This window comes from Aerococcus sp. UBA6277, from assembly GCF_002440555.1.
In the GTDB taxonomy this organism is placed as follows: Bacteria; Bacillota; Bacilli; order Lactobacillales; family Aerococcaceae; genus Aerococcus.
Genome location: NZ_DJUR01000023.1, coordinates 1 through 57,671, shown reverse-complemented (window position 1 = coordinate 57,671; position 57,671 = coordinate 1). Strand labels below are relative to the sequence as shown.

General features: G+C 39.9%; 57 protein-coding genes and 1 other annotated feature (1 of these 58 running past the window's edge). Of the genes, 11 read left to right on the top strand and 46 right to left on the bottom strand.

The genetic code is table 11. From position 1 onward, the window contains the following. Positions 1-2,231, top strand: partial view of an ATP-dependent Clp protease ATP-binding subunit gene (locus B2V22_RS04400; protein WP_290490761.1) — the 3' portion only. The gene continues 16 nt to the left of window position 1, outside the view; 2,231 of the gene's 2,247 nt are visible here — the last part of the coding sequence; the start codon falls outside the window, past its left edge; it ends in the stop codon at positions 2,229-2,231. Positions 2,232-2,480: 249 nt separating this feature from the next. Here B2V22_RS04400 and B2V22_RS04395 read toward each other — a convergent pair whose 3' ends face one another. After that, positions 2,481-4,055 (bottom strand): peptide chain release factor 3, encoded by a 1,575-nt coding sequence (locus B2V22_RS04395; protein WP_290490760.1) that lies wholly within the window; start codon positions 4,053-4,055, stop codon positions 2,481-2,483. Positions 4,056-4,291: 236 nt separating this feature from the next. Here B2V22_RS04395 and B2V22_RS04390 point away from each other — a divergent pair, with 236 nt between their 5' ends. Next, entirely contained in the window at positions 4,292-4,744 is a 453-nt protein-coding gene (locus B2V22_RS04390) for a GNAT family N-acetyltransferase (protein ID WP_290490759.1), read from the top strand. A 578-nt stretch (positions 4,745-5,322) separates the two neighbouring features. On the opposite strand, the gene yghU is transcribed toward B2V22_RS04390, so the two are convergent. Continuing rightward, positions 5,323-6,123, bottom strand: coding sequence for a glutathione-dependent disulfide-bond oxidoreductase (gene yghU / locus B2V22_RS04385; protein WP_290490758.1), 801 nt, complete (start codon positions 6,121-6,123; stop codon positions 5,323-5,325). Between the two features lie 162 nt (positions 6,124-6,285). Between yghU and ndk the strand changes: the two genes are divergently transcribed. Beyond that, positions 6,286-6,699, top strand: coding sequence for a nucleoside-diphosphate kinase (gene ndk, locus B2V22_RS04380; RefSeq protein WP_290490757.1), 414 nt, complete (start codon positions 6,286-6,288; stop codon positions 6,697-6,699). Between the two features lie 112 nt (positions 6,700-6,811). Here ndk and B2V22_RS04375 read toward each other — a convergent pair whose 3' ends face one another. From B2V22_RS04375 to B2V22_RS04350, 6 genes are all read right to left on the bottom strand, one after another. Then, complete coding sequence (locus B2V22_RS04375; RefSeq protein ID WP_290490756.1) at positions 6,812-7,300, bottom strand: redoxin family protein; 489 nt, start codon at positions 7,298-7,300, stop codon at positions 6,812-6,814. Positions 7,301-7,333: 33 nt separating this feature from the next. Continuing rightward, the gene (gene metA, locus B2V22_RS04370) at positions 7,334-8,278 is read right to left on the bottom strand and encodes a homoserine O-acetyltransferase MetA (protein ID WP_290490755.1); all 945 of its coding nucleotides are present in this window, start codon (positions 8,276-8,278) and stop codon (positions 7,334-7,336) included. A 109-nt stretch (positions 8,279-8,387) separates the two neighbouring features. Further along, positions 8,388-8,620 (bottom strand) — a binding site (T-box leader). A gap of 117 nt (positions 8,621-8,737) precedes the next feature. Then, positions 8,738-10,099 (bottom strand): magnesium transporter, encoded by a 1,362-nt coding sequence (mgtE, locus tag B2V22_RS04365; protein WP_290490796.1) that lies wholly within the window; start codon positions 10,097-10,099, stop codon positions 8,738-8,740. 176 nt (positions 10,100-10,275) lie between these two features. Next, a complete protein-coding gene (locus B2V22_RS04360; RefSeq protein WP_290490795.1) occupies positions 10,276-11,157 on the bottom strand; it encodes an RluA family pseudouridine synthase in 882 nt (293 codons plus the stop codon). 83 nt (positions 11,158-11,240) lie between these two features. Then, positions 11,241-12,080 (bottom strand): NAD kinase, encoded by an 840-nt coding sequence (locus tag B2V22_RS04355; RefSeq protein ID WP_290490754.1) that lies wholly within the window; start codon positions 12,078-12,080, stop codon positions 11,241-11,243. Between the two features lie 80 nt (positions 12,081-12,160). Then, positions 12,161-12,874, bottom strand: coding sequence for a GTP pyrophosphokinase (locus tag B2V22_RS04350; protein WP_290490753.1), 714 nt, complete (start codon positions 12,872-12,874; stop codon positions 12,161-12,163). Positions 12,875-13,082: 208 nt separating this feature from the next. Between B2V22_RS04350 and B2V22_RS04345 the strand changes: the two genes are divergently transcribed. Together B2V22_RS04345 and B2V22_RS04340 are read left to right on the top strand one after the other, a co-directional pair. Next, positions 13,083-13,673 (top strand): CYTH domain-containing protein, encoded by a 591-nt coding sequence (locus B2V22_RS04345; RefSeq protein WP_290490752.1) that lies wholly within the window; start codon positions 13,083-13,085, stop codon positions 13,671-13,673. Between the two features lie 213 nt (positions 13,674-13,886). After that, positions 13,887-14,582 carry a DsbA family protein gene (locus B2V22_RS04340; RefSeq protein ID WP_290490751.1) on the top strand — a complete coding sequence of 232 codons (696 nt, stop codon included), beginning with the start codon at positions 13,887-13,889 and terminating at the stop codon, positions 14,580-14,582. Positions 14,583-14,704: 122 nt separating this feature from the next. On the opposite strand, the gene pepF is transcribed toward B2V22_RS04340, so the two are convergent. The 4 genes from pepF to trpS form a co-directional block, all read right to left on the bottom strand. Then, positions 14,705-16,501, bottom strand: coding sequence for an oligoendopeptidase F (pepF, locus tag B2V22_RS04335; RefSeq protein WP_290490750.1), 1,797 nt, complete (start codon positions 16,499-16,501; stop codon positions 14,705-14,707). Positions 16,502-16,568: 67 nt separating this feature from the next. Next, positions 16,569-17,666, bottom strand: a complete 1,098-nt coding sequence (locus B2V22_RS04330; RefSeq protein ID WP_290490749.1) for a competence protein CoiA — start codon at positions 17,664-17,666, stop codon at positions 16,569-16,571. Between the two features lie 198 nt (positions 17,667-17,864). Then, a complete protein-coding gene (locus B2V22_RS04325) occupies positions 17,865-18,047 on the bottom strand; it encodes a hypothetical protein (protein ID WP_290490748.1) in 183 nt (60 codons plus the stop codon). 369 nt (positions 18,048-18,416) lie between these two features. After that, positions 18,417-19,412 (bottom strand): tryptophan--tRNA ligase, encoded by a 996-nt coding sequence (trpS, locus tag B2V22_RS04320; RefSeq protein ID WP_290490747.1) that lies wholly within the window; start codon positions 19,410-19,412, stop codon positions 18,417-18,419. Positions 19,413-19,627: 215 nt separating this feature from the next. Here trpS and spxA point away from each other — a divergent pair, with 215 nt between their 5' ends. Together spxA and B2V22_RS04310 are read left to right on the top strand one after the other, a co-directional pair. Next, positions 19,628-20,044, top strand: a complete 417-nt coding sequence (gene spxA / locus B2V22_RS04315; protein ID WP_016897704.1) for a transcriptional regulator SpxA — start codon at positions 19,628-19,630, stop codon at positions 20,042-20,044. Positions 20,045-20,173: 129 nt separating this feature from the next. Further along, the gene (locus tag B2V22_RS04310; protein ID WP_290490746.1) at positions 20,174-20,875 is read left to right on the top strand and encodes an adaptor protein MecA; all 702 of its coding nucleotides are present in this window, start codon (positions 20,174-20,176) and stop codon (positions 20,873-20,875) included. 127 nt (positions 20,876-21,002) lie between these two features. Here B2V22_RS04310 and B2V22_RS04305 read toward each other — a convergent pair whose 3' ends face one another. The 11 genes from B2V22_RS04305 to B2V22_RS04255 all read right to left on the bottom strand — a co-directional run bounded on the left by B2V22_RS04305 (position 21,003) and on the right by B2V22_RS04255 (position 29,707). Next, positions 21,003-22,025 (bottom strand): lipoate--protein ligase, encoded by a 1,023-nt coding sequence (locus B2V22_RS04305; RefSeq protein ID WP_290490745.1) that lies wholly within the window; start codon positions 22,023-22,025, stop codon positions 21,003-21,005. A 59-nt stretch (positions 22,026-22,084) separates the two neighbouring features. Next, positions 22,085-22,624, bottom strand: a complete 540-nt coding sequence (locus B2V22_RS04300; RefSeq protein ID WP_290490744.1) for a GNAT family N-acetyltransferase — start codon at positions 22,622-22,624, stop codon at positions 22,085-22,087. Positions 22,625-22,950: 326 nt separating this feature from the next. Then, positions 22,951-23,865 (bottom strand): MetQ/NlpA family ABC transporter substrate-binding protein, encoded by a 915-nt coding sequence (locus B2V22_RS04295; RefSeq protein WP_290490743.1) that lies wholly within the window; start codon positions 23,863-23,865, stop codon positions 22,951-22,953. Between the two features lie 33 nt (positions 23,866-23,898). Then, the gene (locus B2V22_RS04290) at positions 23,899-24,801 is read right to left on the bottom strand and encodes a MetQ/NlpA family ABC transporter substrate-binding protein (protein WP_290490742.1); all 903 of its coding nucleotides are present in this window, start codon (positions 24,799-24,801) and stop codon (positions 23,899-23,901) included. 37 nt (positions 24,802-24,838) lie between these two features. Then, the gene (locus B2V22_RS04285; RefSeq protein WP_396159200.1) at positions 24,839-25,519 is read right to left on the bottom strand and encodes a methionine ABC transporter permease; all 681 of its coding nucleotides are present in this window, start codon (positions 25,517-25,519) and stop codon (positions 24,839-24,841) included. Next, positions 25,516-26,589 carry a methionine ABC transporter ATP-binding protein gene (locus B2V22_RS04280; RefSeq protein ID WP_290490740.1) on the bottom strand — a complete coding sequence of 358 codons (1,074 nt, stop codon included), beginning with the start codon at positions 26,587-26,589 and terminating at the stop codon, positions 25,516-25,518. Before B2V22_RS04280 ends, B2V22_RS04285 begins: the two co-directional genes overlap by 4 nt. Positions 26,590-26,923: 334 nt before the next feature. After that, complete coding sequence (gene rplT / locus B2V22_RS04275) at positions 26,924-27,283, bottom strand: 50S ribosomal protein L20 (protein WP_290490739.1); 360 nt, start codon at positions 27,281-27,283, stop codon at positions 26,924-26,926. A 53-nt stretch (positions 27,284-27,336) separates the two neighbouring features. Beyond that, a complete protein-coding gene (rpmI, locus tag B2V22_RS04270; protein ID WP_003142016.1) occupies positions 27,337-27,537 on the bottom strand; it encodes a 50S ribosomal protein L35 in 201 nt (66 codons plus the stop codon). A 25-nt stretch (positions 27,538-27,562) separates the two neighbouring features. Beyond that, positions 27,563-28,084 carry a translation initiation factor IF-3 gene (gene infC, locus B2V22_RS04265; protein WP_290490794.1) on the bottom strand — a complete coding sequence of 174 codons (522 nt, stop codon included), beginning with the start codon at positions 28,082-28,084 and terminating at the stop codon, positions 27,563-27,565. A 269-nt stretch (positions 28,085-28,353) separates the two neighbouring features. Further along, positions 28,354-28,794 (bottom strand): hypothetical protein, encoded by a 441-nt coding sequence (locus tag B2V22_RS04260; protein ID WP_290490738.1) that lies wholly within the window; start codon positions 28,792-28,794, stop codon positions 28,354-28,356. Positions 28,795-28,891: 97 nt separating this feature from the next. Further along, positions 28,892-29,707: a MetQ/NlpA family ABC transporter substrate-binding protein gene (locus B2V22_RS04255; RefSeq protein WP_290490737.1), complete on the bottom strand. Its 816-nt coding sequence runs from the start codon at positions 29,705-29,707 to the stop codon at positions 28,892-28,894. 196 nt (positions 29,708-29,903) lie between these two features. Between B2V22_RS04255 and B2V22_RS04250 the strand changes: the two genes are divergently transcribed. Further along, the gene (locus tag B2V22_RS04250) at positions 29,904-30,437 is read left to right on the top strand and encodes a DNA-3-methyladenine glycosylase I (RefSeq protein ID WP_290490736.1); all 534 of its coding nucleotides are present in this window, start codon (positions 29,904-29,906) and stop codon (positions 30,435-30,437) included. A 117-nt stretch (positions 30,438-30,554) separates the two neighbouring features. After that, positions 30,555-31,745, top strand: coding sequence for a hypothetical protein (locus tag B2V22_RS04245; protein ID WP_290490735.1), 1,191 nt, complete (start codon positions 30,555-30,557; stop codon positions 31,743-31,745). Between the two features lie 246 nt (positions 31,746-31,991). On the opposite strand, the gene thrS is transcribed toward B2V22_RS04245, so the two are convergent. From thrS to B2V22_RS04185, 12 genes are all read right to left on the bottom strand, one after another. Next, the gene (gene thrS, locus B2V22_RS04240; RefSeq protein ID WP_290490734.1) at positions 31,992-33,920 is read right to left on the bottom strand and encodes a threonine--tRNA ligase; all 1,929 of its coding nucleotides are present in this window, start codon (positions 33,918-33,920) and stop codon (positions 31,992-31,994) included. A 428-nt stretch (positions 33,921-34,348) separates the two neighbouring features. Next, positions 34,349-34,801, bottom strand: a complete 453-nt coding sequence (locus B2V22_RS04235; RefSeq protein ID WP_290490733.1) for an Asp23/Gls24 family envelope stress response protein — start codon at positions 34,799-34,801, stop codon at positions 34,349-34,351. 94 nt (positions 34,802-34,895) lie between these two features. Further along, entirely contained in the window at positions 34,896-35,102 is a 207-nt protein-coding gene (locus B2V22_RS04230) for a DUF2273 domain-containing protein (RefSeq protein ID WP_290490732.1), read from the bottom strand. Between the two features lie 44 nt (positions 35,103-35,146). Beyond that, positions 35,147-35,719: an alkaline shock response membrane anchor protein AmaP gene (amaP, locus tag B2V22_RS04225; RefSeq protein WP_290490731.1), complete on the bottom strand. Its 573-nt coding sequence runs from the start codon at positions 35,717-35,719 to the stop codon at positions 35,147-35,149. Positions 35,720-35,828: 109 nt separating this feature from the next. Further along, the gene (gene dnaI / locus B2V22_RS04220) at positions 35,829-36,773 is read right to left on the bottom strand and encodes a primosomal protein DnaI (RefSeq protein ID WP_290490730.1); all 945 of its coding nucleotides are present in this window, start codon (positions 36,771-36,773) and stop codon (positions 35,829-35,831) included. Between the two features lie 2 nt (positions 36,774-36,775). Continuing rightward, positions 36,776-38,326: a DnaD domain protein gene (locus tag B2V22_RS04215; protein ID WP_290490729.1), complete on the bottom strand. Its 1,551-nt coding sequence runs from the start codon at positions 38,324-38,326 to the stop codon at positions 36,776-36,778. Positions 38,327-38,348: 22 nt separating this feature from the next. Then, positions 38,349-38,861 (bottom strand): transcriptional regulator NrdR, encoded by a 513-nt coding sequence (gene nrdR, locus B2V22_RS04210; RefSeq protein WP_048726744.1) that lies wholly within the window; start codon positions 38,859-38,861, stop codon positions 38,349-38,351. Positions 38,862-38,940: 79 nt separating this feature from the next. Continuing rightward, the gene (gene coaE / locus B2V22_RS04205) at positions 38,941-39,549 is read right to left on the bottom strand and encodes a dephospho-CoA kinase (protein ID WP_048726746.1); all 609 of its coding nucleotides are present in this window, start codon (positions 39,547-39,549) and stop codon (positions 38,941-38,943) included. A 40-nt stretch (positions 39,550-39,589) separates the two neighbouring features. Then, a complete protein-coding gene (gene mutM / locus B2V22_RS04200; RefSeq protein ID WP_225968913.1) occupies positions 39,590-40,423 on the bottom strand; it encodes a DNA-formamidopyrimidine glycosylase in 834 nt (277 codons plus the stop codon). Between the two features lie 168 nt (positions 40,424-40,591). Further along, a complete protein-coding gene (gene polA, locus B2V22_RS04195; RefSeq protein WP_290490793.1) occupies positions 40,592-43,315 on the bottom strand; it encodes a DNA polymerase I in 2,724 nt (907 codons plus the stop codon). Further along, on the bottom strand, positions 43,266-43,811 hold the full coding sequence (locus tag B2V22_RS04190; RefSeq protein ID WP_048726753.1) for a dehydrogenase: 546 nt from the start codon (positions 43,809-43,811) through the stop codon (positions 43,266-43,268). The genes polA and B2V22_RS04190 overlap by 50 nt, the downstream gene beginning before the upstream one ends. A 195-nt stretch (positions 43,812-44,006) precedes the next feature. Continuing rightward, on the bottom strand, positions 44,007-45,266 hold the full coding sequence (locus B2V22_RS04185; RefSeq protein WP_290490728.1) for an ArgE/DapE family deacylase: 1,260 nt from the start codon (positions 45,264-45,266) through the stop codon (positions 44,007-44,009). Between the two features lie 276 nt (positions 45,267-45,542). On the opposite strand from B2V22_RS04185, the gene B2V22_RS04180 reads away from it, so the two are divergent. Then, positions 45,543-46,214: a histidine phosphatase family protein gene (locus B2V22_RS04180; protein ID WP_290490727.1), complete on the top strand. Its 672-nt coding sequence runs from the start codon at positions 45,543-45,545 to the stop codon at positions 46,212-46,214. A 427-nt stretch (positions 46,215-46,641) separates the two neighbouring features. On the opposite strand, the gene B2V22_RS04175 is transcribed toward B2V22_RS04180, so the two are convergent. From B2V22_RS04175 to B2V22_RS04150, 6 genes are all read right to left on the bottom strand, one after another. Beyond that, positions 46,642-47,175, bottom strand: coding sequence for a dihydrofolate reductase family protein (locus tag B2V22_RS04175; protein WP_290490726.1), 534 nt, complete (start codon positions 47,173-47,175; stop codon positions 46,642-46,644). 356 nt (positions 47,176-47,531) lie between these two features. Beyond that, the gene (gene folK, locus B2V22_RS04170; RefSeq protein WP_290490725.1) at positions 47,532-48,044 is read right to left on the bottom strand and encodes a 2-amino-4-hydroxy-6-hydroxymethyldihydropteridine diphosphokinase; all 513 of its coding nucleotides are present in this window, start codon (positions 48,042-48,044) and stop codon (positions 47,532-47,534) included. Positions 48,045-48,046: 2 nt separating this feature from the next. Then, positions 48,047-48,448, bottom strand: coding sequence for a dihydroneopterin aldolase (gene folB, locus B2V22_RS04165; protein WP_290490724.1), 402 nt, complete (start codon positions 48,446-48,448; stop codon positions 48,047-48,049). Between the two features lie 12 nt (positions 48,449-48,460). After that, positions 48,461-49,300 (bottom strand): dihydropteroate synthase, encoded by an 840-nt coding sequence (folP, locus tag B2V22_RS04160; RefSeq protein WP_290490723.1) that lies wholly within the window; start codon positions 49,298-49,300, stop codon positions 48,461-48,463. A gap of 33 nt (positions 49,301-49,333) precedes the next feature. After that, positions 49,334-49,891: a GTP cyclohydrolase I FolE gene (gene folE, locus B2V22_RS04155; protein ID WP_290490792.1), complete on the bottom strand. Its 558-nt coding sequence runs from the start codon at positions 49,889-49,891 to the stop codon at positions 49,334-49,336. Positions 49,892-49,933: 42 nt separating this feature from the next. Then, positions 49,934-51,211 (bottom strand): bifunctional folylpolyglutamate synthase/dihydrofolate synthase, encoded by a 1,278-nt coding sequence (locus tag B2V22_RS04150; protein ID WP_290490722.1) that lies wholly within the window; start codon positions 51,209-51,211, stop codon positions 49,934-49,936. 436 nt (positions 51,212-51,647) lie between these two features. On the opposite strand from B2V22_RS04150, the gene B2V22_RS04145 reads away from it, so the two are divergent. Next, positions 51,648-52,604 carry a glutathione S-transferase family protein gene (locus B2V22_RS04145; protein WP_290490721.1) on the top strand — a complete coding sequence of 319 codons (957 nt, stop codon included), beginning with the start codon at positions 51,648-51,650 and terminating at the stop codon, positions 52,602-52,604. A 94-nt stretch (positions 52,605-52,698) separates the two neighbouring features. Here B2V22_RS04145 and B2V22_RS04140 read toward each other — a convergent pair whose 3' ends face one another. The 5 genes from B2V22_RS04140 to B2V22_RS04120 all read right to left on the bottom strand — a co-directional run bounded on the left by B2V22_RS04140 (position 52,699) and on the right by B2V22_RS04120 (position 57,323). Further along, the gene (locus tag B2V22_RS04140) at positions 52,699-53,979 is read right to left on the bottom strand and encodes an MFS transporter (RefSeq protein ID WP_290490720.1); all 1,281 of its coding nucleotides are present in this window, start codon (positions 53,977-53,979) and stop codon (positions 52,699-52,701) included. Positions 53,980-53,993: 14 nt separating this feature from the next. After that, positions 53,994-54,341: an iron chaperone gene (locus tag B2V22_RS04135; protein WP_290490719.1), complete on the bottom strand. Its 348-nt coding sequence runs from the start codon at positions 54,339-54,341 to the stop codon at positions 53,994-53,996. A gap of 3 nt (positions 54,342-54,344) precedes the next feature. Further along, positions 54,345-54,941, bottom strand: a complete 597-nt coding sequence (locus B2V22_RS04130) for a uracil-DNA glycosylase family protein (RefSeq protein WP_290490718.1) — start codon at positions 54,939-54,941, stop codon at positions 54,345-54,347. Positions 54,942-54,962: 21 nt separating this feature from the next. Next, entirely contained in the window at positions 54,963-55,289 is a 327-nt protein-coding gene (locus B2V22_RS04125) for an ADP-ribosylglycohydrolase family protein (protein WP_290490717.1), read from the bottom strand. Positions 55,290-55,520: 231 nt separating this feature from the next. Next, complete coding sequence (locus B2V22_RS04120; RefSeq protein ID WP_290490716.1) at positions 55,521-57,323, bottom strand: M3 family oligoendopeptidase; 1,803 nt, start codon at positions 57,321-57,323, stop codon at positions 55,521-55,523. Positions 57,324-57,671 lie beyond the last annotated feature (348 nt).

Here is a 57,671-nt window from a genome sequence, read left to right as displayed (position 1 = left end):
GTGGCGAACGCGACGCTGTCATTCATGTATACGCAAATGTGAATGGCCGACGTGAAGCGGTAAACCTCTGCCAAACATGCTACTCACAGCTATCTCAAGGTAAACAAACAAATAATTTAAATTACAATAATAATAATAATAATAATAGTAATAGTAACAATCCATTTGGCGGCTACAGCTTTGATGACCTATTACGTCAAATGCAGCAACAAGGCTTTTCTGCAAATTCGCAAAATAAAGCCCAAGCTCAAGCTGGCAATGGTGGCAACAATGACGATTCTATTCTAGGCAATTACGGAACCAACTTGACTGACCAAGCCAAGGCTGGTTTAATCGACCCAATTATCGGTCGAGACGATGAAATTATCCGAGTGATTGAAATCCTGAACCGTCGTACAAAAAACAATCCTGTTCTAATTGGTGAACCAGGTGTCGGTAAAACAGCCGTTGTCGAAGGCCTAGCCCAAAAGATTGTTGAGCATGCTGTACCAGAAAAATTACGCAACAAAGAAGTCATCCAATTAGATGTCGCTTCACTTGTTCAAGGAACTGGTATCCGCGGCCAATTCGAAGAAAAAATGCAACAATTAATGAATGAAGTCCGCGAAAATAAAAACATCATTCTATTTATAGATGAAATCCATGAAATTGTCGGCGCTGGTTCAACTGAAGGTGGTTCTTTAGACGCTGGTAATATCTTAAAACCGGCTCTAGCTCGCGGTGAACTCCAATTAGTGGGTGCAACAACCTTAAATGAATTTAGAAAAATCGAAAAAGATGGCGCCCTAGCCCGTCGTCTACAACAAGTCATGGTAGCTGAACCTTCTGTAGAAGAAACCCTGGAAATTATCAAAGGTATTCAAGAAAAATACGAAGGTTTCCATAACGTGAAATATAGTGATGAAGCGATTGAAGCAACTGTTCGCTTATCAGACCGTTATATCACAGACCGTCAATTACCAGATAAAGCGATTGACCTATTAGATGAGTCTGGTTCTAAAAAGAATTTAACCATCCCTTTCTTAGACCGCGAATCGTTGAAGAATCAAATTGACGAATTAACCAGACTGAAAGAAATGGCCACAGAAGCTGAAGATTATGAAAAAGCAGCCTACTACCGTGATCAATTAAACAAATACCAAGATATGTACGATAGCCATCAAAATGTTCCTGAAAAGACACCAACAGTCAACGCCAGCGACATTCAAGCAATTATCGAAACCAAAACCGGTATCCCTGTTTCAGACCTACAAGAATCTGAACAAGACCAATTGATCAACTTAGACAAAAACTTGAAGCAACACGTCATTGGTCAAGACGATGCAGTAGAACAGATTGCCAAAGCTATCCGTCGTAACCGCGTTGGTTTAAGCCGTCAAGACCGTCCAATCGGTTCCTTCATGTTCGTCGGCCCGACTGGTGTCGGTAAAACCGAATTAGCACGTCAATTAGCCATTCAATTATTTGGTCGTCGCGAAGCCTTAGTCCGCTTTGATATGTCTGAATACATGGAAAAACATGCCGTGTCTAAATTAATTGGTTCACCTCCAGGATACGTGGGCTACGATGAAGCAGGCCAATTAACAGAGCAAGTACGTCGTCAACCATACTCAATCATCCTATTAGATGAAATTGAAAAAGCCCATCCAGATGTCTTAAATATCTTCCTACAAATTATGGAAGACGGTCGTTTAACAGACGCCCAAGGTCGCACTGTGTCCTTTAAAGATACCTTAATCATCATGACATCAAACGCCGGTTCAGATGGCGTGGAAGCGAGTGTTGGTTTCGGTGCAAGCAAACAAGGTAAACAACAAAGTGTCATGAACAAGATTGGTGACTACTTCAAACCTGAATTCTTGAACCGTTTCGATGCCATCATCGAATTCCAACCACTAACTAAAGCAGAATTGATTGTGATTGTTGACCTACTATTAGACAATATGAACAACTTACTAGCCAACCAAGATATCCACATCAAGGTTGATGACAAGGTCAAAGAACGTTTAGTTGAACTTGGCTATGACGCAAAACTTGGCGCTCGCCCATTAAGACGTGTCATCCAAAGTCAAATCGAAGACCAAGTAGCTGATACCTTCTTGAAGAACAATGATGTTCACGACATTTACTTTACTGTAGATAGCGATGGTAACATTATTGTAGACCAATCGGCTTTAGTTGAAGAAGTATCGGAAAATGACGATAGCCATCAGGCTGATGCCGAAGATTAAAATACAACACTTTTTTAAGTAGCCAAAAGGCCCAGGAAATTTTTCCTGGGCCTTTTTCGTTATTTAATAAGAGCGTTCTAATCAGGCACTTCTATCGCATAGACATCCATACGTCATTACGTTCCTATAAGATGTTCTAAAAATTCAGAATTCCCCGACGCTTTCCGATCATACGACGGCACTCACTTGGAAGTAATTGTTCGGATTTGGTTGAACCCGTCAATTCTAACCGCCTTTTCTCACACCTACCTATAATAAAGTTTCTAAGTGTACATCCGGGTACTTACCTTGGAACCAGTTTACAGCAAAGTTGTTTTCAAATAGGAAAACAGGATTACCATGGATATCCTTACATAGTAAGTTACGACTTGAAGACATCTTCGGATCCAACTCTTCCTCAGAAATCCAACGGGCGATTTTATTCCCCATTGGTGACATGTCTACTTCTGAGTTATATTCATTTAATAAGCGGTATTGGAAAACTTCGAATTGCAGTTGCCCAACGGCACCGATAATATATTCTTCAGAATGCCACGTTCTATACAGTTGGATGGCACCCTCTTGGACTAATTGTTGCATCCCTTTATGGAATGATTTTTGTTTCATGACGTTTTTAGGTGAAACTTTCATGAACAATTCTGGGGTAAATTGTGGTAGTGGTGGGAAGGCTACGGCCTTTTTGCCTGTATAAATGGTATCCCCAATTTGGAAGTTCCCTGTATCATACAAACCAATGATATCGCCAGCTACAGCTTTTTCAACGTTCTCTCTTGAATCGGCCATAAAGCGGGTAGTATTGTTCAATTTGATTTTCTTGTCAGTACGGGTTACTTTTACATCCATTCCCTCTTCAAAGGCACCTGACACGATACGGACAAAAGCGATCCGGTCACGGTGACGTGGGTCCATGTTGGCTTGGATTTTAAAGATAAAACCAGTTAACTCAGGATTTGTTGGCTCAATTTTTTCCCCTTCTTCAACAGTCTCCACTGCAGAAGGTGCTGGCGCGAAATCAACAAAAGCATCTAGGAAGGTTTGAACACCGAATCCTGTTAAGGCAGAGCCAAAGAATACTGGCGTTAATTCACCGGCAGCAATGGCGTCTGCATCAAAACCGTTACCAGCTTCACGCATTAATTCTGCGTTTTCCAAGGCTTCCGTATAAATAGAAGATTCTTTGAATTTAAAGTCACCTTCAACTTCACCGTCTTCGTTCAATGGCAGAAAGTCATTATCACCATTTTCTTCTGGATGGGTTAATTCCACACGGTTGTTGTAGAAATCATATAAACCAAGGAATTGTTTCCCCATACCCATTGGCCAGTTCATCGCGTAGGCATCGATGTCTAAAACTTCTTCAAGTTCAGCAACTAAGTCCATTGGCTCGCGACCATCACGGTCTAATTTATTCATGAAGGTGAAAATTGGAATGCCACGCATACGACAAACTTGGAATAATTTCTTAGTTTGGGGCTCAATCCCTTTACCTGAGTCGATTACCATCACGGCCGCATCTACGGCCATCAAAGTACGGTAAGTATCCTCAGAAAAATCCTCATGTCCTGGGGTATCAACTAGGTTAATTTGGTAACCGTCGTAGTCTACCTGCATCACTGATGAGGTCACGGAAATCCCACGTTGTTGCTCGATTTTCATCCAGTCAGACTTGGCGAATTTACCTGATTTTTTCCCTTTAACAGTACCTGCTTGACGGATAGCACCTGAGTATAATAATAATTGTTCTGTAATCGTCGTCTTACCAGCATCCGGGTGGGAAATGATGGCAAAGGTACGGCGTCTTGCTACTTCTTGCGTTAAGTTCATCCTCTTCATCCTTTTTCAATTTTTGATTTTTTATTAAAAATATCGTTCTAATTTGTCGGGCGTGCAATTTCTATAGCGTGCTAAGATAATCACACTCCCTAAAATATGCCTTTCTATAATACCATATGCGTCAAGTAATTTAAAATTGCAAATCACATAATAATTATCCCCGCTTATGTTATAATGAATCTATCATTTTTAGCACTAAATTCATTTTTTATTGAAGGAGAAATGGCATGAAGACCGTTTGGACCAATGATATCAATTCAGAGCCCTATAGGGACGCTTTAAAAGTTAGAAAAGAAGTCTTCGTAGATGAACAAGGCATCGATATTGACGAAGAAATCGATAAATACGAAGCAGATTGCTTACATATGGTTGGCTACAACAGCGATAATGAACCCGTTTATACAGCGCGTTTACTCGCCTTAACACCGAATGCAGCCAAATTACAACGTGTAGCAATTGCTCAAAAATATCGTGGCCAAGGACTAGGCCGTGAATTGATGGCCGTTGTTGAAGAGAAGGCATTAGAGGAGCATTTCTCACAAATCATTTTGGGTGCCCAAGAGCACGTGACCGGTTTCTATGAAGCGCTTGGCTATGAAAACATGGACACACCAAAATATATGGACGCAGGCATCATGCATGTCGATATGGAAAAAAATATCAGTCACGTCAACGATTGACTGCTTGACTAAAACAACCCATCTAAAAGCTGTATCTGTCAATGAACAGGTACAGCTTTTTCTGTGGATCAACTTTAAAGTTTATTGGTTTTGCACATCCTACATCTTTACCTGATATCATTTGTTTTCTCTATTAGCACCCAGTAGACTCTAGTTAAAGTAGTCGAGCCTTTTTCAATAAAATAGGAACTTTCCCTCAGTCGCTCCATCGAAATGACGGTTTTTGCAAACCAACGAAATGGTCTCCTTATCAGTTAGCATTCAGAAAAGTCTTAACGAATGGTTGATTTACTGCCTGATCATCATCCTACTTTTGATGATCGTGAAGTTCATTCATTTGCAAGTAAGCCATATAGCGACTACTTCAAGGATATTTTCTAATGACGAAGCCTTATCCAACAAATACTAACGCCCCTATCTCTTGCTCTGCTTTTACTAATTAGGGCTAGCGAATCTTCCATCCAAACCACCGCCACATTAGGGTCTTGATTCTGGACACTCAAGTAAAATCTGTATAATAACAAAACCCTGTAAAGTTAGATTTCGGTCTAACGATACAGGGTTTTTTCGTGTATATTTTACGCTTGGTCTAATGGTTTGTATTCTGCTGCTAAACCACGTTGAACTGCAGGGCGTTCGTTGATTTTGTTGGCCCATTCAACTACATTTTTGTATGATTCAGCATCCAAGAATTCTTTAGATCCTTCATATAATTCACCAAGGACTAAACGGCCATACCATGACCAGATCGCGATATCCGCAATAGTATATTCATCACCCGCGATAAAGTCACGGTTAGCCAATGTTTGATCTAGTAAGTCTAATTGACGTTTGGTTTCCATTGTAAAACGGTCAATTGGGTATTTTAATTTTTCAGGTGCATAATTAAAGAAGTGACCGAAACCACCACCTACATAAGGACCGGCACCAATTTGCCAGAATAACCAGTTCAAGGTTTCAGTACGACCATGGATATCTGTAGGGATTAAGTGACCAAATTTTTCAGCTAAATACAGTAGGATTGAGCCTGATTCAAAAACGTTTAAAGCGGGTTCTTGACTTTGGTCTACTAAAGCCGGAATTTTAGAGTTTGGATTGATTTTAACAAAATCAGAACCAAATTGGTCCCCGTTTCCAATATGAATTAAAAATAAGTCATATTCAGTTTCAGATACACCTAGGTCTTTCAATTCTTCTAGTAAAATAGTAATTTTAATCCCGTTTGGTGTTCCCAAAGAATACAATTGTAAATCAGCTTCTCCAACAGGTAGCGTTTGTTCAAAACGGCTACCAGCAGTTGGACGGTTACCCCCTAGATTCTTGATTTCTTCAGCTTCATTTTCCCATGTCCATACACTTGGTACAATATACTCGCTCATTTAATCGCTCCTTTTTTTAATCCTCACTTGCTTACCTAAATATACCACTCCCCTCCTAGAAAAGTTAAATCATTCGCTCATTGGAACATTTAAAAAATGGGTAAATAACTGGTAAATTCCAAGGAGTTACTTATAATAGTAAATTAAAGGAGGCTTTTCATTATGCCTGAACAAAAAACTTTTATTATGTTGAAACCAGATGTATTAAAACGAGGCTTGATGGGTGCCATTATCTCGCGTATCGAAGATCAGAATTATTTTATCGAACGCGCCCAGATCATGGAATTAGACAAACAAATGGTGGCCCACCATTACGCTCACTTATTGAATGAAGATTTTTATCCTAAGCTTGAAACTTATATGCTTTCAGGCCCAGTTTTTGCCATGGTGGTTACAGGTGATAATGTCATTGAGGGGATGCGGAAAATCATAGGGGCAACTGATCCACGCGAAGCAGCGCCTGATACCATTCGCGCTGATTTCGCTAGAAATGTGACTGAAAATGCCATCCACGGTTCAGACACAGAAGAGAATGCGGCTATTGAAATCACTCGTTTCTTCAGCACTTACGAATAATATTGAATATTTATTAGACCGAAAGAGCCTTCACTCACCTGCACCCTCATCTCCAAACTGAGGGTTAGCAAGCTAGTGAAAGCTCTTTTTTCATTAAAAATATTTAACTAATCTAAATCAATTGATCAGCGGCAGCTAGAACGGCATCATAATTGGGTTCGTCCCGCATGTCCGCAACGATTTCGATGTATTGGATTTGATTGGCGTCATCTACCAATAGGACAGTCCGTGCCAGTTTACCATTCTCCACCATTTCAAGGCCTGAGGCTTTAGCAAAATGGCCCGCCTGGTCAGATAGATAGGTCATGTCGACATTGTTGGCATGGCACCAGTTAGTAATATCAGTAGGATCGTTGAAAGAAATAGTTAAAATCGGATAATTCTTTTCTTTAGCTATCGCTGCGAAACGGTTGGTTTGGATGTCACAAGTCTTGGTATTGATATCTGGCACTATAGAAATAACGGTTAATCCTTTGATATAGTCGGCTAATCGCACGACTTCTTTATCGCAGTTGTATAGGTCCACTAAAGGTAACTGGTCGCCTCTTTGCAAGGGTTGCCCCGCTAAATGGATGATTTGGTCGCCTCTTGTTATTTGCATCATTTTTCTCCTTTATTTTAATTAGAAAAGCGATTAAGCATTCTTTTTGCCTTGCCAAGAGTCACTAATTTGTTCAATAACAAATGGCGTTACTTGATAAACATAGTAGTTTAACCAGTTGGCATAGATGGTGTTAGCTGCTGTCCGCCATTTCAATTTCGGCGTCTTCTCTGGGTTGTTGCCAGGATAGTAATTGACTGGCAGTTCAATTGGCTTTCCAGCTTCAACGTCACGCTTGTATTCCTTATCTAAGGTTTCAGCATCATATTCCGCATGGCCGAAGATAAATACAAAACGTGAATCAGTTGACTGAGCGATTGAAACCCCAGTTTCTTCTGAACCAGCTAGAATTTCTAGGTCAGGTGCCTGTTCAAAAGATTCAGTTGGCACAGTCGTGTGGCGAGAGTGTGGCATATAGAATAGTTCATCCATTCCACGTACTAAAGAAACTTTTTTATCTCTCAATTCTTGCTCGTAAATACCAAATAGTTTTTTGTCTAAAGGTTGTTTGCCAATCCCGTAATGGTGGTAAAGGGCCGCTTGAGCGCCCCAACAAATATGCAAGGTTGAAAAAACATGGTTATTTGACCATTCCATGATAGATACCAATTCGTCCCAGTAATTCACCTTTTCGAAATCTAGGTGTTCAACCGGTGCACCAGTAATGATCATCCCGTCAAAGTAGCGGTCTTTAATTTGGTCGAAGGTTCGATAGAATTCTTTTAGATGGTTTTCTGAAATATGCGCCGCTTGGTGTGACTGCATATGGATAAAGGTCACGTTCACTTGCAGTGGTGAGTTACTTAATAACCGCAGCAACTGCTCCTCCGTCGCTTCTTTAGTCGGCATTAAGTTCACAATAACCACTTCTAAAGTACGAAAGTCCTGCATGGTTGCACGACGTTCATCCATAACAAAAATATTCTCTTGGGTTAATTTTTGTAATGCTGGTAAATCTTGAACAACTTTAATTGGCATTGATATTCCCTCCATTTTATCACTCTAGCTTCATCAAGCTAGCTAAGCGATTCTTCCCTTATCATCTTCATTTTACATAAAAAAAAGTCCTTATAATACAACACAGTATTATAAGGACGTCTGGAACGTGGTACCACCTTACTTTGCGAACTATCAGCTCGCCTCATTCGTACAATCATACGAAGATAGGTTATCGACTATCAATCGCAAGTGCTAAAGGTAAGTACATTCTACACTCGTCACTCCCAGACCATTTTCAAAGGAAATACTTACACCTACTCCCACCAACCGTAGATTCTCTGAGCAAAGATTTCCATTTACTTATCTTTTCAATGTGATTCATTTTTTATGTTTATCATCAAGTTCTTATATTTCTATAAGCAAATATTAAAACAATCTACTTAAACTGTCAACCGTTACCGGTTATCCCTATTACTTATTTGTGATATTCAATTGCATTTACGCTAAAAATTGTAGGAATTGTGAGGCGATTGAAAAATAAATTAATACTGACGTTAAATCGGATAGCGTTGTAATAAAGGGTCCTGATGCAACCGCAGGGTCAAAGCCCAGCTTGTCCATCAAAATAGGAATCAATGATCCAGCTAAATTAGCCACTGTAATCGCCGCTAACATAGAGACACCAATTACCCCACCTAATACAAAATTGCTTTGCCAGATACCGACAACCGTCATGATGACTAATCCTGTCACGGCACCCGCAATTAATCCAGTCATAATCTCACGTAAAATCATTGACCCCATAGTAGAGGCTTCATCTTCTGGTGTCGCCAATTTACGAACCGCAACCGCTAAAGACTGTGTCCCTGCATTCCCTGAGGTACCGGTAATTAATGTAATAAATAAGGACAAAGTCGCTACTTCAGCAATCATATCTTCATATTGGCTAATCAAAGTAGAAGTGCCCATTCCTAGAAATAGCAAGGTAATCAACCATGGCAAACGTGATTTCGCTGAATTCCAAGGTGATGAATATTGCTCATCCACGTCTACCCCGGCCAAACCAGAGTAGTCTTGCATGGCTTCATCATTCAAGACATCGATAACGTCATCGACGGTTACGATACCAATCAGTTCCCCTGTTTCTTCAACAACGGGTACCGCTAGGAAATCGTAGTCTTGAATGGTACGAGCAACATTGATTTGGTCTTCGTTAACATCTACTGAAACGACACGGTCAGACATCAATTCATTGATCATGACATTCCCGTCATTAACAATCAAATCACGCAAGGATAGTACCCCGACCAAACGGTTGTCATCATCTACCACGTATAAGTAGTAAATGGTTTCAGCGTTTGAGGCTTTGGCACGTAACATGGTCATGGCTGACTTAACAGTTTGATTGGTAGTAATCGATACAAATTCAGTGGTCATAATCGACCCTACTGTCTCGTCCGCATAATGCATCAAGACTTTAATATCATCTGCTGCCGCTTTTGGCATCAGACGCATGTATGTCCGCACTTTTTCAACGTCTAACTCGTTTAGAATATCCACGGCATTATCGGTATACATGTATGAAAGTACGTCCGCAGCGTATTTATCATCCATATCATATAGGAAGTTCAAAATACGGTCGTGATCGTCTTCATCAATAATATCGTAAACTTCAGCTAGTTCTTGCGGCGCTAAATAATCGTGCAATTTCACCCGTTCAGCTGGATCCAAAGTCAGGTAAATCTGTGCTTGATCATATGTATGGTTTTTGAAGAATTCTTCTCTAAACCGGTCTCGGTCATTATGCTGCAATGCCTCTATAATACTTTCATAGATTTCCTCATCAGTAGGCTGACTCATTTCAAAGATTTCCACTTCTTCGTTTTCTGTTTCTCGATTATCTAAGACTTCTTTATTTTCATCGCGACTCATATTCTCACCCCTATGTCATTTTTGATATGTTGTAATGTTGATTGATGTTGTAACAAAGCTGTCACAGCTTTTATTTTAACAGATGCCAACCATTGTAATATAACCTATAGGTCAAAGCAAGCAGAAATGTCCTCCGGCAAGGGAGCCTGTATTTCAACCATTTCACCGGTAAATTGATGCTTGAACTTGAGAGACCGACAATGCAAAGCTTGTCTTTGAATACCATGGTCCATTTGACCACCATACAAGTCGTCTCCAATAAGTGGTGCACCATTAAAAGCAAAATGCACCCGGATTTGATGAGTACGTCCAGTATGTAACTGTACTTTATAGACTTTTAAGGCATCCACTTGTTCAGACAGCCAATACTCTGTTAAAGCCGATTGGCCTGATTCGTGAACCCGTCGTTCAATGATTGACCGCGGACTTCTAGCAATCGGATCATCAATAAAACCATGGTCACGGTCAGATACTTTTTTATCCGAAACAGCTAGATAGGTCTTTTCAATGCCTTTTTGCTGCATTTGCTGGTCAATTAAGCCATGGGCAAAAGCGTGTTTCGCAAATAACATGACCCCACTCGTATCCCGGTCCAACCGCGTCACCACATGGATGACCTGGTTGTCATAATTCTGACGTTGGTAATAGGCTTTTAAAATGTTAGCCATGGACCCTTGCGGATTGTATTGGGACGGAATAGAGGTGTAGCCAGCCGGTTTGTTGACGGCGATGTAATGGTCATCTTCAAACAAAATATCAATCGGCAGGTGAATGGCCTCGATGATTTCTTGCTTCCCCTCATTCGGCAAAATGACCGTCACTTTATCGCCGACGGTCAATTGGTGACGGACATTCTCTTCTTGTCCGTTTACTAAAATTTGCCCTCCATGAAACTTGATTCGGGACAATAGTCGCCTAGAAATTCCCCTGTGTTTCAAAAAGGTACGCGTTAACAAAGCTTCATCTGCTTGCCATTCGAATACCATCATAAAAATTGTCGACCTTTCATTTATGCTACTTTACTTGTTAATTTAATCTACTGCCTTTTTAAATACTAAGTGATGAAAAACTAATTTTCTTCCTTTGTTAGCTTGCGCTTTGGATAGTCGTTGATTCCGATAAATGAGTTTTCTACTCTGTCCCAAAAGTGCATGTGACGATAACGGGCAAAATGTACCCGCTCTTTGGCTACACGGTAAGTGATTTTCTCAACATCATTCAAAGGCATATTCAAATGGTCTAAAGACAAGAATACGCCAGTCATGGCATGTTCTTTGGCCGGTTTTAAGACAATCCACTCATCCTTAGCGATTAATAAGGGACTGGCCAAAGACCGGTATACTCGGTTATTAATTGAGGCAATCTCCGTCATTTGAATGGTATCTAAACGAGGGTGGACAACGGCCCCCCCTAAGGATTTATTTAACCCTGTTGAACCAGTTGGGGTTGAAATACACAAGCCGTCTCCTTTAAAGAATTCAAATTTTTCTTCTTTAATAAAAATCTCGCAAGTCATTGTCCCCTCATACCGTCTAATAGCAGACTCATTCAAAGCAATGTGGCGAATCACTTGGCCATCACTGTATTCAATTTCGACTTCTAGTAGGGGATAAGACACAGTTTCACCCGAATCATTACTTAAGGCTGCAAGGAATTCAGGCAATTCACTCTCTAGCCAATCTGTATAAAAACCTAAGTGTCCCGTATGTAAACCAACAAAACGAACAGAGTCTAATTGGTCCGCATAAGTATGGAAGGTTTTTAGTAAGGTGCCATCTCCACCAACGGAAATTGCTAATTCAGGATTTACATCATCCAATTCAAAGCCTGAGCTTGCACAAGATGCATAAATCATATCGCGAATTTTCTTAGAACTTTCAGTGTCACTGTATCGTACTGCCACTCTCATCTATATGCCCTCCACAATTGATTTAGTCACCGTTATATTTATATCTTCATTCCCATTGCAACTTGATCAGAATATTTTAATCAATCATCAAACTGCAATGGGCGTTTATGTTTGTCTTCTATTTGATTTTCTACTGGAGTAGGGAATTGTGTTTTCTGCCTACTATTTGAACCAGTCGTTTGAAAATACTTCTGGGCTTCTTTAATTTCTTCACGGATTTCAGACATTTCCTCGTCTAAACGAAAGGCTGCTTCAGCTGCTCTTTCAAGTCGTTGGTGCAATTCTAAAGGATAATCGCCCGCATACTTGTAATTCAATGAGTGCTCAATCGTCGCCCAAAAGTTCATCGCTAACGTCCGCACTTGTATTTCAACAAGAATCGAATCGGTCCCCGTAATTCTTTCAATCGGATAAGCAATGACAATATGATATGAACGATACCCACTTGCCTTCTTATGGCTAATATAATCACGTTCAACAATAATGTCAAAATCTTCACGCTGATGAAGAATTTCAACGACTTGATAGATATCTTCCACAAACTGACACATGATGCGAATACCACCGATATCTTCAATCACGGTTTCAATATTATGTGCGTTTAGATCTAATACTTCTCTAAACTCAGCTTTTCTTAAAATACTGTCAGGTCTCTTTACCCGGCCAGTAACAAATTCGATTGGCGAATGAATATTTGCTTCTTCAAATTCCGTACGAATACCCTTAAATTTAACTTTTAACTCCTCGACAGCCTGTCGATACGGCGCAAGAAAACTATGCCAATCTTCCACCATCTGGTCACCCACTTTATTTAATCTACTTGCATACACATCCTGTATATTCTATCACAAAAACCATTGATTTATAATAATAAACGCAAAGATAGCAAGTTATCTTTGTCTTTTTATTCGTATAAAATGCATGGTACCGCCAACCCCTTTTATTGTAAAAGTTATGTTAATCTTGATATACTTGAAGCGAATATAGAAAAGAGGCGGTCCAATGGCAGAACATTTAGAAATAGAATACAAAAATATTTTAAATCAAGCAGAGTACCAGGAGTTGTTTAACTACTATAATTTCGCAGAAACTGCCCCCCTAACCCAAGAAAATATCTATTTTGATACTAAAGATCATGAATTGCGCAAACGGCATATTGGTTTACGTGTGCGTATAACAGATACTTATGTCCATTTAACAATGAAACAACCTGTTAAAGACCATCAGAAATTGGAAACAACTGAAAAATTGACCCTTATCGATGGCGAATCTATTAAAGAATCTGGACGAATAAGCCATGGCGGTGAGGTTGCTGATTTCTTAGAAACAATTGATATTGCACTTGATGACTTAGTCATCATCGGGCAGTTTAAAACTGTCAGACACCAACAAGTGGTTGAAGGTCAAGATATGGTGTTAGACCACTGTTTCTTCCAAGACTACGAGGATTTTGAACTTGAAGTTGAAACAAATAATCCAGAAACTGGCCTCGTTTTTTATCAAAATTTATTGCAAAAATTTCAAATTCCACAACGGCCAATTAAACAAAAAATCGTGCGTATGAACCAATCAAACGATGGTCCCTTAAGCTAAATTCAGTTATGCTGTCAATCTTTTACCTATAAGAAGGTAAAGAAATCCTCTTAGCCGAAACAAATAGATTGCAGTTTTAAAGTTAGCCTGTTAGAATTGGTGAATAGTTAAGAACTCGATGTGATTAGATTATTTGTTAAAACTAATCAATAAAAAATTAAATAAATTAAAGTAAATATGATCGTTTTAAAAATATGAGTAAAGGAGTGGAGTATGGCACAAAAGATTGTTCAAACGAATAGCAGTAAAAAAATAACGCCAGACGCCTGTAAGCATAAACACGTGTTTGAAGTTTTTTTATTTGTTAACCCGTTCGGTGACACCTGTCTAAGCTGCGAAGAAGAAGTGTTGAAGTTTGTACAACAAACGGATAAAAAAGTTTACTTCCGTTTTATCACAACATCAGATATGCAGACCTTTAACAACTACATCAAGGCACTAGATAAACCTTTATCTTTAGCTGACCGTAACAGCTTGTATCTTGCACATCAAGAAGTCTGTAAGGGCTACAAGGCTGCTCTACTGCAGGGGAAGAAAGTTGGCCGTGAGTACTTGATGAAGATTCAAGATTACTTCGGTCGCCAAGGTAACCCTTACTCACACGAAAAAATGCTAGAGATCGCGCAATCTAAGCGTCTTGATACGGACATGTGGTTGCAGGATTTGGATTCAGAGCTTACACAAGAAGGCATTGTGGCTGATGCTAAGTTGGCTCGCCAAATGCAAATTTCAGCCAATTCTACTGTTGTTGTATTTGATAATATCAATTACAAATATGGCTTTAAACTTGAAGAAAATATCACTCTTGAAAACTTAGAATACCTAACTGATCAAATGATGGTACCTTCTGAGGAAGCTATGGATGAAGAAATGAATCAAAAACCAATTTTAACTTGTATTAAAAAATAAAATATATCCAAAAGAGGTCGGAAAATTCCGACCTTTTTTCGTCTCGTCATCAAGGGATTGAAATCTTTAAATGGCGATTTAAAAAGGACTGTAGTGAATGCTACAGCCCCTTCAATCTATTTCTATTTGTTTAATAAGCCTTTTAATTCAGCTAATCTTTGCTCGAATTGGGCAAAGGTTTCTTCGATATAAGTGGCATTGGTCATATCAATACCCGCTTTTTGCATAACATTAATTGGAAAATCGGATGAACCTGATTTCAAGTAAGTTAAGTACTTGTCAACGGCACCATCTTCACTCTCTACTATACGTTTAGCCAATGTGTTGGCGGCAGAGAATCCTGTTGCATACTGGTAAACATAGTAGTTCATGTAGAAGTGAGGGATACGAGACCATTCTAAAGCGATTGTTTTATCCTCTCCGATTGACGGACCATAATAGGCCTTGTTTAATTCGAAGTAGTTTTCACTAAGGAAGTCTGCTGTTAAAGGTTGCCCGTTTGCATCAGATTCATGCATGAATTTTTCAAATTCAGCAAACTGAGTTTGACGGAAGATTGTGCCCTTTACGCCATCAAGATAATGGTTCAAGATATAGATTTGTGCATCCTTATCATCAATCGTATCCAGTAAATATGAAGTTAATAAGTTTTCGTTTGTCGTGGAGGCAATTTCTGCTACGAAAATTGAGTAGTCACCATATACGTATGGTTGGTTACTCCTAGTGTAATAAGAGTGCATTGAGTGACCTAACTCATGAACTAGTGTGTACAAGTCATTCAACGAATCTTGCCAGTTTAGTAAGATATATGGGTTGGTATCATAAGCACCTGACGAGTATGCGCCTGAACGCTTACCTTCATTTTCGTAAACATCGATCCATTTCTCGTCAAAGGCTTTGGCCAAGTCTTTCAAGTATTGGTCACCTAAAGGCGCTAAAGCTTTAAAGGTAATCTCTTTAGCTTCTTCGAAAGTAAATTTCACCGGTGCATCACCTGTTAATGGTGTGTACATATCCCACATTTGTAAGTCATCAAGACCTAGCATGTCTTTTCTTAAGGCAACATATTCATGTAATAGATTTGTATTCTTTCTTACTGTATCTACTAATGTGTCATAAACACTTTCTGGAATATTGTTGTTGTCTAAAGCTTTTTGACGTGCTGAATCGTAGTGACGAATTTTAGCCGTATAATTATGTCCTTTAATATTACCAGACATCAATGAAGCGTTGGTATTTTTAACCCCTTCATAAGTTGCATAAAGTTGTTTAAAGGCATTTTCTCTAACAGAACGGTCTGCACTTTCTAGTAGGACACCGTATGAACCGTGAGAAAGAGTAACATCATTGCCCTCTTCATCTTTGACTTTACCGAATTTTAAATCGGCATTGTTTAAAAGTGAGAAAGTTGTTGAAGAGCCACCAAATATTTCGCTAGCACCAGCAAGTAAAGCCTCTTCATTTGGTGATAACACATGCGCTTTCTTCGCAAATAACTCACGGAAGAAGTGACCATATTCAGAGTGGTTTTCCAATGTTTTTTGTACCTCTTCAGATACTGTTAATACTTCTGGCTCAAACCAAGAGATTTTTTCACTAACTTGAGCAAGTAAGGCACCTGCTTGACTGTTGTAAGTTAGGTACTTGTTATTTCCTGTATCTTGGTCATGTTTTAAATGTGCGTAAACATATAGGGATTCCAATTCACGGCTCAACGCTAATAAGGCCTCTAATACGGTTACCACTTGGTCAGCACCTTGGTCTAAAGTGCCTTTATAGTCCTGAAAAGCATCCGCTTTTGCTGGGAATCCACTTAAGGCATCCTCAAAAGCTTGATCATCTGGGAAGATACTGGTTAAGTCCCATTGAAACGCACTGTCTACTTCATTTCTAGGTTTTACTTCAAAAATTTTTGCCATAATATACCTCCGATTTTTAATAGTATTTTCATTTTAACACACGAAGGTCAGTTTCTATATTAATATGCTAGCTATTTTCGTAGTTAGCAAATAACCACATCAGCCATGAAATAATAATTTCTTTGGTAAACAATGGATGGTCAATGACAAGCTGATTATCGAATAATACATTGGCGAATTGGGCAAAATGCGTCCGCTCAAATTCTGGGTCATTCTTTTGATAAATGCCTACATAAGCTAGAATAATGGCCCAGTCAGCCACTTTTGAAAACATTGCGGTTGCCTGGTAGGTATATAAATCAGTTGGTGCTTCTTGTAAGTAAACTTGTTGTTGGTAAATGATTTCTAGAATTTTTTGTTGATTAACTGTTGGACTAACAAGAACTTTCTTAATAAACTTGTCTAAGTCTTTTGGGGTTGGACTAATGATGGGCTGGTCTTTGCCAAATAATAAACTGGTCAAAAAGTCGCCCTTTTCATAGGTGAAATGCTCATTGAAGTAGTGAATATAGCGTTCAATAGACATTCGAATTTGCTTTTGCCCTTGTCCATATAAGTTGAGTGTCAATAAAACTACTTTACCTGAGGCCTCATGCCAAAAAGGCAGATAAAAACCGAACTCGTAAGCATACCGTAAAAAGGGACGGACGGCATGCAAAGTCTTAGAAGTGGGTCCTTTGTGGTTCTGATCAAAAATGCTTTGATAAATAGATTGGTAACCTAACAACCATAGAACACGGCAATCTACAGCCTGATAATCCGCTTGTCGTTTGAAGACATCTTCAGCAGAAATGGGGGCATACTGTAATTCGATAGCTATGTTATTACTAACCTTGACTTGCTTGGGCACAAAAATATCGGCCCGCCTCACTTGATTTTTAATTGCATGCTCTATATAACCTTCTAAATCAACCGCCTTTAAATGGCCGTGAATAATTGTCTTTTGGTCAAAATGGATATCAGATTCATTCACCTTATTGTGGTCTTTGATTGCTTTAGCATAGTGGGCAAAATGAGGTCTCGTATCTTTCCCCTTCTTTAAGTAAACAGCCCCCTTACATTGACTGCAATAATAGCTTTCTGTTGTCGGTATTTTTCTACCTTTTTCGTCAATCAGATCTACCGCAAAGACAAATGATTCGTCTTCTTTCTGTGCAAATCTCATCCCTTATCCCCCCTATCACTTAATTATATACGCCGTAAATATTCAAAAGCGTCAGACTATTTTCAAATATAATTAAATCAATTAAAAAACCAAGCAAGGTGTGGTCCTTACTTGGCAAAAATGAGCGGTTATTTACCTTGCTTGTTGATAGGCTAGTTTGCGATTTAGTCCACTCTTCATGGCAATGACTAAGCGCGCTTAGTCAAATATTTGGAAGATAATACCTATGATAAAAGCTGACGTATCTGACCCGGTGAGGTCGTAAACATAGCCTACTAGTGTATTAACCAAGGCAATTCCATTATTTGAAATAAAACCGATCATTGGAAAGACTTTGGCAAAATGTTGACGACCAAACATTTCATTGGTTAATAATGGCATGTCGACTGCCCCTAAAGAAAGATACCCTAAATATAAAGGTCAGCAGACTACCGATAATGATAATGGGACGCCAACCAAATTATTAACAATCCCACTAGCATCAGCAAACATCGTGGGTGTCACCACTAATCTAATTCAATGTATCTTCGCTTTATTCACCAATGCCAATCCCCACGTCAAAAATTAGTGCGCTATCATGATATATTAGCAAGTTTTGTAAGTGGTTATATACTTTTTAAGCTTTTTGTCAAAATAAATTGATCCGGGCAATTTTCACGAAAAAGCGTGGTGCTAGCCAACTTAGTTTGCTAACACCACACTATGAANNCTTGTTTGTTTGAATCGGTAAATTTGATTAGCTTCGTCGGCTTATCTAAATCCGATTGCTTTTTCCATGGCAGCCAGTGTTTCACTTGCCACTTCATTGGCTTTCTTGGCACCATCTGCTAAGATGTCATCTAATTCAGAGGAAGCCATCAATTTTGCGTGACGTTCTTGCATTGGTTCAAGGACAGAAATCACGACATCCGATAAATCTTGTTTGAATTTACCGTAACCAGCACCTTGGTACTCAGCGACGATGTCATCAACTGGACGATTGGCGAATGAAGAATAAATCGTTAGCAAGTTAGATACACCGGCTTTATTTTCTTTATCGTAAGATATTTCACCAGAAGAATCTGTCATTGCAGATTTAATTTTCTTCGTAATTGTTTTTGGATCATCCAATAATGAAACGAATGATTTTTTGTTTTCGTCTGATTTACTCATTTTCTTCGTCGGTTCTTGCAAGCTCATAATACGACCACCCTCTTTTGGTGCGTAGAATTCTGGCATGGTTAGAATTGGGTTTTCTTTCTTGCCTGTATAACGGTTGTTGAAGCGTTCAACAAAGTTTCTTGTTAACTCAAGATGTTGTTTTTGATCATCCCCAACAGGTACTAAATCAGTTTGGTATAAAATGATGTCTGCTACCATTAATGGTGGATAAGTTAACAGACCTGCTGAAACAGATGCTTGTTTAGCTGATTTATCTTTGAATTGTGTCATACGCTCTAATTCACCTAAGGCCGTATTACATTGAACAATCCAAGCAGCTTGTGCATGGGCCGGTACTTGGCTCTGAATAAAGATCGTTGCTTTTTCTGGGTCAATCCCTAAAGCAATATATAAGGCAGCTAGTGAACGCGTGTTTTTACGTAACTCCTCAGGATCTTGTGCTACTGTAATGGCATGTTGGTTTACGACACAGTAATAGGCTTCAAAGTCATTTTGTAATTCGATAAATTGCTTCATAGCACCAACATAATTACCGATTGTTGGTGTTCCACTTGGTTGTACACCAGAAAAAATACGTTTTGTCATTTAAATATCCCCTCACTTAAATTCTACTCTAGTATAGCATATTTTTACTGTTTTGTTAGTATCCGCCGTGTTCTAAAGACTAGATGCGACCGCTATATTAACTTATTTTTGATACGTCAAAATTGGTTAAAAAAACCATAGAAAATTCACAAACTCTGTGTTATACTATATTTATGTTAGTTAAGAATTGTTTTTCATACAAAGGAGAGATACACATGGTTAAATTATACATATCACCAAGTTGTACTTCATGTCGCAAAGCTCGAGCATGGTTAGAAGAACATGAAATTCCTTACACCGAAAGAAACATCTTTTCAGAACCATTAACAGAAGATGAAATCAAAGCCATCCTACGCATGACAGAGGAAGGTACTGAAGAAATCATTTCAACTCGATCAAAAGCATTCCAAGAATTAAATGTTGATCTTGATGAGATTCCGTTGAACGATTTATTTGAATTAATCCAAAATAATCCTGGTTTGTTACGACGCCCTATTATTTTAGATGATAAACGTTTACAAGTTGGTTATAACGAAGATGAAATTCGTCGTTTCTTGCCAAGAAGCGTTCGTAAACTTGAATTACAACAAGCGTTGGCCTCTTACGAAGAACAAGAAGCACACGCAAATTAAATTTTAAAACAAGATAATATGATGGAAAGAGTGCAAATTTCTGTACTCTTTTTCTTTTCTCAAACTAAATTACTTTAACTTTCGCATCAATTAGTTTACACTACATATTAATAGATTGGGGTGATTACGATGGAAATGGAGTATATTAACGAAAATACTATGCGCGTGTTTATAGATACTGATGATTTAATTGAGCGAGGTATCTCGTTTATGGATATCATGAGCAATCAAAACGAAGTTGAGCATTTTTTCATGAGTATCCTTGAAGAGGTCGATGTGTCACAGAAATTTCAACACACTGAAGCGATCACTTTCCAAGTAATGCCAAAAAGAAACGGTATCGATTTGTATATCAGTAAAGGTTTTGGCGATGACAATGAAGAAGATAGTGCTTTCCAACAATTAATGGAAACAATCGGCGAGCTTGAAGATGAAGATAAAGCAAAAGCAAACGAACGCCAAAACGTCTTAGATGGCCTCGCCAACCAAGAGGCAGACAAGAAGAAAAAAGCGACGAGTGCTGAAACTGAGGCACCACGTGTTCCTAGAGAAAACACCTTAGTCTTCCGGATTTTTGAAGATTTCATAGCTTTCGCGCGTGACTTTAAGGATGAATTTGCGCAAGTAGACTTATATGTTTATAATGAATCCTACTTTGCTTTAATTAAATTTGAAGCAAACGAATTAACAGATGATGAAATTGAAGATTTAATTTCATTCGCCCAAGAATACGCTGAAGTATCCGCATTGAATGCTGGATTAATCCGTGAACGCGGAACTGAAATTGCCAGAGGCAATGCGAGTGTCCAAATTCGCCGCGCATTTGGCTAAGACAACCTATAGTATTCATAAACCAGTTAACGAGATCGGTTGGCTGGTTTTTTGTTTAGCAAAATTTGCCTTCAATAAGAAAAGACAAGGATCCCTTTGAATCCTTGCCTCTCAATTAGATTTATTGTTATAGCGATGCTATGTCAGCTAATTCTTCGGCTGTCACGTTCCCAAAATAGCTTTTAATGTTAATGCTGTTAAAAACATCGATTAAATTTTCACGGCTATATTCTTCATCAATCAAGGCATTCTCAACGTCAGTAATTTCCCCTAAACCAAAGAAGTCACCATAGATTTTACATGCTTTAATTTTACCTTTTGAAATATTAAATTGGAATTCGATTTGGCCAGCGGGCGTTCTTTCATCTCTGATGATTTCAAAGTCCGGATTCTCACCGTAGTTCCAATCATCGTTATTGGTATATTGTTGACGGAAGTCTTCAATCCATGCCCAGTCATCGTCAGTTAAGACGTATTCTTGGATGTCTTCAAGATTTTCGACATCAAATATGTCATGCAATAAGGCTGCTCTAAAGTCGAATAGCGTCATGTTTTGAGATGCAGCATCCATGTGTGGCTTGATATTCGTTACCCGAGAACGGATTGATTTAACCCCTTTAGCCTTCAATTTAGCGGCTTTAGGTTTCAATACTTTCGTCGTTTCATCAATATCCACATCGAACATCAAGGTCCCATGCGCAGTCATACGGCCGTTCTTAGCATACATGGCATTGCCAGAGAATTTTTGATCACCGATTACAAGGTCATTACGGCCCCTAAGTTCAGCCCCTTCAACACCCATTTTGCCAAGAGATTCAATAATTGGCTCGGTGAATTTCTTAAAGTCCCTAAATGAATTGCCGTCATCATTGGTAATGAAGCAGAAGCAGATGTTACCTAAATCATGGTAAACCGCCCCACCACCTGAAAAACGGCGGACAACGTGGACATTATGTTCCTTCACGTAAGGCTCATTAATTTCAACATGGGTATTTTGATTCTTACCAATAATAATCGAAGGTTCGTTGATATAAAAAAGCAAGATGGGTTCATCTAACTTCTTCTCGTTCAATAGAAAATATTCAATCGCCAAATTAACAGTTGGGTCAAAAATCTCTTCACCGTTACGTTCGTTCTTAACATAATACATAACTTACTACCTCTCAATTCCAAACTAAATTTTTGTAAAGCTATAGCTACTATTTTAGTCTAAAACTGGGATAAATCAAATTCGTAAGTGTAGCGTGGACTGCCTGATGGCATATAAAGTAAACCAGTACGGGCAAAACCATTACGTTTCAAGGTTTTTTGCATTATGATATTATCTGGATGGGTATCAATTCGTAATGAGGCAATGTTATTAACTACCCCCATTTTTTTTATGTCTAAAAACATTTGAGTGCTAACTTTACGACCACGTAAATGTTGGGAAACCATGACACGGTGAATCGCCAAATAAGGGCCCTCTACAGTCCATTTGCCTTCAGCAAGGGGTACTTCGTATAGTTCATCGTAAGTATCCAAGACACAGAATCCTGCAATCCCAGTGGTATCCCGTTGCTCCCAGACAAAGCCTTGGCCCTGTATAATTGCATCTAATAGCATTTTGCTGGATATTGTACCGTTTTGCCATTGATCTACATTATTCACTGCCAGTAAAGCAATCGCATCTTCAAGCATCTTAGTTAATTGCGCCAAATCCCCCTCAACTGATTGGCGAGGTGCTAGTCCCATCTTAATATGACTCATTCATGTCTTCTCCTAAGTTCATTTTTACTTTGAATAAATTCAACTTATTTTATCAGATTGAATCTTTAAATCATAGATAGAATATCACTAAAAAAATATAATGAAATAAATTTAATTTTTGCGATAATTGTGATATAAAAAAACCAGTTTCCAACAATAATTGGCTTCTTCCTGTGCTTGCTTTGCCGCTGTAAAGCTATAATTGCAAATTATTCAGCTGGTATGCTTAGAAAGACCCCTTAATAAAAAAACGTGGAAAACAGGTGGTTAAACCATTTTCCACGTTTCAGTATTTCTAATCAAGTGCTTGTCACCAAATAAATTAACTAGTTAGTTTGTTCTAATACCTTAGCAAATTCACCTGCAACATCATCATTATCTGACCATGCCGGTTTGTCAGCGCCTAATGTTACTTCATCCATTACTGCAGCCGTTTCTTCAGATTGATATGCTTCCACGATTTTTTGGAAGTCTTCATTTTCTGCATCTTCAGCTCTGATAACAATCGCATTTTTGTATTGCGCACCAACATCGTCTAAGTTGTCGGTATCCACAAAAATGGCATCGTCAGAAGGATTCAATCCAGCATCCACTGCATAGTTGGTATTTGAAACCACCAAGTCAGCGTCCGCAAGAGATCGCGGAACTTGAGCTGCATCCACTTCAGTAATATTTAAGTTATTATCGTTAGCAGTAATATCACTCACTGTAGGTGAAATGCCCGCAGCTTCATCTAATTCGATTAGATCAGCTAAGGCTAACAATTGTAGGGCCCGACCACCATTTGTCACATCATTTGGAATGACAACTGAAGCCCCATCTGCTAAATCATCAATATTTTCAACAACATCTGAGTAGGCACCCATTGGTGAGATAAAGGTATAGCCAATCGGTTGTAGGTCAGCATCATTTGCATTCACGTAGTCAGCTAAGAAAGCTAAATGCTGGAAGGCATTTAAATCTAGTGACCCATCTGCAAGTGCATTGTTTGGCGTAGTATATTCAGAAAATTCTTCAATATTCAGTTGAATACCTTCATCTTCTAAACGACTTGCTACGTCATCCCAAACATCGTGAGCTGCAGAGCCCACAACCCCAATCGTATATTCAGAAGTTTCTTCTGTGTTGGCTACTTCATTTGAAGCTGATGAATCTGCTTCATTAGACCCAACATTACCACAAGCGGCTAATGCAAACACTGAAGCCAATAAAGTAGCTGAAACTTTTACTTTCTTATTCATTCAATTTCTTCCTCTCAATATAAATTGAATTGCTTATTCAGCTGGTTGGCTTTGGTTTACAACTTCTTCAAAGTCTGCTGCGATATCATCATTGTCTGTCCAAGCTGGTTGGTCAGCACCTGATGTTACTTCATCAATTTTAGCCGCAGTTTCGTCAGATTGGTAAGCTTCCACAATAGTTTTGATGTCTTCGTTTTCGGCATCTTCAGATTTTACAACAACTGCATTTTTGTATTGTGCACCTAATGAACCCAAGTCATCTGTATCTAAGAAAATTGAATCTTCTTCAGGTACTAAACCTGCATCGACTGCGTAGTTTGTGTTAGCAACTACTAAATCAGCATCAGCAAGCGAACGAGGTACTTGAGCGGCGTCAACTTCAGTAATTTCAATATTTTTAGGGTTAGCAGTAATGTCTTCAACACTTGGTGTAATACCAGCAGCATCGTCAACTTCAAGTACGCCTGCTAATTCTAATAGCAATAAGGCACGACCAGCGTTAGTCACGTCGTTAGGAATAACAACTGTACCACCGTCAACTAAGTCATCGATGCTTTCTAATGATTCTGAGTAAGCACCCATTGGAGAGATATAAGTATAACCAACTGGTTGTAAGTCAGCATTGTTAGATGCCACAAATTCAGCTAGGTAAGCTAAATGTTGGAAGGCATTTAAATCTAAGGAACCATCTACTAAAGCAGTGTTTGGTGTTACATAGTCAGTAAAGGTTTCAACATTTAAAGTAATGCCTTCGTCTGCTACACGTTCAGCAACGTCTTCCCATACTAAACGTTCAGTATCCCCAACGACACCAACAGTGTATTCAGCTTGTTCTTCAGATGCAGATGATTCACTTTCATTACCAGTTGTACCACAAGCAGCTAAAGCAATAATTGAAGCAAAGATTGTTGCAGATAATTTAAATTTGTTATTCATTATAATTCTCCTCCAAAATTTGATTAGTGACAGATTTTTAGTGCTCTACTTTTTTCACCAAGCGATCAGCGATAGCTTGAGAGATAAAGACGATAATTAGGATAATGATTGTAGAAATAATCGTTACATCCGTTTGGAATCGGTTGTATCCACGTGTGATAGCCAAGTTACCAAGACCACCACCACCGATAGTTCCGGCCATAGCTGTTAGTCCGATTACATTGATGATTGACAATGCAGATACACGGATAATACCTGGTAAGGCTTCTTTTAAGTACACTCTGAAGACAATGTCTCCTGTAGACAAGCCCATTGCTTGCGCTGCTTCGATCACACCAGGGTTTACTTCAACCAAGGCATTTTGAATCTGACGGGCATAGAATGGCACAGTTGCTACGACTAAAGGCACGATTACTGCAGTAGTTCCGATTGAAGTACCCGCAATTAATCGTGTGATTTTCACAAGTAAGGCAATCATAATAACGAATGGAATAGACCGGAAAATATTCACAAACTTGTCTAAGACGCCGTAAACGGTTGCGTTGGCTTTTAACCCTTTAGGTTGGGTTAAGACTAACCAAACACCTAGTCCAAGACCAAGAACAAATCCAAGTCCCGCAGTCCAAAGTGTCATATAAAGTGTTTCAATTGTTGCTTCTATAAATTCATCAGGAATGCTTGCTGCATTTGGTAGGATACTTTCGATAAAATTCATTATGCATCAACCTCCTCTTGAATATAGTGGTCGCCTTCGATTTTGTATTCTTCAAAAGTGATCCCTTCGTAGGCAATAAAATCAATGGCTTCTTGTACTTTCGCATCTTCACCTCTTAGGCTTAGTAGCAAAGTTCCCACCGGAATATTTTGTAAAATTTCAATATTGCCAAATAGGATATTGGCTTTCACTTGGAATTGCTCTGTTAACTTAGAAATTAACGGATCCCCAGTTGAAGCTCCTGAGAAGGTCACGCGGATTACACGATCATCTGGGTGAATATTCAACAATTCTGGTTTGCTTAGGACTTCTTGAATACCCTTTTCAATTGGTGACGCAGACTCGATAAAGTCTTTGGTCAATTTTTGTTGTGGGTTTCTGAAGATATTGAAAATTGTATCTTGTTCAACAACCACACCATGCTCCATTACCGCCACACGGTTACAAATTTCTTTGATAACGTGCATTTCGTGGGTAATGATGACAATTGTTAGGTTTAAGCGTTGATTCAATTCTTTCAACAAGTCAAGTATTGAAGATGTTGTTTTAGGGTCTAAGGCTGAAGTTGCCTCGTCACATAATAAAACATCTGGGTCGTTAGCCAAGGCTCTCGCAATCGCTACACGTTGTTTCTGTCCGCCAGATAGTTGGCTTGGGTAAGCATCTTTACGATCAGCTAATCCAACTAATTCCAACAACTCATGTACTTTCTGTTTCTTCTCTTCCTTAGATAATTTAGAATCCTTCAATGGGAAGAGGACATTACCCTCAACCGTTCTTGCATTCATTAAATTAAAGTGTTGGAAGATCATCCCAATTTTCTTACGCGAAGCACGTAATTCTGCTTCTGATAAGGCATTGATTTCCTTTTCATTTACAATTACTTGACCAGAAGTTACTGGTTGCAAGCGGTTGATGGTACGAACTAGTGTGGATTTCCCTGCACCAGAGTACCCAATCACGCCAAATATTTCGCCCTCATCGATTGAAATATTGACATCTTTTACTGCATCAACGGTACCATTTGGTGTATCAAATTTTACCGCGACATCTTTTAAGTCGATAATTGACATCTGTTTCACCTCTACATTAACTTATATATTTTTCCTTTTGACGCTATCGCTTCATTCTATCATAAGATGACTTACTTTAGTTTAATCTTGATTGTGTCCACCACTAGGCAATAGCATTTTCTATCATCCTCTAATATTCATGCTTCATTTTTTGAAAAGATGGACCATGGCTATTTCTAACACATATCTTACCAAGTGTTCTGTGTTTTGAATAATACGAATATATCATAACCCTTGATAGTTTAAACAGAACACCAAACAAGAGACTCCTCATAAACAAAAAAAGTCCAGTAGACACTCGCTAAAAGCTGGTGCTACGTGGACTTTGATTGAATTATTTGTTTAAAGCTGCTTTCGCTTGTTCGCAGATAGCTGCAAATGCATCAGCATCGTTAACTGCTAATTCAGCTAACATTTTACGGTTCATGTCGATGTTAGCAACTTTTAAGCCGTTGATTAATGTGCTGTAGCTCATTCCGTTCATACGAGCAGCTGCATTAATACGTGTAATCCATAAACGACGGAAATCACGTTTCTTTTGACGACGGTCACGGTATGCGTAAGTGTAAGATTTCATTACAGCTTGTTTAGCTGTTTTGTATAATTTAGACTTCGCACCGAAGTAACCTTTTGCTAACTTAAGATATTTTTTACGACGACGACGTGTTACTGTTCCACCTTTAACTCGAGCCATTTAATTTCCTCCTTTTGGTACTGTTCAGTCCGTGACTGAACGCTTAGATAATCTTATTTGTAAGTGTCCATCATTTGTGAGATACGTTTAATATCTGTTGAATGAACTGTAGTCGCTTGTTTATGTTGACGACGTTGTTTTTTAGTTTTACCGTGGAAACGGTGAGAACGCTCTGAATGACTACGTTTTAATTTACCTGAAGCAGTCTTTTTGAAACGTTTAACTGAAGCGCGGTGAGTTTTTTGTTTTGGCATGTTTTTTCCTCCTAAAAGTGTTCAATTATTTGTCAGCAGTTGGTGCCATTTGAAGGAACATTGAACGTCCTTCCATTTTTGGTCTTTGTTCAACTTCTGCAACATCTTTAAGCTCTTCTGCAAAGCGTTCTAGCACTTCGCGACCGATTTCTTTGTGCGTAATAGCACGTCCACGGAAACGAATTGAAGCTTTCACTTTGTCCCCTTTTTCAAGGAACTTACGAGCTTGACGCAATTTTGTGTCAAAATCATTTTTTTCAATCGTAGGAGATAAACGTACTTCCTTCAGATTGACTTGTTTTTGATTTTGACGTTGTTCACGCTCTTTCCGTTGTTGCTCATAACGGTATTTACCGTAATCCATAATACGGGCAACTGGCGGTTTAGCGTTTGGTGATACTAGTACTAAGTCAAGTTCAACTTGCTCAGCTTTATCTAAAGCCTCGTCTTTACTCAACACACCTAATTGTTCACCGTCAGAATCAATTACACGAAGTTCACGTGCACGGATATTTTCATTTACGAACATATCTTTTGCGATAGTAATACACCTCCATTGATGCTGTATAAAAAGAAATTTTTCTGCAAGATTGCATAAATCTGTATGAAAGAGAAATTTCACATAGAAAAAACGACGGATAGCACAATCACTCCCCGTCGTATTAAGCACACAGATCGAGTCTGTGTGAACTGAATATCTATCAACCCGAGGACGTAACTTATCAACTCAGGTGAGAAACGGGTGTTTCTGCTTCTTTTCTCAACTCCAATAGCATAACACCATAGTATCTCTTTGTCAATCATTTCTTTTAAATTTTATACTTCAGTCAGCTCGCGAATCGGTCGACCTTTTTCATCGTAGATAAAGTCCTTGACCCGCTGGCCATTCCCCATTGCAACAAGTAGTAGGTCACGATAAGGTTCTGCTAATTCTTCAAATAGGAAAGTTTCATCATCTAATTGCGCCAGTTTACGTTTACTGTCAATCTCACCAGGACTTCTCAACTTACATTTAGTCGATGGTAACTTGTCCAAATGCCGTTTCTCAATACGATAGTAGTAGTTGTCATCACCATATGTAATTTCTAGGGCACCTGAATTGGTCCGTCGTTTATTTACATCGGTATACTTTTCTTGATGAAGTGTCCACCAGCTTTGAATGCCCTCAAAGGCCTCTTCCTCGCTAGCATATGATCCATGTTCCTTTCGAACACCATCGCGTCGATTTTCCCAGTAGTTTGTGTAAACTTCCACCATGTACATCACTCCTATTCTCTTGATACCCCTATCATATAGGAAATGGCCCTTTTATGTAAACGTTTTCTACAAATATTTAAACTTTCTTTCGGCCTTCTTAATCTGGAATGATCCAGTAAGTTTCATCCGAATTCTGATTGATTTCTTTAATTTGTGATTGGAACTCACCCGAATTGTAAATGTCTATGACAGCTTGCACCCACTCTTCTTCCGCCGTTTCAGGTTTGGAAACCACAGCTTGCAGTAGCAAGTCCTTACGCACATCCTCCGCTAACAACATGGTGGAGAAGTCAACGCCCGCATCATAGGCGATTGAACCGGGAATAATGGCGTAGGCTAAATCTTCCAAGGTTCTTGGGATGACCGCTGATTGCATAGGCACGATTTCAATCCCCGATGTATTTTCTGCGATGTCATCAACAGTTAAACTTTCCAGATTGGCATCCTCATTTAATGTAATCCAGCCCGCTTTTTCTAAAACGAGTAAAGCTCTCGTATAATTTGACGGATCATCCGGGATACCCACACGGTCACCGCTTGAGACAGCAGCCAAATCATCCTTGGTGCCAGGGAACAGACCTGTAGGCACAGTCGGTACCGGTGTCACAGCCGTCAGTTCTGCACCCGCTTCTTCATTGAAGTTGGCTAAATACAAGGCGTGTTGGTCTACGTTTAAATCAGCTGACCCTTCTTGTAGGGCCACATCCGCTGACCGCAAGTCCGTAAACTCAATTTCTTCAACTGTATAACCCTCTTCTTCTAGCTTTGGCGCCACTTGGTCTAGAAATAACTCACTATAAGGACCTGGCGAAGTCGCGACCCGAATCGTTGTTTCCTCACTACCATCACTAGAACACGCTGCCAACACCGTTACCGATAAAGCCATTAACCCCAACTTCACAAAGTGTTTCATAAACCCTTCCCCCATATCAAATTATTTTCTTTTCACAACTTCATTATAGTGAAGGATTCATGAAATTGATAATACCTTACTTTAATCATAAGTAATCGTTTGTTTCGAACCCAACTATTAAAAACCCATTAAATTTGCTATAATTTGGACACACTAAGAAATCCTAGCGAATCTTGCAAGGAGAAGGAGTTTTTCCATGATTACACGCTGTCAATTTGCCAATACCCCAGACATGATTGCTTATCATGACGAGGAATGGGGGCAAGCCAAAACCACTAGCCAAGAAGTCTTTGAGGCCCTATGTCTAGAATCTATGCAAGCCGGTTTGTCCTGGGCGATTATCCTGAAAAAGCGGCCAGCGCTAAGAGCAGCTTTTGCTGATTTTGATATGGATGCTTTGGCCAAGTTTAATGAAACTGATGTTGAACGCTTGATGCTAAATGAAGGGATTATTCGTCACCGCCAAAAGATCCAAGCTATGATAAACAACGCCCAGTGCGCGTTAGCAATCGAGGAAGATACTCATTTTCCAAGTTTTAGAGATTTTATCTATCAAAAGGCCCTTCAATTGGTGGCAGAATTTGACGGCAACGAAGTTGAAGTGAATAAAGCTTTGATGAAATTATTGAAGAAACGCGGGTTTAAATTTGTCGGGCCAACTACAATCGAATCATTTCTGGAGACGATTGGTGTCTATAACCACCACGAACCACGGTGCGACTTCAGATAAAGATTCTATTTACTTAATTATGACTTAGATTTTACATGAAATTATTACGCTTACTTTATAATGTGATGTAAGTTAGTAATAACATCAATTTATTTATAAACATGCGAGGAGATTTTTATGCCATTAAATATCAACCAACAAAAATGGGACCCCTTTGTTGTCCAACGTCTGAATACAGTGATTCGTGAATCAGCTTCAGCAGCAAGTGTCAGAAAGCAAGATACTGAATACGCTGTATTTGATTTTGACAACACTACAATCATGCACGATATTGAAGACCATCTGATGATGTACATGATTGATCACTTGGCCTACAAGATGACACCAGATGAATTCTATGACGTCTTAACTACTGGCCCGATGAATTTCAACCAACCTATTTTCCCAAATTCACAAAATATGGCAACTTACACTGATTTGGCGGACGATATCATCGCACAATACCAAGTCTTATATACCGACTATATTGCCTTAGATGAGAGCGAACGATTGCCATTAGAACAAATAAAGGAATTAACCCAATTCAGCGAATTTGCAGCGAAATTGCGTTTGTTCTACCAACTAGCAGGTAGTAAATTTCAAAGAACGCCAGGCGAAAATTCACCGATTTACTGGTTTAAAGGCTATACCGTCGAAGAATTTAAAGCCCTATCTGTAGCTGTATTCCAGGATGCTTTGAATAAACCAATTGCCCTACGCCGACTATTTTCTAGCTCACATATTAAGAGCAAGGTCGGAAAAGTGGAAGCCTCATTCGAACAAGGCATTCGCATTCCCAGTGAGATCCTTCACTTATGGAAAGTCCTTAAAGACAATAACATTACGATTTATGTAATCACAGCTAGTCCAATTGACTTGGTGCGTTCAGTGGTCACTCAAGCACCATTCAACTTAGACAAAAGCCAAGTTTTCGGCCAGTGCTACGATGTGGATGAAAATGGCATTATGGATTCTCGTCTGGAAGAAGGCACTTTTATCACTAAGGGCTTAGGAAAAGTAGAAGTGATTAAGAACTTCATGGTAGCCGAACACGACAAGCAACCAGCTTTGGTATTTGGAGACTCTATGGGTGACTATCCAATGATGACACAATTACCTTTCGTTAAGTTAGCGGTATTGTTCAACCGTTATTCTAGCGACCAAACCCAACAATTAATCGTTAAGGGGATCAACACTTACCGTCAAGACGACGCAAAATTGGTTATCCAAGGACGCGATGAAAACAAAGGAACCTTACGCCCAAGTATGGCGACCATTCCATTAGGTCACTTAGAACCCGTATTACAAGCCGGGGAATTATATTTATAGAAACAGTAGAGAGATTGGGTGAACATTCGATTTCTCTTTTTATTTGGGCATAGTAAAAAACGCCAATAACAAATGTTATCGGCGTTTTTTTGCCTTTATATCAGTAGGTCGTCGGTTCTCGCATCTTGTTTAGTCGGGTGTGCTCGACCAGCTCAAGTCCACTTCAGAATAGTTTGCATCACACTTTACTTGATACGGCACTATTCTTCCAGTGTTGTTGAGCTTAGCGGTCTCGCTTACACCCTTTTATTTATATTCTTTGATGTCTTGTTCTAATTGCGCTAAGAATTCATCAAATGGCATTGATAATGTTTCTTTTGAACCATAGCGGCGCACTGTTACTGTGTTTTCAGCGATTTCGTTGTCCCCAAATACTAATTGGTATGGAATTTTAAGGGTTTGCGCTTCACGAATCTTGTAACCCATTTTTTCGTTACGGTTATCGACCTCAACACGCATACCCGCAGCTTTCATTCGACGACGGATTTCTTCAACATAGTCACCATGTGCATCATCGTTAACTGGGATTAATTTCGCTTGAACTGGTGCTAACCAAGTTGGGAAGGCACCTTTGTATTCTTCGATTAGGTAAGCTACGAAACGTTCCATAGTTGAAACGACACCACGGTGGATAACCACCGGACGGTGTGTATCTTGACCGTCTTGGCCAACGTAAGTTAGGTCAAAGCGTTCTGGTAATAAGAAGTCTAATTGAACAGTAGACATGGTTTCTTCATTACCTAAAGCAGTTTTCATTTGAACGTCTAATTTAGGACCGTAGAACGCTGCTTCACCAATGGCTTCAAAATATTCTAAACCTAAATCATCCATTGTTTCTTTTAACATTGCTTGTGCTTTTTCCCACATCTCGTCATCATCAAAGTATTTATCCGTATTGTCTGGATCACGGTAAGATAAACGGAAGCGGTAGTCTGTAATATTAAAATCATCATAGACTTGTTTGATTAATTGCAATACGCGCGTAAATTCTTCTTTAATTTGGTCTGGGCGTACAAAGATATGCGCGTCATTTAAAGTCATTTCACGTACCCGTTGTAAACCAGATAAAGCACCTGATTTTTCATAACGGTGCATCATACCTAATTCCGCAATTCGAATTGGGAATTCACGATAAGAGTGAATATCATTTTTATAAACCATCATGTGATGTGGGCAGTTCATTGGACGTAAAACTAATTGTTCACCATCACCCATATCCATTGGTGGGTACATATCTTCATGATAATGGTCCCAATGACCAGAAGTTTTATAAAATTCAACATCTGCCATAATTGGTGTGTAGACGTGCTCATAACCTAGTGATTCTTCTTTATCAACGATGTAACGTTCGATAATACGACGAACAGTTGCACCTTTTGGTAACCAGAATGGTAAACCAGACCCAACTTCAGGATTTACCATAAAGATATCCAATTCTTTACCTAATTTACGGTGGTCACGTTCTTTTGCTTCTTCACGTTGTTTGATGAATTCTTTCAAGTCGCGTTTTTCAAAGAATGCTGTACCGTAAACACGTTGCATCATTTTGTTATCTGAGTTACCTCTCCAGTAAGCTCCAGCAACAGATAATAATTTGAATTCTTTGATGTAACCAGTCGAAGGTACATGAATACCGCGGCATAAGTCAGTGAATTCACCCTGAGAGTAAACTGTTAACGTTTCATCTTCAGGTAAATCGGCGATGATTTCTAGTTTGTATTCATCATCCGCAAAGATTTCATTGGCTTCAGCACGAGTCACTTCACGACGTTCAATTGGGTAGTTTTCTTTAACGATTTTAGCCATTTCCGCTTCAATTGCAGGTAAATCTTCTTCAGCAATTTGTTTGTCTTGGTCAGTATCGTAGTAGAAACCAGTTTCGATGGCTGGTCCTACTCCAAATTTAATACCTGGATATAAACGTTTCATCGCTTGTGCCATTAGATGAGCAGTAGAGTGACGTAAGATACCTAATGCATCTTCATGTTTAGGATCAACGATTTCAATCGCGCCACCTTCATTAATTGGGGCATTTAAGTCTACCAATTCACCGTCAATTTTAGCCGCTAATGCGCGCTTTGCTAATGAGTTACTAATTGATGCAGCAACGTCACGACCTGTAACGCCTGCTTCGAATGATTTTTTAGCCCCATCTGGGAATACTAAGTCGATCATGTTTTTCCTCCTTTTTCCTTTTAAAAAATAAAAAAAGTCCCATCCTAGCCTAAAAGACTAGAATGGGACGCTAATAAACAATATGCGTGGTTCCACCCAAGTTCGATAATATATGCAGGGCATATCTTATCCTTAAATGCTGATAATGGGTGCGACCCGTACACCTTATCACATGTGCATAATGCCATCTGTTTCGGTGCGATCTAAAGAGTGGTTCGCTATATGATCTTGCAAGTTTTTCACCAACCAACTTGTCCCTATTGTCCAATCCTAAAGCTTGTCTCTTATCTTCGATTTAGTTATCTGATTTCAGAATAAGTATAAGCATCGAAACATTAATTGTCAAACAAAATTCATAAGAAACCGTTTCACATAGGCGATTTCAAGGAAAAAGAGACGAGTATAAACCCGTCTCCTTCTGATGAAAATTATTGTACACGTGAACCGTCAATATATTGACCACTTTGGTTTGCTTGAAGACGTTGTTGTTCAGCTACACGTTTTTGTTCGTTTTGGGCACGTTCATACTCAGCACGTGTTAATACGTCATTTACATTCATATTCACTTCAACAACTGTTAAACCAGTCATTTGTTGGACATTTTCTTTCACCGCTTTAGTCACTTTGTCAAAAGCTGCAGGAATATCTTTGCCATATTCAGCAATCACTTCAAGGTCTAACGCTACTTCTTTTTTACCAACTTCAGCGCTAACACCTTTAGTTTCGTCTTCGCTGCTAGAGAAGAAGTTCATAATTCCTGAAGTAAAGTTACCTTTTAACTCTAAAATCCCATCAATGTTTTGAACTGTATAGAAAGCAATTTTTTCTAAAACACGGCTTTCAAAAGTTAAATCATTTGTGTGTTTTACGTTTTCTGACATGTAAAATACCCCATTTCTTTTATTTTTTAATTATATAACCAATAAGTTGTCATCATCATAGCAAATCCATCTACTTAACTCAAACAATATGATACTAAAAATTGAAAAATGAGAACCAGCTTTCTAAGTCAATTTGCCCATCAAAATATGCGCCTACAATGTATCCAATTACTGATAATACTAGGATGAATAAGGCAGGTCCAAAACCTAACCACATCCACAGCAAACCAAAAATGAATGCAATCAATCCGCTAATAATACGATTTCTATATGGATACCAGCTACGTGGTGGTTGTTTCATATGCTCTGTGCCCCCTATCAACATTCGGTCCTATTTGACCAAGATTATCTAACGCGCGCCTGGTTTTGACCGCGCCCCTGTTGGCTTACCTGGCTCGCATCATACGGTGCGGCAGATACTTTTACATTTTGAATATTTGTTCCTATAACGCGTTCTGCACCAAGACTTGCTTTTTCTTGGATTTTATTAGAAATCGTTTGAACTGCTTGATTTTTATCTACAGCGTAATTAACAGTCACTTTAGTATTTTCCGGTTTGCGTCCAAACTTCACTGTCACATCTTTATGAGACACTTGTTTCACATCTAACAACTCTTGGTGTACCGCGTTTACAACTGTATCACGGTTTACTTTCACCTCACCAAAGTCATTAGACACTTTCAAGGTACGTGATTTTGCTGGTGCCTCCAAGGCCCAAATTAAAGCAACTGCAAAATATATAAATGCAAGGGATAATAGGACGATGACCGTATTCACTAACATTTGATTAGACACTATATACTGGTCAACAAAGTCACTTACGTATGGTATTGGATAAATGATTGAAGCTGTTGCCACTACCGCTAATAAAACTAAGAGTGAAAATAGGATTTGAAGGAATTTTCTTAATCCACCCATTCACTCACCTCCTTCATCTAGCTCCTATATGATATAAGTATAGCTTATCATTTTAAAGTTAAGTGTACAAATATTTCGACGTTAAAATGACGATAAAAAAAAGAAGGTATTAACCGTTACGACGGTCTCTACCTCCAACTATAATTTCTTCACTTAAATACTTGATTCTTTCCATGATACGGGCAGATTTAGCCACATCTACTCCTTCTCTAGTCGTCGTTAGAAATTCTTCTAACTCAGCCATAGAGAAGTTAGAGGTAAAGAATGTCGATAACTGTTCTTGCATCCGGTACTGCAAAATAACACCTAAGACATCATCTCGCACCCATTCACTATTGGATTCAGCACCAATATCATCCAGTACCAAGACTTGCGCTTGCTTGATTTCATTAACTCTTTGGTCAACCGTATTGGTCCGAATACGTGATTTCAGATCTACTAACAATTCTGGGTAATGCACCAAAGTAGATTTGACCCCATGCTCAGCCAAAGTATTGACTAAAGCTGCTAAGATGTGGGTTTTCCCAACACCAAATTGCCCGTGTAAATACAAACCTTTATGATAAGCATTTGGCTTACTAGTATAGGCTGAGATGAATTGCAGACTCTTTTGAATCGCTTCAAATCGGTCTTGATAGTCATCTTTCGTCATCTTTTCAAAAGAAGCTGATCGCAGACTTTTCGGCATCGAGACCATAGTCACCCGCTTGTTTAATTCTTCGGCCTCTTGTTGCTGGATAAAGGCTTCAGTTGGATGATAATCCACATCGATAAAGTTCACGTTCATAATCAAATTGGGCGCATATTGGACAAATTTCTTTTGGCCCAAAGCATCATTGCCGTTCTCGCGGGCAAACTCATATAATTTTGAAAATGATTTCTTCACAATTTCATCTTCAAAGCTTAATTGATGTTTGGCAAGAAAAGCCTGAACATCTGGGTCACTTTGGACTATCCCTTCAATTTTGGCTTGTCGCTCTTTGAACATAGGATTGCGGTTGAACTGCTGTTTTAAGGAGTCGCCCACATTTTTCATTTGGTTGTCATCAGCCATACTTATTCACCTTCTTTGGGATTTAATGATTGTAGTAATTGTTGAATTTCTGCTTCTTGGGCACTTAAGGTTGCCTTATTTTCTTGCTTAACTGCCGTGTCTTGCTTAGGCATTTCTTGGTCACTTGCCTTTGGCGCCGCCACTGGTTTTTGATATTTATCCTGTCTTGAATCAGGGTCTAACCATTTTGGCTTAACCGACTGCTTCTGCGTCTGATAACGACCTTTAGCCATCCGGTTTTTTTGCCGTTTTTCATAATTTTCAGCACTCTTCTGCTTACGTTGCTTCAAGTATAACATGGCTTCCTCAGGCTCAACCACCTTGTTTTGACGCCAATCATCAGCAACACTCTCTAGGTATGAGCGCGTCAGCCGATTCTGTTCCAACTCAATCAAACAATATTGGACCATTACATTTAAGGTCGCCGGCTGAATCACCTCTAATTTGATCAACTCGGTAATAGCGTTCCCCTCAGACTTCGTCAGATAGCCACCCTTTTGTTCCTTAATCGACTTCGCAAAAGCAATTGGTGGATAAGACCTAGCCAATTTAGAAAATGACAACTCTTCTTGTGAAAGCCCTTTGCCTAACCATATTTGATCAGCTTGGTCTGCTTGTTGGCGGTCTTTGGTCTCTGAAACTGTGATCCGGTCCGTTAAACCGCTACTAGTCCCTTGTGTAGATGCCTTTGCTGGGTGAATATTGCTTGTACTCGTTTGATTACTCGACCGGTCTAAAGCCAGACGTTGTAACTTGCGTACGTCAATCTTATTGGTCCTTAGATCAGTCGCTGATAAGGCCAATTCTTTCAAGTCCACTTCATCAAAACCATAGAGTTGATGTAAGGATACAAACATCTCTCTCACGTCATCTGTAATGGCTTTTTCAGAGATGAATGACGATTGCAGCAACTCTTTTAAGGTGTTCATATTCAAGGTTGAACTAGTAATTGTAGTTGCCTTGGTTTGGCTATTCTTAGCTACCAACTTATCCTCAATCTCATCAGAAATTGGAAAGTACTGGCTTGGTAATCGGTAGACATCCTGGAAGGTGGCGGTCACTTCCGTCCAATCTCCTGATTTTAAATCCATCGGCATTTTGATGGAAAACTTATCTAACATCAATTGATAGCGGTCTTGACCCAACCGGTCCATTAATAGACTAGACATAATTGGATCAGAGAAAATATGCTTAGAATCCAATGGTGCTTGTAATTGATAAATCGTCGTCACATCATCTTGGCTTGTGTGACTACTTTTTTCAAAAACTTGTAATAAGCCAATTGCTTCAAGTTGCCGTCTGGCCTTCACGTATTGCTCCTTACCGGCCACCATTTGTTCCATCAAATCGAAGTGGCGCAAAGGGATTGAGGCAAAGTCAGACAATTGAATATTGGCATATAAAGTCTGGTAAAAGGCGTAGGCAATGCCACCAATAATGGGTTGGTATAGGTGAAGTAGGACTTGCTGGTCAATATCTGAAATCCAGTGGGGTTGGGTAATTTGAACAAGCCCTTTTGGATCTAAATTTTGCCATGGGTATGTCACTGGCATTACCCTCCCTTCTGTGAAATATTTAGTCTGCTACATGACCTTGGTTTGACTCTTCGGGATTCACGTCGCTTTCAGCCTGGTCATTCCGCCCTCTTAATCGCTCGATTTCTCTTAGGAAAACAGTCGGATCCTCAAATTGTCGGTATACGCTAGCATAACGAATATAAGCCACTTCATCAATATCTGGTAAAGCTGCCATCAACAACTCCCCAATTTCAGAAGCTGGCACCTCATTTTGGCTACGAGACCGCAACTCAGATTCAACGTCATTGGCTAACTGTTCAAGTTGGTCAGCTGATACAGGACGCTTTTCAGCAGAACGGATCAGACCACGTAAAACTTTCTCATGAGAAAATTCCTCTCTGGTTCCGTCACGTTTAACGACTAATAAGGGGGTTCGTTCGATGCGCTCGAAAGTGGTAAAACGGGCGCCACATTCTAAGCACTCTCGACGTCGGCGAATAGAGGTATTATTCTCCGCTGGTCGACTATCAATTACTTTTAAATTGGTTGAAGCACAATTTGGACATTGCATATATTTGACACCTCTGCTTTCAATTTTAATATACTTGAATAATTGCTCGATTTATTATAGCACAAAGGCTATTCAACCACTATTTTAGCGGTTGAAAACCAGAGATGCCAATCCATGCATCCAGTTGTTGTTCAGTATTTGGAATAGAACCCGAATTATCAATCACCACATCCGCCATCATGGCTTTTCGTTCAATGGACATTTGACAAGTCATTCGTTGAAAAGCTTCAACTGAGGTTAAGTTATCCCGCTGTATTAACCGGTCTAATTGAATGGTTTCTGACACATAAATAACCATCACCTGGTCACATGCATCCGCGAAATTCCCTTCAAATAATAAAGGAATATCCATGACAATCAGTTCATGGCCTTCCGCTTCATACTTGTCTTTTTGACTGTTTAACCAGTCGCGAATAGGTTGACGTAATAGTTCATTCAGTTTCTCTCGTTCCTTATCATCTGAGAAGATAATTTGGCCCAGTTTTTTGCGGTCTAAAACCCCATTAGGAAAGACAATATCCTCTCCAAAATGCGCTTTAACTGACTCTAAACCTGGTTGTCCGGGTTCAACAACCACCCGTGCCCCGTAATCTGCATCGATGACTGGAAACCCGGCTTTCTTAAAAAATTTACTTGCTGTTGATTTACCTGTGGCAATACTGCCGGTTAGTCCTAAAATATGACTCATAGTGCCTCCGTTTTAATTTAAATAGATGATGTAATATATTTCACTGCAAGTGAATGCGCTGGCAATGTGGACAGAAATGCGTTCCTCTTTTAGCCACGCTAATTTTCTCAATCTCAGTGCCGCATCGTGGACAGGGTTGTCCCTTTTTCCCGTAGGCCTTTAAATAATCGGCAAATTGACCATTCTCACCAAAGGTATTGGTATAGGTTCGAATCGTTGTCCCACCAACTTCAATGGCTGACGCCATAATCCGACGACTCTCAGTGATAATGGCTTGGATTTCCTCATCATATAACGATCTAGCGCTTTGTTCAGGGTGGATTTTCGCTGCAAATAAGATTTCATCCGCATAAATATTGCCAATTCCCGCAATAACCCCTTGATCTAAGAGTACTGCCTTGATGGATCTTGTTGTCTTATCAAATCGTTTTTGCAGATAAGTAAAGGTTAAACCGTTTGGCTCAGGACCTAATTTCAGCTTGGCAATCTCTGCTTCAGTATCCGCCTTTTCAACCATATGAATCCGGCCAAACTTCCGAACATCTCGGTAACGAAGGTCATGACCGTCAGTCAGATGACAAATAACATGGGTATATTGGTCTACCGGGCTATCGGTTGGCTCATATAGGTATTTGCCTTCCATTCGTAAATGGGCAATCCATGTCACATCTGTCCAATAGAAAAGTAAAAATTTCCCTACTCGACCTACTTTCTCTAATTGCTGGCCGGGCATCCGTCTCTCAAAAGCCTCCACGCCACCTTCTGCCTGAATAATTCTTGGCCAAGTCACTGTCACAGACGATACTTTCTTGCCAATAACAATTTCTTCTAGACCACGTCTAACCGTCTCCACTTCCGGCATCTCTGGCATCATTACACCACTTTCTACTATCTCTTCTTTATTCTATTCTAATGCAAAACCTGCCTATTGAAAAGACAAGCAGGAGGCAAACCTTGCAAGATATCTGACATACTTGTTCATTTTATTCCATAGGATAGAAAAGAGGTGCCAGTTTGTTTTCACTGCACCTCTTTTTATTCATTATTTAGCTTCATACCAAGTTGCACCGTAATTAGATTCAATTTCTAATGGCACATCTAGTTGAGCTGCTGACCCCATGATTTCAGTTACTAATTTCTCTAGTGTCTCAATTTCATCTTTTGGCACTTCAAAAACCAACTCATCGTGGATTTGTAATAACAGATTAGCTTGTAACTTATGTTCTTTTAAAGCTTCATCCATCTTTACCATCGCAATTTTAATGATATCCGCTGCGGTACCTTGAATTGGCGTATTCATGGCATTACGTTCAGCAAATGAACGAACATTGAAGTTCTTCGATTTCAAATCAGGTAAGTAGCGACGACGGTTAAATAGGGTTTCTACATAACCATCTTCTTTGGCCTTCTCTACAACATTCTTCATGTAAGTTTGAACACCTGGATAGTTTTCCAAGTAAGTATCAATAAAGTTCTTAGCTTCTGGACGAGAGATATTCAAATTTTGGCTCAAACCATAGTCAGAAATCCCATAGACAATCCCAAAGTTTACCGCCTTGGCGTTCCGTCTCATATTAGAGGTCACTTCTTCTTTAGCCACATTATAGACTTTCATAGCTGTTGAAGTATGGATATCTTCGTGGTTGTTGAAGGCTTCTTGCATGTGCTTGTCACCAGAAATATGGGCTAAAACTCGTAATTCAATTTGTGAATAGTCACTTGAAAAGATAACCCAGTCTTCGTGACTTGGCACAAAGGCTTTACGGATACTCCGACCTTCTTCAGAACGGATTGGGATGTTTTGTAAGTTTGGATCAGCTGATGATAAACGACCTGTTGAAGTTAAGGTCTGTTGGAAACGAGAATGAATTTTACCATCCTCGTGGATAAACTCTTGTAATCCTTCAACATAAGTTGATTGCAATTTATTCAATTGGCGGTAATTTAAAATCAAGTCGATGATTGGTGCTTGGCCAGCCAATTTTTCCAAAACATCTTGGGCTGTAGAATAACCAGTCTTCGTTTTCTTAATCACTGGTAAGCCCATTTCTTCAAACAAGATAACGCCTAATTGTTTAGGTGAATTCACATTGAATTCGTGACCAGCTTCCTTCCAGATATTGGCTTCAAGGCCGTCGATAATCTCTTGGAATTCAGCCTGCATAGTGACTAATTGTTGTTTGTCCACTGAAATCCCTAAAATTTCAAGGTTTGCTAATACTAAAGCCAATGGTAACTCTATTTTTCGGTACAAGTCATCCATTTGATTGGCTTCTAGTTGCGGGCGAATAGTTTCTTGCAGTCGTGCGATAATATGCACTTTACGGGCAATGTGTTCGTACATGGTTTCAGTTTCTTCAGGTACGCTCCGTTTAGCCCCTTTGCCATAAATAGACTCATCATAAGACAAGTCATCCATATCAAATTCGCGTGCCACTTCAGCCAAGTCGTTAGAATTATCACGGGCATGGAGTAAATACGACCCAATTAAGACATCATCTACAACCCCTGCAAAGTCGATGTCTACATAATCTAGCATCACTTTCGTCCGCTTGGCATCAAATACCACTTTTGTGACTTGCTCATCCGATAACCATGCTTTAAATAAATCAGCCTGTAGTAAGCTAGCATCTCCGGTAAATATTTCACTACCATTCGTCCATGCAATAGCCACAACCTCTGAATCATGGTAGTTTTTACTCAAGTTTTCAAGGTAAATCGCGTACCCATCCGCTACAGCTTCACTTGGGAAATGGTCCCCTGTTAAATCCTCAGCAGACGCCACATGCGTATAGGTAACCTCTTCCCAATCTTCTGTCAACAAGTCCGCCTGGTCTGAATTTTCCAGTAAACGTGACATAAAACCATTAAAGTTCATATCCTTGTAAAATGACATCAGCGGTTCAAGCTGTTTGCCTTTATAAGGTAACTCAGCTAAGTCAATCTTCACGGGTGCATCCAGTTCAATACGTGCCAACTTTTTAGACAGCATCGCATTGTCTTTTTCGTTGATCAGATTCTCTTTACGCTTCGATTTCTTCATGTCGTCAATTTGTTCGTACATCTCTTCCATTGACCCATATTCATGTAATAATTTTAAGGCCGTCTTTTCACCAATGCCTGACACACCAGGATAGTTATCCGAAGAATCCCCCATTAACCCCTTCATATCAATGATTTGTTCAGGCGTAATCCCCATATCTTCCATAATCGAAGTTGACGTATAAGACACTAATTCAGATACCCCTTTTTTGGTGATATCTACCCGGACATTGTCACGCGCTAATTGCGTTAAATCTTTGTCCCCGGAAATCACGACAACATCAAATTCTTCAGGGTCTACTTTAGTCGCAAAAGTCCCGATAATGTCGTCTGCCTCATAGTTAGTCAAGTCATAATGCGCAACCCCAAAGGCATCTAGGAGCACATTGAAAAATGGCATCTGCTCTCTAAACTCAGATGGTGTTGATTGACGCCCACCTTTATATTCATCAAAGAATTCGTTTCTGAAAGTCGTTTTACCTGCGTCCCACGCCACCAAGGCATGCGTCGGTTGTTCTTTTTCCAAGATATTATTCATCATTTCATGAAAAGCAAACAAGGCATTGGTATGCATACCATTTTTGTTTACGAATGAATCGATATTATGGATGGCATAGAAAGAACGAAAAGCCAGAGATGACCCGTCAAATAGGACGAGCTTCTTCTTTTCTTTATTAGTACTCAATTGAGTCGCCTCCTGAAATTCGTTGGAATACACCTGCATCAATCGTTTCAGCGTCATTTTGTAGATGCTCTAGTGGTGGTAAAACAGTCAACATAGCATCTAAGACACGGTCGTCATCAGTGGAATTGGTAAACTTCCCAATACAGTGAATCGTCACGAATTGTTTCAATTCTTCTACACGGATAACCTCAAATTCAAACGTGATGATTGAGTTATGTGGAATAGAATGGATGATATTGATGTTCATTTCAACTAAACGAGAACCTGGACCAGGGAAATTCATCGATACTGTACGTGTAATAATCCCCATTAAGGCGATTGGTGGTACAACAACCTCGCCTGGCGTAAGGCCAGCTTTATGTGACGTTTGTTGTAGGTATGCGGGGTTCGAGTCTGAGGTAACCCCCATGTATAACAAGACATCTCGCTCTCTAATCGATTCAGTTACACGGAAAGTATCGCCAACTTTGATTGCTTGAAGGGTTTTACCCATTGCAGCTTGTTCTTGCGTCTCTTCTAAATTATGTTCTACCATATTCATACACCCCTACGATTATTTTATGATCATGTCGTTTCCAACGGTTATTTGTTGCGAAAAAAGCAACAGTCTCTCCCATATTTTATCAAATAAACTGGATATATGCGACAAATACAATAGTATGGTGGTAGACACCATTGTACCGGCTGCAAAAAAGCTACGACCAGAATGTCATAGCTTTTTTAACCAATTTTATTTGTTCTCTATATAAGTGGCTAACAAGTCAATGTATAAGTCAACGAATGTTAGATACTCGTCCTTGTCCACGTATTCATCAATTTGGTGGGATGTTGTTGATCCTGGGCCAAAGATGATGATTGGGTAGCCAGCTGGTTTGTTGGCAACAAAGTTTGCCCCATCCGTACCACCAGTCATTGGCACAACTTCCAAGTCTTGGTTTAGGTATGTAGCCCCTAGTGTTTTGGTTAATTGTACTAGGTCTGAATCAACCCCACCATTCAACGGTTTTAAGTCTAGGGTTAATTGTAGGTCGAAGTCTGCCCCTTTATCCAAGAATTCTTGGTAAACTTCAGAAAATACGCCTTTAACTGCTTCATTATCGAATTCAGGAACTGTGCGAATGTTAAAGACTACTTCTGCGTGATCAGGAATCGTATTCACTTGGTCACCACCACGGAATACCGTCACGTTAAAGGTTGGCTGTTTCAATAATTGGTCTAATTCTTGGTTACCGGCGTCGTCACCTTCAACTGCTCCGTATAAATTCAATACTGGCGAGAAGTCTAATTGACCAAAGCTGATATCTTTTGTTGCTTCCTTGAATGCTTTTTTGAAGGCTAACGCAAAGTCCATCAACGGGTCAATGGCGTTGATGCCACCACGTGGTCTAGATGAATGAACAGATTTACCGCGTGAAGACACCACAAAGTTCATGGAACCCTTGTGAGATGGGTGAATCATCCCTGTTGTTGGTTCACCAATTACAATCGCGTCAACGTCAGATACATAACCTGCTTCCTCTAGTTGGATTGAACCGACAGCCCCGTTCTCCTCGTTGTATGTCGCTAACAAGCGTAAAGTACCGCGTTCTAATAATCCTTGTTCTTTAATTTCGATCATGGCGATCACTAAGGCAGCCAATCCACCTTTCATATCTGTAGATCCACGGCCGAATAGTTTCCCGTCGCGCTCAGTCAATGTGTAAGGATCAGACATCCAAGCCTCCGCATTCCCTGCCGAAACCACATCCATATGACCAGAAATAGCTAATACTGGTGAACCCGATCCGATTTCAGCTACCAAGTTGGCACGGCCAGGAATCCCTGTTGGAATCACTTTAGAATCGATCCCATACTCGCCTAGTAGGGCTGCAAGATAATTAGCCACATCTTCCTCATTGCGGTCTACAGTCTCGATGGCCACAATATCGCTTAAAATTTTAATTTTCTCTTCATCAGTAAATACTTTAGCTGCTTTTGTCAAAAAGAACACTCCTCATTTTTCTGCCATTTCCTCTGGCATTCGTCATATATTCCCCATTTTAGCACGAATTTTTGCCTATAAATAACAAATTGCTCATGAGATTTCAATCATGGGTGTTCGCTTTTATTGAATTATCTATACGAATACTTTTCTAAGCAGAATTAACCAACATTTCACATGAGGCCAGCAAATATATTATTTATTATGGAAATCGTTTTCATAAAGCCTTTCTTATGCTAGAATGAAGTTAACATCAAATATCAAAACATGAGAGGAGTGAATATTATGGCAGCTATCCATTATTACTTTGTCCGTCATGGTGAAACGACCGCCAATGCAAACCAACGCGTCCAAGGATGGGCAGATTCACCAGTTACACGCGCCGGCATGGGTGTAGTCGACCAAGTAGCCGAAACACTATCAGATGTGCCCTTTGACCTAGCCTACACCAGTGATTTAGACCGGTGTATTGAAACAGGTGAGCGCATCTTAATGAAACAAGAAAATGATATCCAACTATTCCCAGTTGAAGGCTTTAGAGAGTACAACTTCGGTGGTTTAGAAGATCAAGATATCGAGAAGGTGTGGCCAAAATCCATTAGCCAATTAGTTGACGAGATGCGGATCAACCAAATCCCCTCCACCCAATACGTGCCACTAATTATTGAAAATCTTGTCGAGCGAGATGAAGAAGGCAATTCAGAAGACTTTATCACCTTCTGGAACCGAATTGAAGAAGCGATGTTGGATATCCACGACGACGCCCTAGAAGTCCGCATGGAAACCCAAAAGAAAGACATCCACGTCTTAATCGTTAGCCACGACATGCCCATTCGCTTCTTCCTCCATGAAGTCTTACCAGAATTTGACTTAAAAGAAGATTTAGATTATGGTCACTATGCCCATGTTGTCTATACTAAAGGTGCCTACGAACTAGAAGAATTTAATCAAGTTTAGTCAGACAACCTTCGAAAAAAAGACCACAAATAAAAAAAGCTAGCTTCACGTCTTGTTTCCTGTCTATAACAAGGAATGGTCTTGGTAAGCTAGCTTATTTTGGGATGGTTAAGGTCTAAATTTTTCAATTACAGCTAGCATTTCTTCAGCAAAATAGTCTAACTATGGGTCAATAAAATCTTGTAGGTAGATGCTTTCTTGACGACTCTAACCCTCCGAATCTTTCTTTATTTCTATTAAGACTTTATTAGTCATGGCTGAATAATAGTTGATTTCTGAATGCCCATTTCAACTGCTTCGGCAATTTCACTATCAGCGTTTGATGATTCATCGTGTATAACTAATGGGGTATCCACCAATTACCTCACCTCTTCCAAAATAAAGCGTTTTAATTTACAGGTGTATTATCATAATTTCGTATTATATTCTAACGTCTATGATAAATATGAATGGTCAACCCACCCATCACATCCACTTGGTCCAGTTGCAAGGGAATAGATTCGTCCATTTCATAAAATAAAGGCTTCCCTTTACCCAGAATAATTGGCACGGTCCCGATGATATATTCATCAATCGCATTGGTTGCCATAAAGGGTTTCAGCATAATCCCACCACCATACAAGTAAATATTATGGTCTTGCTTCTTCTTCGCCAACATAAATTTCACAATTTGCCCTGGTTTGACAAAATGGATATTGCCTTCGTTTGGCCGCTTTTCATTTGTCACAACGTATATGGTTTTTGATGGAAAATCTGCTGCAAAACCAATTTTATAAGACTGGTGTCCCATGACAATAATGTCATAAGCATCAAAAAAGGCTTCTAGCGAATACGGTGAATCACTGGTTGATACATCCCTTAAATTCGGACCCGCAACCCCTTCAATAAAATCAAATTGATCATCCAAATCCGCAATATAACCATCCACACTTTGGACAATACTCAAAGCAATCTTACCCATGAAATCCCCTTTCTAAACATCTTAAAGTACAGTCAGAATAATATATCAATAATTAAACATTGGTGTCACTCCTTGATAACAAGCGAATCATCCATTGCTTACTGTGTAAACTAGTTATGATGGTTTGATTAACGAGAAATTCAGGAATAATTGTTAGCTATAATAGCCGAGGCTAGAGCGATTCTAGCATGCCTTAGCAGTGAACCAGGATGGTCTGACGTATATCAAGATGTGGGCGGTACGCCTTACAGATTGAATAGTCAGGCAAGCATAGAGACCAGGGCTCTGTGCGGTCCCACTGCAATCAAGCCTATGCTAGAAAAAAGCGTAAGCCGAAGGATTATTGAATTATATATTTACAAGTCTTCCAAAGTTAATCCAGCAACGCGGACATCATCTTTTTCCGCTTGTGGTAATGCATCTCGTAATGCAGAAACTGTTTTGCTTAAGCCTGGTACTTGCCATTGCCCGGCAATATCGGCCGCTGGGCACAAGACAAAAGCCCGTTCATGCATACGGGGATGGGGTACCTGTAAATCATTTGTATCGATGATATTTTCATCTAACAACAAGATATCCACGTCAATGGTACGAGGGCCATTTTTAATGGTTCGTACCCGTTTTTGATCTTGTTCAATGCTTTGACAGAAAGCCAATAAATCAGCTGCTGATAAGTCCGTTTGGATATGCACAACCATATTTAAAAAGTCCTCTTGGTCAAGATAGCCTTTGGGGACCGTTTCATAGATTGGTGAAGTTGCCACTACTTTAATCCCTTCATTTTGCTTAAAGGCTGCCACTGCATTTTTCAAGTGGCCTAGTCGTGGTTCAATGTTAGACCCTAAAGCGATTAATACGTCTGATTGCATGTTTATTTCACCTCGTTCATCTGACTAAACCATGCTCGGTCTCGTTGGATCTCAATGGCTACACTATCGTAAATTCCGCGAATAGGCGGGTCAGGTTTCACTACCTTGATGGTCACTTCTTCAACGAGTGGAAAGTCCCCTAAAATCCGCATGGCTAACTTGTGGGCTAATCGTTCCAATAATTTAGCGGGTGCTTCATGAACCACAACCTCTTCAATAACCGTATAGACATCGGCGTAAGAAACTGAATCATACATATCATCTGATTGGCCAGCTGGCGCCAAGTCTACAGCTAAAATTGCATCCACATTAAACCTTTGCCCAAGCGTTGTTTCTTCAACCAACAAGCCGTGGTTGGCGTAAAATTGCAGATTATTCAAATAAATTTTATCCCTTGTAGCCATCAGAACCCCTCCTTAAATATTCACTGGGTCAATTTGTCCGCGTTTGATTGCATCTGCCACCGCTGCAGCTTCCTTGTTGACTTTCACATTGTGGACCCGAACCATGTCAGCCCCCGATAAGATCCCTGAAACCGTTGTGGCTGCGGTCGCGACGTCGCGTTCATTAGCCGGCACATCCACTAACTTACCCAAAAAGCCTTTTCTTGAAGTAGCCAAAATGACAGGCATATTAAAGCTAGACAATTCTTGTAAGCCTTGGATTGCCAATAAGTTGTCGTCCGCCGTTTTGGCGAAACCAACACCAGGGTCAAGAATCAGCTGGTCGTCACGCATCCCTTGGGCGCGGGCAATATCAATAGAGGTTTGTAGGTCAGCTTTCATCTCTTTCATGATATCGCTATAAGCCTGGTATTCTTCCCGGTTGTGCATCAAAATTAAAGGTGCATCAAAGTCAGCGCAAACCTTGGCAATTGCTGGTTCACGGGTCGCAGCCCACTGGTCGTTAATGATATCTGCACCTGCTTCAAGGGCTTGACGGGCCACCTCAGCCTTCCAGGTATCCACTGAAATCAAGACATCCGAAACTTGACGAATAGCTTGAACTGCTGGCACAACCCGGTTAATTTCTTCTTCAAGGGTAACTGGGACGTGGCCAGGACGGGTCGATTCACCGCCCACATCAATAATATCCACCCCTTCAGCGACCATTCTTTCTACTTGGGCAATCATGTCGTCAGTAGCAACATAGGCCCCGCCATCTGAAAATGAATCAGGGGTCACATTTAAAATACCCATGATCCAAGTGTGGTCGCTCGGGAAATTGAAGGTTTTATTTAATCGTTTAATATACATCTCGTCACAAACTTTCTATGGTCACTGCATCCACTATAAATTCATCATATCTAAAACTTCTTGCCGGCGACCGCGGTCAGTGTATGTGCCACGGGTTGCGTAAGTGACCGTCTTAGCACCTGGTTTCTTGATGCCTCGTAAAGTCATGCACATGTGTTCTGCTTCTAACACGACAAATACGCCTTCTGCCCCTAATTCTTCCGCTAAAACGTCCGCCACTTGGTTGGTTAACCGTTCTTGTAATTGCGGTCTCAAGGCAAAATCTTCGACAATCCGTGCCAATTTAGATAGGCCAATAACCTGCCCGTCTTTTGGAATATAGGCTACATGCGCTTGCCCAATCACTGGTAATAGATGGTGTTCACATGTTGAGTGGAAGGGAATATCCTTCACCAAGACAAATTCTGATGCTGATTCAGAAAAGGTTTTTTCTGTGTGGATTCTAGGGTCTCGATTTAGCCCGTCAAATATTTCCGCATACATTTTGGCTACCCGTTCTGGCGTTTCAACAAGTCCTTCGCGGTCCGGGTTTTCGCCAACTGCAAGCAGTATCTCCCGTACTGCCTTTTCAATTCTTTCCATATCCATTATTGTCACCTTTTCTTAATTAATATTGAACACTCTTTATAATGCTTATAGCCGATTTTTGATGATGTCCCGTAAATAGCCCACAAAGTAGAAGGACCCAAATATACATAAAATGTCTTCTTTATCTAATTGTTGTAAGGCCATTTGTAAGGCTACTGGATCTGATTCAGCCACTTGCACTTTCGTTCCACTTTCTGCAATCATATCAGCCAACTGGTCAGCCGGTAAAGCCCGATTTGAATGCGGTGTTACGGTAATGATTTCTTGAAAAATGGGCGTAATTTCTTTCACCACATGGACCACATCTTTATCTGCCAACATGCCCATAATCGCTATCCTTTTGCCCACTTTTGAAGCTGGATAATGGGTTAAAATCGCTTCTTTCAAGGACAATATCCCATCCATATTATGCGACCCGTCGATAATAATATCGGGTTCAGACGCAATCTTTTCAAATCGAGCTGGCCAAGTGACGGTTGCTAGACCTTGCTTAATTGCTTGTCCAGAAATAAAAACACCCAAACCTTTTAATACATCTATTATTTCAAGGACCAAGGCTGCATTATTGACCTGATAAGGGGCTTGTAGATTAAGGGTATACCTTTGCCCTTTGTAATCAAATGATGGATGCCCTTGTTGGTTGACTACTATTTGGCCAATATCACTTGGGTTGACTTCATGTACCGGCACTTTCAGCTGGTCAGCTTTTTGAAGGATTGCCCTCTTAGCTTCATCAACTTGTGGGTATAAGACGAGAGGTATACCATCTTTCAGAATTCCTGCCTTTTCACCTGCAATTTCGCCCAAGGTGTCGCCAAGAATTTCCTGATGATCCAAGGCAATTTTGGTGATGGCTGTCAGAAGTGGTCGCTCGATGATATTAGTCGCGTCCAATCTACCCCCTAAACCAACTTCTAAGACGACAAAATCTATTTGATTTGCCTCAAAGGTCAACCAAGCAAGTCCGGTAAAGACTTCAAACTCGGTGTAATATTCATCCGGCCCTAGTGCTTTCGTCATCCGGTCAACTTGCGCCATCAATTGGTCGTCACTTATTGGCTGACCGTTGATTTGAATGCGCTCGTTAAAGTCTACTAATGACGGTGAGCTGAACAAGCCAACTTTGTAGCCTGCTTCCTGTAAGATTGTCGCCAACATTTTTGCCGTAGACCCTTTGCCATTAGTGCCTGCGATATGAATGGTTGGGAGTTGATTTTCTGGGTGGTTAAAGTGCGCCATTAATTGTTTCATTGACGCTAGTCCTAACACCATTTCGCCCGCGGGTGCTAGGGGCAACTTTGCTTGAAGTGATTCGTATCGCAATGGTTAAGCCTCTTTCCATGATATTTTGAAAATTGTCTATTTTCAGTTTAACAAAAAACTAGTTTAATTAAGTATAGCTAACTTTCAATTGATAGTCATCCAAGGAAAGTGAATTTAATTATTCAAGAACTATAATAAGTAAAAAAATAATATACCCTCGGTCTCTTAACTACCTATCATTGCCTTAAAATAGGATATGATTCAGGGCGCTCGGATAGGTAATGCTGGAAGAATAGTGCCGTATCACACAAAGTGTGATGCAAATTATTCTGAAGCAGACACCTGTCTGCCCTGTAGAATTCGACTTGTAGTGGTAACAGAAGAGGTTAATTTATTTTCCCATCAACCCCTATCATTTGAGAAATACAGTCGTCTATATTACAATAGTGGTATATTATTTTGAAATCGAATTATCACTTCTAAAAGGAGATGTATTATGGGATTATTAGTAGACGGCGTTTGGAAAGACCAATGGTATGACACAAAATCAACAGGTGGTCGCTTTGTCCGTAAAGATTCACAATTCAGAAACTGGATCACCACTGACGGTTCACCAGGTCCAACAGGTGAAGGTGGGTTTAAGGCTGAAGCTGGACGTTACCACTTATATGTATCACTAGCGTGTCCGTGGGCTAGTCGCACCTTGATGATGCGTAAATTAAAAGGCTTGGAAGACATGATTTCTATTTCTATCGTAAATCCAATCATGTTGGAAAACGGCTGGACATTTGCACCAGACCAAGGTGTGATTGCTGACCCAATTTTAAACGCTGACTTCTTGCACCAAGTTTACACACATGCAGACCCTACCTATACTGGACGTGTAACTGTACCTGTTTTATACGACAAAGAAAAAGATACCATCGTTAACAACGAATCATCTGAAATTATGTTGATGTTAAACTCAGCCTTTGACGAAATTGGTGCCATTGAAGGTGATTACTACCCTGAAGAATTGCGCGACCAAATCAAAGAAATGGATGACTTTGTCTATCCAAACATCAACAACGGTGTTTACAAAGCTGGTTTTGCGACAGACCAAGCTGTTTATGAAGAAGAAGTTGGTCATGTATTTGATGCCTTAGAAAAATTAGACGGTATCCTAGCTGACAAAAAATTCTTATTAGGTGACAAATTAACTACATCTGACATCCGCTTGTTCCCAACCTTAATCCGTTTCGAACATGTCTACTACGGTCACTTCAAGTGCAATATCAAGCACTTAACAGACTTTGAAAATGTATGGCGTTATACCCGTGAAATCTACAACATTGCAGGTATTTCTGATACAGTTGATTTCTACCACATCCAACACCACTACTACGGTAGCCATCCAACAATCAACCCGAACGGTATTATTCCAGCGGGTCCGGCAATCTCTTTAGACATCTAAGGTGACTGCAAGAAATTAAACAAGCCAATACGAAAAAAACTGGTGGTCACTATTAAACGTGACACCAGTTTTTCCTTTTGTTATGACCAAAAGATTACCCTTTCACCCCGTCTTCTTTGACGCCAAGTAACAATGCACCCCCGATAATAAAGAGAATAATCAAACCAAAGACCCCATTCACGGAGTTGCCCGTCATTTGGGTGATAATCCCTAGTAAGGTTGTCCCGATAATAGAAGAGAATTTCCCAAAGACATTGTAGATGCCGAAGAATTCATTCGTTTTGCCTTCTGGTACTAATTTTCCAAACATAGAACGTGACAAGGCTTGTAAGCCACCTTGAGCCGTCCCGACCATACAAGCTAGTATAAAGAAATCAGTCGCTGTTTCCATACTCAAGGCATAGATACAAATGATGATATAAGTCACAATCCCTACATAGATCATTTTCTTGTCCCCGAATCGTTTGGCCAATTGCCCGTATAATACAGTGAATGGAAAGGCCACAATTTGAACAATCAATAAGACCACTACAAGGACTGTCGCTTCAATCCCTATGTCAGTTGCTACAGCCGTTGCCATCGAAATAATCGTCCCTACCCCGTCGATATATAAGAAATAAGCCAATAGGAAAATAAATAACTGACGGTATTGAGCCATGTCTTTGATGGTATTTTTCACCCGTTTAAAGGAATCGCGGATGGGTCTTGGACTTGGGGTAATCCACGATTTTTGTTGAACATTTTGCCAATAAGGAATAGTAAAGGCAAACCACCAAATAGCGGTTAATACAAAGGCTGCTCTGGTTAACCAATCTAGGGTAAATGGCATAGCATCGATATTTAACATAAAGACTAAATATAATAAAAATGGCACACAAGACCCTATGTAGCCCATACCGTAACCCATTGAAGATACGCGAGACATCCGGGTTTTCCCCGTTACATCAAGCAGTGAAGCATCATAAAAGACATTTGACGATGAAAATCCGATATTGGATAAAACATATAAGATTAATAGGATCAACCAAACAATCCCCCATGTCCCACCTGGCGTGAAGGCCATTAATAATACGGAAATAATCCCTAATAAAGTCCCAATCGTAAACAAGGGTTTTCTAAAACCTCGATATTCAGCAATTGACCCTAAAATCGGTGACATCAAGCCTACTAAAGCCGTCCCGATAGAATTGGCATAAGACAGGTAGGCTGTTGAATCTGCGTCCAAAACCCCCGCCCCTTCTGCGATTTCCTTATAAAACAAAGGAAATAGTGTCGATGTGATGACTAAGGAATAAGCTGAATTTCCAATATCCTGTAAAACCCACGACCACTCTTCTTTGGTATAACCCCAAAACTTTTTACCTATCTCTGCCATGACTTGCCTCCGTATTAATATTTTTGCTGTTGATAGTTGTAAACCGCTAATTCAACAATTAAGTCATATGGAATATCTGAATCATAGGGAAATTGTAAGGTCCCTTTAGCTGACCTATAGTCTGAAATCTTATCCCCAAAAACATCAATCGTTTTCGGGAATGGATAAATCCCCAGGTGGCGCTTGTTGGCCGCGTAGTATATAACCACCTTCTTGTCAAAAAGGGTTGGCATGCCATAGGAAATTTTCTCCTGACAAACTGGTAATGCCGATGCTAGCTTATGTCGCAACTTCCTTAAAATAGCTTGGACATCGTCTGCTTGATCTGCAATATAGTCATCGATTGTTGGTATCTGGTCCATTAGCTAACCCTCCTTGATATACGTCTGTATCATCTCTTTAAAATCAGGTAGTACATCTGTCTCAAACCAAGGATTCTTCTTCAGCCACCGTTGGTTTAAAGGTGAAGGATGGACTAAAGGAAAATAATCTGGTAAATAATCCTTGTAATGTCTAACTGTTTCGGTCAGGTTTTTCCGCCGGTCTTTTCCCAAGTAATGTTTCTGTGAATAATTTCCAATCAAGATAATGGTTTCTAGATTGGGCATTTCCTTTATAATTTGCGGGTGAAACTTGTCTGCGAACGCCTTTCTTGGTGGCTTATCCCCCGTTTTGGCCTTACCTGGATAATAGAAATCCATGGGTAACTGGGCAATCAAATCCGTTTCATAGAATAGATCCCTAGAAATCCCCATCCAATCTCTTAACCGGTCTCCCGACTGGTCATTCCAGAATATTTGTGTTTCCTCTACTTTCTTACCTGGTGCTTGGCCGATAATGGCTATTCGGGCATTTTTTGAAGCATAGAAAACAGGCTCAATCCCGCGGTCGGTATAATCCTTGTTATAAGGATCGTCGATAATTTCTTGTTTGATTTCGTCAAAAATGGTTGATTTAGTCATGAAAATCACACACTCCTTTCTCTAGCCAACAATTGATTGCCATTTAGTGAAACTCGCCCTTAAATCATCCGTCAAATAGGTTAATATCTGAACCACTAGCTCATCCGGAATATCTTTGTAATAAACGGGGGCAATGGCCCCAGCCATAGACGCGATTGTATCTGAATCCCTGCCCACTGGTATACCGTGTCGGATGACGTCTTCAAAAGAATCCCCTTCTAATAAGGCTTCAATAGCCGCATCATCTTGGCCGAAAACCAGTTTTAGCGCTGACGTGTCCATGATGGCGTCAGCGACTGCTAGAGTCATGACCGTGTTGTCAGTGAAATGGTTCTTTTTTGTAAACAATTCAACGTCTTTATTTTTGTGATTATGCCGTTCAAAACGTGACCCCACCACATCGCCAATATTGGTGGCAATGACTGCGGTTGTTATTTTCCAACCTCCATAAATTTCACAAAGATTATAATTGAATTCAATATTAGGTTAATTATAGCACGCAACGTTTGTGCATATTGTAAAAAGCAGGTAAAGGAAATATATCCCTACCTGCTTTTAGAAACTTGTTTGTATAGTCTATTAAACTAAATCTTCCGATTCAGCTAAGAATTCTTTTACGTCTGATGCCGCCAAATCAATAGCTGCTTGCCAGAAATCTGGCTTAGTTAGGTCAGCCCCTAAGTGTTTCATAGCCAACTCTTCAGTGGTCATACGTCCGGTATCCTTCAATAAGGCGATGTAGCGTTCTTCAAATCCTTCTGGTGCTTTCAAGTATTCCGCATAGATCCCTAAACTAAACATGTAACCAAATGTATATGGGAAGTTGTAGAATGGCACATCATCGATGAAGAAGTGTAATTTACTTGCCCAGAAATGTGGGTGTAAATCATTGATTGCCCCACCAAATGCTTCTTCTTGAGCTTCTGTCATCAATTCATTTAAGCGACTTTCAGATACAAAACCATCTTGGCGCTCAGTATAAAAGGCTGTTTCAAATAAGAAACGAGACCGGATATTCATGAACATCGCGATGGCATTTTCCATTTTCGCGTTCAATAATTGTAGACGTTCAGACTTACTTTTGGCTTGTTTTAAATTGGCGTTGGCCACAATTGTTTCTGCAAAAGTAGATGCTGTTTCCGCCACATTCATAGCGTATGCTTGGTTAGACGGTGCTTCACTAGTTAAAACGTCAGAGTGGAAGGCATGACCCAATTCGTGGGCCAAGGTTGACGTATCGTTTCTTGAACCTGTAAAGGTCATAAAGATACGGGTTTCATCTTCGTTGATGGTTTCTGTACAGTAACCACCTGGGCGCTTGCCTGGACGGTCTTCCGCCTCAATCCAACGGTTATCCAGAGCTGATTGGGCAAAGTCTGCTAACTTGTCCCCAAAAGTTCTAAAATTTTCTACTACAAAATCTGCCGCTTCATCGTAAGTGAAGGTCGTTGGCTTGGTATCTTCGAAATCTAATGGCGCATCCACATCTTGCCAGTTCAATTCGTCTAAACCAAGTAAAGCCTTTTTCCGGTTTAAAAATTGGACAAAGGTATCTTTATTGTCCGCAACTGCCTGCCACATAGCTTCTACGGTTTCCGCTTTAATACGGTTATATTCTAGTGGTTCCTCCATGAAATCATTGTATCCATGAGCTTTTTGAGTGGTTAACCGGTAGCCAGCCAAATGGTTTAAGATATCAGCGAAGACTGGTCCATATTGGGCAAAAGTTTCTTCCCAAGCAGCGAAAATTTTTGCCCGGTTTTCAGGATTTGGGTCAGCGTACATATTATTCATCGCCTGTCCCACTGAATAATCGTGGTGGCCGTCGTCTAAATCGACCGAAATCGTCATCACTGAAGCCGTCGTAGAATACGTATTTGACCAACCAGATAAGCCGTCGATTTGTAATTCTGACAAAAGGGCTTCCGCTTGATCATCTAGCAGGCGTTTCGCATCGCGACGGTCTTCCTCAAGGGTGAAGGCAATTTCAGCCAAGCGTGGTTCCGCTAAAAAGTTCTGAAATTCGGCATCGCTTAAGGTAGCCAATTGTTTATCTAACCCTTTGCGGGCAATTTCATAATCCTGGTTTAAAGTCGCCACCTTATTAATCGCTGCCGAAGCGGCCTCGTTACGCATGTCTGCATCAGATGCCATTTGGGCGTAGGTGATTAAAGTGGTGAAGTGGTTTAAGTATTGGTCAGCTTGATCAATAATATCCGCAAAAGTTGCTGGTGCACCTGGTGCATGGATATCAAATGCCTGCATGTCATTGATTAAGGCATCTCGTTTTTGGACTAGGGTTTCAAGTGCCTCTTGAAAGGCGTCCCCTGTAACCCCGCCTTGATACATGGCGTCTAAATCCCAAGTGTCATTATATTTCATTTAAAACCCACTCCTCTTGTTTTGTTTTCGTTATCATTATTCTTTCCTATTTTACTCTTGATTACAATTTGTTTCAAATCATTCAGAATTTACTGTACACATAGACCTTTGGCCTATACTTGACCTATCATTTCCTTAAAATCAGGATGTGATGTATGGCGGTCAGACAGGAATTGCTAGAAAAATAGTCCCATATCATGGTGTGAAGTCGGCGTTTACATCTTAAAAAGCTGAACAATTCCTGAAAGTCATTGCCGTATTTTGGTAAATGTCGGAAAAGTTTGACTTTTGAAGCCCGATATTAAGATTATTGTTGGATTAGGTAAAAAGGGCTCTTCGTCAAATAGG

Bases quoted from the DNA above. Each gene is read 5' to 3' on its own strand.
- trpS (WP_290490747.1), bottom strand. From the start codon at position 19,412: ATGACAAAACGTATTTTTTCTGGTGTACAACCAAGTGGAACACCAACA.
- rplT (WP_290490739.1), bottom strand. From the start codon at position 27,283: ATGGCTCGAGTTAAAGGTGGAACAGTAACACGTCGTCGTCGTAAAAAA.
- B2V22_RS04395 (WP_290490760.1), bottom strand. From the start codon at position 4,055: ATGAACTTAACGCAAGAAGTAGCAAGACGCCGTACCTTTGCCATCATT.
- B2V22_RS04280 (WP_290490740.1), bottom strand. From the start codon at position 26,589: ATGTCAATTATCGACTTAAAAGATGTCGCGGTAAAATTTGATACACCA.
- B2V22_RS04145 (WP_290490721.1), top strand. From the start codon at position 51,648: ATGGGATTATTAGTAGACGGCGTTTGGAAAGACCAATGGTATGACACA.
- dnaI (WP_290490730.1), bottom strand. From the start codon at position 36,773: ATGGCTGATGACAACCAAATGAAAAATGTGGGCGACTCCTTAAAACAG.
- B2V22_RS04250 (WP_290490736.1), top strand. From the start codon at position 29,904: ATGATTACACGCTGTCAATTTGCCAATACCCCAGACATGATTGCTTAT.
- B2V22_RS04290 (WP_290490742.1), bottom strand. From the start codon at position 24,801: ATGAATAACAAATTTAAATTATCTGCAACAATCTTTGCTTCAATTATT.
- pepF (WP_290490750.1), bottom strand. From the start codon at position 16,501: ATGGCAAAAATTTTTGAAGTAAAACCTAGAAATGAAGTAGACAGTGCG.
- folP (WP_290490723.1), bottom strand. From the start codon at position 49,300: ATGTATATTAAACGATTAAATAAAACCTTCAATTTCCCGAGCGACCAC.
- B2V22_RS04180 (WP_290490727.1), top strand. From the start codon at position 45,543: ATGGCAGCTATCCATTATTACTTTGTCCGTCATGGTGAAACGACCGCC.
- B2V22_RS04255 (WP_290490737.1), bottom strand. From the start codon at position 29,707: ATGAAACACTTTGTGAAGTTGGGGTTAATGGCTTTATCGGTAACGGTG.
- mgtE (WP_290490796.1), bottom strand. From the start codon at position 10,099: ATGAGTCAGCCTACTGATGAGGAAATCTATGAAAGTATTATAGAGGCA.
- mutM (WP_225968913.1), bottom strand. From the start codon at position 40,423: ATGATGCCAGAGATGCCGGAAGTGGAGACGGTTAGACGTGGTCTAGAA.
- yghU (WP_290490758.1), bottom strand. From the start codon at position 6,123: ATGAGCGAGTATATTGTACCAAGTGTATGGACATGGGAAAATGAAGCT.
- B2V22_RS04325 (WP_290490748.1), bottom strand. From the start codon at position 18,047: ATGCCATTATTAACCAATGAAATGTTTGGTCGTCAACATTTTGCCAAA.
- spxA (WP_016897704.1), top strand. From the start codon at position 19,628: ATGGTTAAATTATACATATCACCAAGTTGTACTTCATGTCGCAAAGCT.
- B2V22_RS04175 (WP_290490726.1), bottom strand. From the start codon at position 47,175: ATGGGTAAGATTGCTTTGAGTATTGTCCAAAGTGTGGATGGTTATATT.
- B2V22_RS04135 (WP_290490719.1), bottom strand. From the start codon at position 54,341: ATGGACCAGATACCAACAATCGATGACTATATTGCAGATCAAGCAGAC.
- B2V22_RS04330 (WP_290490749.1), bottom strand. From the start codon at position 17,666: ATGAGATTTGCACAGAAAGAAGACGAATCATTTGTCTTTGCGGTAGAT.
- B2V22_RS04310 (WP_290490746.1), top strand. From the start codon at position 20,174: ATGGAAATGGAGTATATTAACGAAAATACTATGCGCGTGTTTATAGAT.
- B2V22_RS04350 (WP_290490753.1), bottom strand. From the start codon at position 12,874: ATGGTGGAAGATTGGCATAGTTTTCTTGCGCCGTATCGACAGGCTGTC.
- folK (WP_290490725.1), bottom strand. From the start codon at position 48,044: ATGCAATCAGACGTATTAATCGCTTTAGGGTCTAACATTGAACCACGA.
- thrS (WP_290490734.1), bottom strand. From the start codon at position 33,920: ATGATCGACTTAGTATTCCCAGATGGGGCTAAAAAATCATTCGAAGCA.
- B2V22_RS04235 (WP_290490733.1), bottom strand. From the start codon at position 34,801: ATGTCAGAAAACGTAAAACACACAAATGATTTAACTTTTGAAAGCCGT.
- B2V22_RS04360 (WP_290490795.1), bottom strand. From the start codon at position 11,157: ATGGTATTCGAATGGCAAGCAGATGAAGCTTTGTTAACGCGTACCTTT.
- B2V22_RS04215 (WP_290490729.1), bottom strand. From the start codon at position 38,326: ATGCCAGTGACATACCCATGGCAAAATTTAGATCCAAAAGGGCTTGTT.
- metA (WP_290490755.1), bottom strand. From the start codon at position 8,278: ATGCCAATTAAAGTTGTTCAAGATTTACCAGCATTACAAAAATTAACC.
- B2V22_RS04230 (WP_290490732.1), bottom strand. From the start codon at position 35,102: ATGAAACAACCACCACGTAGCTGGTATCCATATAGAAATCGTATTATT.
- polA (WP_290490793.1), bottom strand. From the start codon at position 43,315: ATGCAGGTGTATTCCAACGAATTTCAGGAGGCGACTCAATTGAGTACT.
- B2V22_RS04190 (WP_048726753.1), bottom strand. From the start codon at position 43,811: ATGGTAGAACATAATTTAGAAGAGACGCAAGAACAAGCTGCAATGGGT.
- B2V22_RS04375 (WP_290490756.1), bottom strand. From the start codon at position 7,300: ATGCAAATAACAAGAGGCGACCAAATCATCCATTTAGCGGGGCAACCC.
- ndk (WP_290490757.1), top strand. From the start codon at position 6,286: ATGCCTGAACAAAAAACTTTTATTATGTTGAAACCAGATGTATTAAAA.
- amaP (WP_290490731.1), bottom strand. From the start codon at position 35,719: ATGGGTGGATTAAGAAAATTCCTTCAAATCCTATTTTCACTCTTAGTT.
- B2V22_RS04345 (WP_290490752.1), top strand. From the start codon at position 13,083: ATGGCAGAACATTTAGAAATAGAATACAAAAATATTTTAAATCAAGCA.
- B2V22_RS04260 (WP_290490738.1), bottom strand. From the start codon at position 28,794: ATGGTGGAAGTTTACACAAACTACTGGGAAAATCGACGCGATGGTGTT.
- B2V22_RS04390 (WP_290490759.1), top strand. From the start codon at position 4,292: ATGAAGACCGTTTGGACCAATGATATCAATTCAGAGCCCTATAGGGAC.
- nrdR (WP_048726744.1), bottom strand. From the start codon at position 38,861: ATGCAATGTCCAAATTGTGCTTCAACCAATTTAAAAGTAATTGATAGT.
- B2V22_RS04120 (WP_290490716.1), bottom strand. From the start codon at position 57,323: ATGAAATATAATGACACTTGGGATTTAGACGCCATGTATCAAGGCGGG.
- B2V22_RS04140 (WP_290490720.1), bottom strand. From the start codon at position 53,979: ATGGCAGAGATAGGTAAAAAGTTTTGGGGTTATACCAAAGAAGAGTGG.
- rpmI (WP_003142016.1), bottom strand. From the start codon at position 27,537: ATGCCAAAACAAAAAACTCACCGCGCTTCAGTTAAACGTTTCAAAAAG.
- folB (WP_290490724.1), bottom strand. From the start codon at position 48,448: ATGGCTACAAGGGATAAAATTTATTTGAATAATCTGCAATTTTACGCC.
- B2V22_RS04300 (WP_290490744.1), bottom strand. From the start codon at position 22,624: ATGAGTCATATTAAGATGGGACTAGCACCTCGCCAATCAGTTGAGGGG.
- B2V22_RS04340 (WP_290490751.1), top strand. From the start codon at position 13,887: ATGGCACAAAAGATTGTTCAAACGAATAGCAGTAAAAAAATAACGCCA.
- B2V22_RS04130 (WP_290490718.1), bottom strand. From the start codon at position 54,941: ATGACTAAATCAACCATTTTTGACGAAATCAAACAAGAAATTATCGAC.
- B2V22_RS04355 (WP_290490754.1), bottom strand. From the start codon at position 12,080: ATGAGAGTGGCAGTACGATACAGTGACACTGAAAGTTCTAAGAAAATT.
- B2V22_RS04295 (WP_290490743.1), bottom strand. From the start codon at position 23,865: ATGAATAAGAAAGTAAAAGTTTCAGCTACTTTATTGGCTTCAGTGTTT.
- coaE (WP_048726746.1), bottom strand. From the start codon at position 39,549: ATGAGTCATATTTTAGGACTAACCGGCAGTATTGCCACAGGTAAATCA.
- B2V22_RS04245 (WP_290490735.1), top strand. From the start codon at position 30,555: ATGCCATTAAATATCAACCAACAAAAATGGGACCCCTTTGTTGTCCAA.
- B2V22_RS04305 (WP_290490745.1), bottom strand. From the start codon at position 22,025: ATGTATTATGTTAAGAACGAACGTAACGGTGAAGAGATTTTTGACCCA.